At 37.6% G+C, this 57,671-nt stretch carries 50 protein-coding genes and 1 pseudogene (1 of these 51 running past the window's edge); 12 read left to right on the forward strand and 39 right to left on the reverse strand.

The annotated features are described in order from the left end of the window. The 3 genes from ABNX05_RS20835 to ABNX05_RS20845 all read left to right on the forward strand — a co-directional run. The coding region (locus ABNX05_RS20835; protein ID WP_349661464.1) for a hypothetical protein at positions 1-219 on the forward strand (219 nt) is incomplete at its 5' end. 161 nt (positions 220-380) lie between these two features. Continuing rightward, positions 381-1,292, forward strand: a complete 912-nt coding sequence (locus ABNX05_RS20840; RefSeq protein WP_349661465.1) for a CAP domain-containing protein — start codon at positions 381-383, stop codon at positions 1,290-1,292. Positions 1,293-1,729: 437 nt separating this feature from the next. After that, complete coding sequence (locus ABNX05_RS20845) at positions 1,730-2,914, forward strand: CaiB/BaiF CoA transferase family protein (RefSeq protein WP_349661466.1); 1,185 nt, start codon at positions 1,730-1,732, stop codon at positions 2,912-2,914. Between the two features lie 109 nt (positions 2,915-3,023). On the opposite strand, the gene ABNX05_RS20850 is transcribed toward ABNX05_RS20845, so the two are convergent. The 4 genes from ABNX05_RS20850 to ABNX05_RS20865 all read right to left on the reverse strand — a co-directional run bounded on the left by ABNX05_RS20850 (position 3,024) and on the right by ABNX05_RS20865 (position 8,237). After that, complete coding sequence (locus tag ABNX05_RS20850; RefSeq protein ID WP_349661467.1) at positions 3,024-4,499, reverse strand: hypothetical protein; 1,476 nt, start codon at positions 4,497-4,499, stop codon at positions 3,024-3,026. Positions 4,500-4,886: 387 nt separating this feature from the next. Then, entirely contained in the window at positions 4,887-5,441 is a 555-nt protein-coding gene (locus ABNX05_RS20855; protein ID WP_349661468.1) for an HPP family protein, read from the reverse strand. A gap of 229 nt (positions 5,442-5,670) precedes the next feature. Next, positions 5,671-7,029, reverse strand: a complete 1,359-nt coding sequence (locus ABNX05_RS20860; RefSeq protein ID WP_349661469.1) for an acetamidase/formamidase family protein — start codon at positions 7,027-7,029, stop codon at positions 5,671-5,673. A 593-nt stretch (positions 7,030-7,622) separates the two neighbouring features. Next, positions 7,623-8,237, reverse strand: a complete 615-nt coding sequence (locus ABNX05_RS20865; protein ID WP_349661470.1) for a PH domain-containing protein — start codon at positions 8,235-8,237, stop codon at positions 7,623-7,625. A 446-nt stretch (positions 8,238-8,683) separates the two neighbouring features. On the opposite strand from ABNX05_RS20865, the gene ABNX05_RS20870 reads away from it, so the two are divergent. Together ABNX05_RS20870 and ABNX05_RS20875 are read left to right on the forward strand one after the other, a co-directional pair. Then, complete coding sequence (locus ABNX05_RS20870) at positions 8,684-9,406, forward strand: response regulator transcription factor (protein ID WP_349661471.1); 723 nt, start codon at positions 8,684-8,686, stop codon at positions 9,404-9,406. Further along, positions 9,403-10,794, forward strand: coding sequence for a sensor histidine kinase (locus ABNX05_RS20875; protein WP_349661472.1), 1,392 nt, complete (start codon positions 9,403-9,405; stop codon positions 10,792-10,794). Before ABNX05_RS20870 ends, ABNX05_RS20875 begins: the two co-directional genes overlap by 4 nt. A gap of 27 nt (positions 10,795-10,821) precedes the next feature. Here ABNX05_RS20875 and ABNX05_RS20880 read toward each other — a convergent pair whose 3' ends face one another. The 7 genes from ABNX05_RS20880 to ABNX05_RS20910 form a co-directional block, all read right to left on the reverse strand. Next, entirely contained in the window at positions 10,822-11,184 is a 363-nt protein-coding gene (locus tag ABNX05_RS20880) for a YxeA family protein (protein ID WP_349661473.1), read from the reverse strand. Position 11,185: 1 nt separating this feature from the next. Then, positions 11,186-13,054, reverse strand: coding sequence for an FtsX-like permease family protein (locus tag ABNX05_RS20885; protein WP_349661474.1), 1,869 nt, complete (start codon positions 13,052-13,054; stop codon positions 11,186-11,188). Then, on the reverse strand, positions 13,041-13,808 hold the full coding sequence (locus ABNX05_RS20890; protein WP_323650654.1) for an ABC transporter ATP-binding protein: 768 nt from the start codon (positions 13,806-13,808) through the stop codon (positions 13,041-13,043). The genes ABNX05_RS20885 and ABNX05_RS20890 overlap by 14 nt, the downstream gene beginning before the upstream one ends. A gap of 290 nt (positions 13,809-14,098) precedes the next feature. After that, positions 14,099-14,572, reverse strand: coding sequence for a glutathione peroxidase (locus ABNX05_RS20895; protein ID WP_349661475.1), 474 nt, complete (start codon positions 14,570-14,572; stop codon positions 14,099-14,101). An 18-nt stretch (positions 14,573-14,590) separates the two neighbouring features. Beyond that, the gene (locus ABNX05_RS20900) at positions 14,591-15,925 is read right to left on the reverse strand and encodes an FAD-dependent oxidoreductase (protein WP_349661476.1); all 1,335 of its coding nucleotides are present in this window, start codon (positions 15,923-15,925) and stop codon (positions 14,591-14,593) included. Positions 15,926-15,938: 13 nt separating this feature from the next. Further along, complete coding sequence (locus ABNX05_RS20905) at positions 15,939-17,084, reverse strand: VanZ family protein (RefSeq protein WP_349661477.1); 1,146 nt, start codon at positions 17,082-17,084, stop codon at positions 15,939-15,941. Between the two features lie 349 nt (positions 17,085-17,433). Then, on the reverse strand, positions 17,434-17,721 hold the full coding sequence (locus ABNX05_RS20910) for a DUF6509 family protein (protein ID WP_349661478.1): 288 nt from the start codon (positions 17,719-17,721) through the stop codon (positions 17,434-17,436). A gap of 167 nt (positions 17,722-17,888) precedes the next feature. Between ABNX05_RS20910 and ABNX05_RS20915 the strand changes: the two genes are divergently transcribed. After that, positions 17,889-19,073 (forward strand): alanyl-tRNA editing protein, encoded by a 1,185-nt coding sequence (locus ABNX05_RS20915; RefSeq protein WP_349661479.1) that lies wholly within the window; start codon positions 17,889-17,891, stop codon positions 19,071-19,073. Between the two features lie 575 nt (positions 19,074-19,648). On the opposite strand, the gene ABNX05_RS20920 is transcribed toward ABNX05_RS20915, so the two are convergent. After that, complete coding sequence (locus ABNX05_RS20920) at positions 19,649-20,464, reverse strand: metallophosphoesterase (RefSeq protein WP_349661480.1); 816 nt, start codon at positions 20,462-20,464, stop codon at positions 19,649-19,651. 341 nt (positions 20,465-20,805) lie between these two features. Here ABNX05_RS20920 and glnA point away from each other — a divergent pair. Next, a pseudogene (glnA, locus tag ABNX05_RS20925) lies at positions 20,806-22,154 on the forward strand (type I glutamate--ammonia ligase). A 400-nt stretch (positions 22,155-22,554) separates the two neighbouring features. Here glnA and ABNX05_RS20930 read toward each other — a convergent pair. From ABNX05_RS20930 to ABNX05_RS21020, 19 genes are all read right to left on the reverse strand, one after another. Continuing rightward, positions 22,555-23,037 (reverse strand): Lrp/AsnC family transcriptional regulator, encoded by a 483-nt coding sequence (locus ABNX05_RS20930; RefSeq protein WP_349661481.1) that lies wholly within the window; start codon positions 23,035-23,037, stop codon positions 22,555-22,557. A 210-nt stretch (positions 23,038-23,247) separates the two neighbouring features. Next, a complete protein-coding gene (locus ABNX05_RS20935) occupies positions 23,248-24,738 on the reverse strand; it encodes a sodium:solute symporter family protein (protein WP_349661482.1) in 1,491 nt (496 codons plus the stop codon). Positions 24,739-24,741: 3 nt separating this feature from the next. Continuing rightward, positions 24,742-24,936, reverse strand: a complete 195-nt coding sequence (locus ABNX05_RS20940) for a DUF3311 domain-containing protein (protein WP_349661483.1) — start codon at positions 24,934-24,936, stop codon at positions 24,742-24,744. A 15-nt stretch (positions 24,937-24,951) separates the two neighbouring features. Further along, on the reverse strand, positions 24,952-26,160 hold the full coding sequence (locus ABNX05_RS20945) for a M20 family metallopeptidase (RefSeq protein ID WP_349661484.1): 1,209 nt from the start codon (positions 26,158-26,160) through the stop codon (positions 24,952-24,954). An 87-nt stretch (positions 26,161-26,247) separates the two neighbouring features. Beyond that, positions 26,248-27,750: an alanine/glycine:cation symporter family protein gene (locus ABNX05_RS20950; RefSeq protein ID WP_349661485.1), complete on the reverse strand. Its 1,503-nt coding sequence runs from the start codon at positions 27,748-27,750 to the stop codon at positions 26,248-26,250. Positions 27,751-27,793: 43 nt separating this feature from the next. Beyond that, complete coding sequence (locus ABNX05_RS20955) at positions 27,794-29,236, reverse strand: aldehyde dehydrogenase family protein (RefSeq protein ID WP_349661486.1); 1,443 nt, start codon at positions 29,234-29,236, stop codon at positions 27,794-27,796. Continuing rightward, on the reverse strand, positions 29,233-30,309 hold the full coding sequence (locus ABNX05_RS20960; RefSeq protein ID WP_349661487.1) for a homoserine dehydrogenase: 1,077 nt from the start codon (positions 30,307-30,309) through the stop codon (positions 29,233-29,235). The genes ABNX05_RS20955 and ABNX05_RS20960 overlap by 4 nt, the downstream gene beginning before the upstream one ends. A 245-nt stretch (positions 30,310-30,554) precedes the next feature. After that, positions 30,555-31,769, reverse strand: a complete 1,215-nt coding sequence (locus ABNX05_RS20965) for an MFS transporter (RefSeq protein WP_349661488.1) — start codon at positions 31,767-31,769, stop codon at positions 30,555-30,557. Positions 31,770-32,128: 359 nt separating this feature from the next. Then, positions 32,129-33,532: an aminotransferase class I/II-fold pyridoxal phosphate-dependent enzyme gene (locus ABNX05_RS20970; protein WP_349661489.1), complete on the reverse strand. Its 1,404-nt coding sequence runs from the start codon at positions 33,530-33,532 to the stop codon at positions 32,129-32,131. 314 nt (positions 33,533-33,846) lie between these two features. Continuing rightward, on the reverse strand, positions 33,847-34,569 hold the full coding sequence (locus ABNX05_RS20975; RefSeq protein WP_349661490.1) for an amino acid ABC transporter ATP-binding protein: 723 nt from the start codon (positions 34,567-34,569) through the stop codon (positions 33,847-33,849). After that, positions 34,562-35,221: an amino acid ABC transporter permease gene (locus ABNX05_RS20980; protein ID WP_349661491.1), complete on the reverse strand. Its 660-nt coding sequence runs from the start codon at positions 35,219-35,221 to the stop codon at positions 34,562-34,564. Before ABNX05_RS20980 ends, ABNX05_RS20975 begins: the two co-directional genes overlap by 8 nt. Before the next feature lie 84 nt (positions 35,222-35,305). Beyond that, a complete protein-coding gene (locus ABNX05_RS20985; protein ID WP_349661492.1) occupies positions 35,306-36,103 on the reverse strand; it encodes a transporter substrate-binding domain-containing protein in 798 nt (265 codons plus the stop codon). A gap of 416 nt (positions 36,104-36,519) precedes the next feature. Further along, on the reverse strand, positions 36,520-36,879 hold the full coding sequence (locus tag ABNX05_RS20990; RefSeq protein ID WP_197144576.1) for a Na+/H+ antiporter subunit G: 360 nt from the start codon (positions 36,877-36,879) through the stop codon (positions 36,520-36,522). After that, positions 36,857-37,141, reverse strand: a complete 285-nt coding sequence (locus ABNX05_RS20995) for a Na(+)/H(+) antiporter subunit F1 (protein WP_079562764.1) — start codon at positions 37,139-37,141, stop codon at positions 36,857-36,859. The genes ABNX05_RS20990 and ABNX05_RS20995 overlap by 23 nt, the downstream gene beginning before the upstream one ends. Next, entirely contained in the window at positions 37,141-37,623 is a 483-nt protein-coding gene (locus ABNX05_RS21000; protein WP_349661493.1) for a Na+/H+ antiporter subunit E, read from the reverse strand. The genes ABNX05_RS20995 and ABNX05_RS21000 overlap by 1 nt, the downstream gene beginning before the upstream one ends. Further along, positions 37,623-39,128, reverse strand: coding sequence for a Na+/H+ antiporter subunit D (locus ABNX05_RS21005; protein ID WP_349661494.1), 1,506 nt, complete (start codon positions 39,126-39,128; stop codon positions 37,623-37,625). The genes ABNX05_RS21000 and ABNX05_RS21005 overlap by 1 nt, the downstream gene beginning before the upstream one ends. Beyond that, positions 39,121-39,459 (reverse strand): Na(+)/H(+) antiporter subunit C, encoded by a 339-nt coding sequence (locus ABNX05_RS21010; protein WP_349661495.1) that lies wholly within the window; start codon positions 39,457-39,459, stop codon positions 39,121-39,123. Before ABNX05_RS21010 ends, ABNX05_RS21005 begins: the two co-directional genes overlap by 8 nt. A 3-nt stretch (positions 39,460-39,462) precedes the next feature. Beyond that, positions 39,463-39,885 (reverse strand): Na(+)/H(+) antiporter subunit B, encoded by a 423-nt coding sequence (locus tag ABNX05_RS21015; protein WP_349661496.1) that lies wholly within the window; start codon positions 39,883-39,885, stop codon positions 39,463-39,465. After that, positions 39,872-42,286: a Na+/H+ antiporter subunit A gene (locus ABNX05_RS21020; RefSeq protein WP_349661497.1), complete on the reverse strand. Its 2,415-nt coding sequence runs from the start codon at positions 42,284-42,286 to the stop codon at positions 39,872-39,874. Before ABNX05_RS21020 ends, ABNX05_RS21015 begins: the two co-directional genes overlap by 14 nt. An 823-nt stretch (positions 42,287-43,109) precedes the next feature. Here ABNX05_RS21020 and ABNX05_RS21025 point away from each other — a divergent pair. Continuing rightward, positions 43,110-43,799, forward strand: coding sequence for a histidine kinase (locus tag ABNX05_RS21025; protein WP_349661498.1), 690 nt, complete (start codon positions 43,110-43,112; stop codon positions 43,797-43,799). 112 nt (positions 43,800-43,911) lie between these two features. Here ABNX05_RS21025 and ABNX05_RS21030 read toward each other — a convergent pair whose 3' ends face one another. After that, complete coding sequence (locus tag ABNX05_RS21030; RefSeq protein WP_349661499.1) at positions 43,912-45,114, reverse strand: MFS transporter; 1,203 nt, start codon at positions 45,112-45,114, stop codon at positions 43,912-43,914. Positions 45,115-45,228: 114 nt separating this feature from the next. Here ABNX05_RS21030 and ABNX05_RS21035 point away from each other — a divergent pair, with 114 nt between their 5' ends. Next, positions 45,229-45,948, forward strand: a complete 720-nt coding sequence (locus tag ABNX05_RS21035; RefSeq protein ID WP_349661500.1) for a YetF domain-containing protein — start codon at positions 45,229-45,231, stop codon at positions 45,946-45,948. A 261-nt stretch (positions 45,949-46,209) separates the two neighbouring features. Here ABNX05_RS21035 and ABNX05_RS21040 read toward each other — a convergent pair whose 3' ends face one another. The 5 genes from ABNX05_RS21040 to ABNX05_RS21060 form a co-directional block, all read right to left on the reverse strand. Further along, positions 46,210-46,992, reverse strand: a complete 783-nt coding sequence (locus ABNX05_RS21040) for an ABC transporter permease (RefSeq protein WP_349661501.1) — start codon at positions 46,990-46,992, stop codon at positions 46,210-46,212. After that, complete coding sequence (locus ABNX05_RS21045; protein WP_349661502.1) at positions 46,989-47,882, reverse strand: ABC transporter ATP-binding protein; 894 nt, start codon at positions 47,880-47,882, stop codon at positions 46,989-46,991. The genes ABNX05_RS21040 and ABNX05_RS21045 overlap by 4 nt, the downstream gene beginning before the upstream one ends. Further along, positions 47,879-48,082: a PLDc N-terminal domain-containing protein gene (locus tag ABNX05_RS21050; protein ID WP_349661503.1), complete on the reverse strand. Its 204-nt coding sequence runs from the start codon at positions 48,080-48,082 to the stop codon at positions 47,879-47,881. The genes ABNX05_RS21045 and ABNX05_RS21050 overlap by 4 nt, the downstream gene beginning before the upstream one ends. 261 nt (positions 48,083-48,343) lie before the next feature. Beyond that, positions 48,344-48,775: a protein-tyrosine phosphatase family protein gene (locus ABNX05_RS21055; RefSeq protein ID WP_349661504.1), complete on the reverse strand. Its 432-nt coding sequence runs from the start codon at positions 48,773-48,775 to the stop codon at positions 48,344-48,346. Between the two features lie 20 nt (positions 48,776-48,795). Further along, complete coding sequence (locus ABNX05_RS21060; RefSeq protein WP_349661505.1) at positions 48,796-49,743, reverse strand: carbohydrate kinase family protein; 948 nt, start codon at positions 49,741-49,743, stop codon at positions 48,796-48,798. Positions 49,744-49,997: 254 nt separating this feature from the next. Between ABNX05_RS21060 and ABNX05_RS21065 the strand changes: the two genes are divergently transcribed. Both ABNX05_RS21065 and ABNX05_RS21070 read left to right on the forward strand, forming a co-directional pair. Beyond that, the gene (locus tag ABNX05_RS21065) at positions 49,998-50,561 is read left to right on the forward strand and encodes a GNAT family N-acetyltransferase (RefSeq protein ID WP_349661525.1); all 564 of its coding nucleotides are present in this window, start codon (positions 49,998-50,000) and stop codon (positions 50,559-50,561) included. Positions 50,562-50,578: 17 nt separating this feature from the next. Then, a complete protein-coding gene (locus ABNX05_RS21070; RefSeq protein WP_349661506.1) occupies positions 50,579-51,496 on the forward strand; it encodes an EamA family transporter in 918 nt (305 codons plus the stop codon). A gap of 72 nt (positions 51,497-51,568) precedes the next feature. On the opposite strand, the gene ABNX05_RS21075 is transcribed toward ABNX05_RS21070, so the two are convergent. Further along, entirely contained in the window at positions 51,569-54,472 is a 2,904-nt protein-coding gene (locus ABNX05_RS21075) for a leucine-rich repeat protein (protein WP_349661507.1), read from the reverse strand. 483 nt (positions 54,473-54,955) lie between these two features. Beyond that, positions 54,956-56,119: a transglutaminase-like domain-containing protein gene (locus ABNX05_RS21080; protein ID WP_349661508.1), complete on the reverse strand. Its 1,164-nt coding sequence runs from the start codon at positions 56,117-56,119 to the stop codon at positions 54,956-54,958. Between the two features lie 1,007 nt (positions 56,120-57,126). Between ABNX05_RS21080 and ABNX05_RS21085 the strand changes: the two genes are divergently transcribed. Beyond that, positions 57,127-57,671, forward strand: the start of a protein-coding gene (locus tag ABNX05_RS21085; protein ID WP_349661509.1) for an extracellular solute-binding protein. Its footprint extends 553 nt past the window's final position; only the first 545 of its 1,098 coding nucleotides appear in the window; it begins with the start codon at positions 57,127-57,129; its stop codon lies beyond the right edge, outside the window.

Genomic DNA, 57,671 nt, shown 5'->3' on the forward strand with positions numbered 1-57,671 from the left:
GCGCTTTCGCACAAACAAAACCAAAACCTGCTGTTGCTGTCGCTGCGCTTTCGCACAAACAAAACCAAAACCTGCTGCTGCCGCTACGTTGCACTCACGCTTTCGCGCAAAAGACATCTGTTGGCCCAAGACCCTGCAGCGAAGCGGCTCATCAGACGCCCCCAGGAAGCTCTGCTCTACGCGAAAGCGAAGCGTCAGCTACAAAGCGCCCAGTCGTAACGGAAATCAACCCTACGTTATGGTAGCGAGCCATATAGTAGGGAAAGTTCCATAAATTTAGCATCGTTAACAGAACAAAAATATAGTAATTTATATCTATATAACTTTTAGTAATTCAATAGACTTTTATTATAAATTCACTTTAAGAAGAGGGTTTTAATATGTTGTTTCGTAAAGTAGCTCCAATAATGATTGGTTATAGTATGGCTTTATGGACAAGTACTTCTTTCAATCCAAATAAGTCAGCTCGTCCGAATGTAACAAAGACACAAAAAACTTTGTCACTACCTAGCTTTCAAAGTGACTATAAAATGAAATGGTATCGAGTAGCGACGAACTACGCCCCATTTTCCCTCGTAGGGAAATATAATTCTAATGAGGTTGGAGGATATGAAACACGTATTGGTCATAACGTATTTGGTGTTCGTATCGGTGCTAATCGAATAGATGTAAATAGAAAATACGGTCTTCCGCTTAGTGCCATTCACTATGAAAATACGAGCTATTTGCTCAATTACAACGATCATGAAGGTAATACTACACACGGGACCTATTTCATTGATAATCACTACGTTACTTTTTTCTATGATTTACACAAAAACAATATAGTTCGTTCTATTATTTGGATACATGCTAAAACCGAATTAAGTAAACGTGGTTATTATGGTAAACCATCCAATGAACTACGAACAGGACTTGAAGATTTAATGGTTGATCTTATTAACCATGAGCGAGTTATAAAAGGTTTGCAACCACTCATTTACGACAAAGGGGCTAACCCTATCGCTCGGCAACATAGTAGCAATATGATTACACATCAATTTTTTAGTCATGAAGATCATAAAGGTAATCATTCCAACGACCGCCTCACTGCTGGGGGAGTTAATCACTATTGGTACGGCGAAAATATAGCGCAAGGTCAGCATAATAGTATATTTGCTCATGAAGCACTAATGAATTCAAAAGGACATCGTATAAATATTTTAAGGAAAGAGTTTACACATATTTTTGTTGGTGTTTGCTTTAAAGATAACGGTGCACCCTATTATACGGTTAACTTTTATTCTAAATAGTTGAACGGTTAAAGTTGATCAACGATATATGAAAATCTCTATGCAGAAATCTATTGCATAGAGATTTTTTACACTCTTATAACAACCGTTATCTGGAATATTCAACAAAAATTCTTCTGTAACCACAGAAAACACTTCTGCCCCACGCATCCAACCGGAAACAAGATCATCTCCTCGTTATAGTGACAATTATATTTTCTGATTTTTTTTACTTTTATCGTTATTCTGACATATAATTTTTTGACTAATTATTTTATAATAAAATTTAACATAGTCAAGCCATCAATTCTTCTGTTATAATACTGATAATTTACATTCAAGCTGTATTAATACAACTTGAATAAATGCTTTTCACAAAATGGGGATTATGAGAAAAGCGCTGCAATGCATTCTTGAATAGATGGCAATGTAGCCTACACAAAAAGGGGTTGGGAGATTTGGGTATTTTAAAGGGGTTAAAAATTCTCGATTTTTCTGCATTACTACCGGGGCCAATGGCGACAATGATATTTGCTGATTTAGGCGCAGAGATTATTCACGTTGAATCCTCAAAACGCGTAGATTTAACGCGTATTATGCCTCCTTACGATGATGATCACGAGGCCTATATTCATCAACATTTAAATCGCTCTAAAAAGTCATTAACATTAAATTTAAAATCACCTGAAGCTATAGAAATTGTGAAGTCACTCGTTAAAGAGTACGACATAATTATCGAAGGATTTCGGCCTGGCGTCATGCAACGGCTTGGCATTGGCTACGAAGCTCTAAAAGAAGTAAATCCTCAGGTTATTTATTGTGCTATTACAGGCTATGGACAAACTGGACCATTTAGCAATCGGCCAGGACATGACAATAACTATTTATCATTAGCTGGCTTACTCGATTATTCACGCCATAAAGATAAAAAACCTGTCTCCATGGGTGTTCAGCTAGCTGATATTGCTGGGGGCACGATGCATGCGGCAATTGGAGTACTCGCAGCTGCTTTACATCGTGAAAAAACAAGAGAAGGACAATATATTGATATCAGTATGACCGATGCTGTATTTTCGCTCAATGCTATGTATGGGTCTGCCTATATTGGCGGTGGTCGCGTACCTCAGCCCGAGCAAGAAATTTTAAACGGTGGCAGCTACTATGACTTTTACAAAACAAAGGATGGCCGATTTTTCTCAGTAGGAAGTCTTGAACCTCAATTCCGCAAATTGCTTTGTGAAGCGCTTGATATTCCCGAGCTCATTGATAATACGTTTAATGATTCATACTATACACAAATTCGTTTTAAAGAAGCCGTCCATGATGCATTCTTATCGAAGACTTACGAAGAATTGCTTGAAGTGTTTAACGAGGATTTCGAGGGATGTGTCGAACCAGTATTAACGTTTCCAGAAGCGTGCGAGCATCCTCAGCTCAAAGCTCGTGGGATGATTGTTGATATTCCTAAAAGCGACGGTACTACACAAAAGCAAATTGCATCAGCGTTTAAGTTTGACGGCGTTAAGCCGCAGTACAAGCATGTCGGTGCTAAGCTTGGAGAGCATAATGAGGAAGTGTTATCTTCACTTGGCTATAGCGTCGAGCAAATTGCAGACTTACAGAACAAAGGAGTTTTAGAATAAAAAATAAATAAAGTGTCTAATGTTGTATTTATAACACATTAGACACTTTTTTTGTATTTCTAATCAACTACGCCTCGGCATAATTGTGCCCTAAATCGGCTGATAAAAGTTAAACATACGCACTTATAAAGACCCGTAACTTTTCGAAATGATCATCTATGAGTAAATATTTTTTATATATTTCCATTAATTTTTCAAAAAGCTCGTACTGCTCCGTTACAAATAACACCTTTAAAATATTGAGCATATGCAAGGATGCGCTCATTGCCACCAAAGAGTAAGGCGTTTCTGGCTGACGATAATGCTGGCGCCACTCTTCAACAGACAAGCCAATATGCTGTAATGAATTATTTACATGGAGAGCGATATCCTGCTGAACTGACGCTTCAATCGCAATAAATTGCTCATTAGTATAATTGTTCTGTACTAAAGAGGCATGTATTTTTTTATTAGACGCTAATACATGTTCCTTTAAAAGTTGAAGCCCCTCTTGATAACGCTCCATTTTTACGTAATGATCCAACAATACTGCATACAAGTTCTCTAAAAAGTTTAGTTCATAATTTTTAATAATTGCAGGAGGTGTTGGCTTACGATTCGGCAATAACTCCTTATATTCCAACAAAATCTCTATCGCGTAATTATTAAGTCGTTCATCTTCTAATAAATACTCACCGTAGTGAATAACAGTTTCAGGATTCTTCTCCTGGTGTGCTATATGAAACTGAAGATAGGCAATCAGAGCTTTTTCTTTCTCTGTCAATGCATACATTGAATAACGCCAATCCGCTTCAAAGGAAGTAATTAAAGCTTTAACGCATGAATAATCTCCTTCAGATAGACGATAATGCGTTACAATTTGGTAAAGATGTAACTGCTTTTTTGCTAAACAAGTAGAATTACAGTTATCCACGTAGGTTATACACTTATCCAGAGTTTTTTTATAATTATCCACAAAGTTATTCACATATCCACAGGTTTTTCTTGTAGATTGTTCAACATGACCCATCATTTCATGGATAAATGTGAATTGTTCTAATGGTTTGTGGATAAACAGTGAATAAACTTTTTTCATGAAAAGCCAATGCCAAAATTGAGTATCTTCTTTATAAATCATATGCACTAAATACTCATTTTCAAATTTATATAAAAATATTGTTTGTAGTTCGTTGACTGGCATTGTAATTTGCATTCGCTTTCCGAAAATTAGCCAGATTAATCGCTCTAAGTCCATTGTGTGCTGTGCAAAAAGTTGTTCAAAAAAGGTCTCCTTGCCTTTTTGCGTATAAAAAAAAGCATTGAGACGTTCATTCACAAATTTAGTATCCAAGCCATACTTGTTAAAAAAAGTTTGCATATCTATCGTCACACGACCCCAATATTTTCGCGCAGTTGAAAACGCAATATTCATCGCAGTTTCCTCATTCACTAAAAATAAGTTCGGTGAAAGTGCAGTACCTAGAATTTTCGGGTCTGCCGGTGAATCACTCTCTGCCTCTAACCATTTTGACAGTAATTTTTCAGCACCCTTTTCACCATTATGTTTATATGTCATGAATAACTGCTCATCACAATCCAACAGCATGCAACTGGAGCCCCCCATCAAATTCAACCAACAACGATCTTCCCCTATTCTGTAAAATACTTGCCAAACCTTTTAACTCTCTTTCTTCAATATAACAAATCTTATCAATCATATGCTAAAGAAATCGAAATATGCATAAAAGAAGATAACAAAAGTGTTCGTGCAAAATTGACAACTTTGACCACAATCCCTAAAAAATCATCTAAAAGTCAAATATCTCAAAGATAGGCCAAGATTAATTTCGCAGTTTAAAAGAAGAGCAGCCAAAATAATTACAAAAAACATCCTTCAAATTATTGAAGGATGTTTTTGCATCGAAAGCGTAACGACAATGTTTGTTTTTGTGAAGCACAACACATTTTTTCACAACTTGCTAAAATTTATTCCTCACCAAAATAAAGGATACTTCCGTGTTTCACGTAGATTATTTATCATAAGACCAAAAAATACGATAATGAGAGCACCAATAAGAACGGGCGTTACTAGATAGCTCCATCCATAGCCTCCTAAAATAATAATAATTGGATTCGCTCCTGCTGGCGGATGAATAATTCCTAAAAAGGCCATAAAAAAAATGGTTAAACCTACGCCAAGGCTAATTGAAACGATGCCCGTCCCTAATAGCGAATACACGGTTAAGCCGATAAAAGCTGAAATCAAATGACCTCCAATAATATTTCGAGGCTGGGACAACGGCGCATTCCAAACAACAAATACGAGTACACAGCTCCCACCAAGTGAAGCCATTAGCCATGGGGCACCTGTATGGTTCGTCAACCAAAGCAAAACAGAAATACATATTAATCCACCGATTGCACCTGTTATGGCATCAGCAAAATTTGTTCGTGAAGGAGCATTTCCCCCACCTTTCATCTTGAATATGTATGTTTTAATAGGTTTTGATTTCCCTTCGTCGTCCTGCAAGCGCATGAAATCTGCCATGAGTCACCTTCCTTTTACTCAAAATTCTATAGAAACCGTATCGATTTTTGTTTATTCTAAGCTTGTTCTATTATAACAACTACTAAATAGAATTCAATTTCGCAATGTCAAATTTTGAATCTGCCTTCAGCCAAATAAAAGCTCAATAATTTTTGGCCTTATAACCAATAAAAAAAGCAAACTATGAAATCCTCTAGTTTGCTTTCTTTTTGGTTTTTTCAGTATTCATTTAATCATATTGTTTTTTGACTGGTTTATAAATTCTTGCTTTTTTCAGGACTGTTTTAGGTACTTGGAATGTTGCTGTTACGACACCTGGATGACGACCAATTTCAATCGATCCTGTAATCGTCGCTCGATTCATAACTTCTGGCTCGCTCATTTCAAAAAGCCTTGTAGCTCGGCTGATAGCATTAGTTGTTGCTTCATTTAATGATGTTCCTGAGCCAACAATCGATACCGGGAATGCTTCCTCCACTTGCTTAACGCCAAATTCCTCTGCAAGCTCACGTGCGCGACGTTTTTCTTCCTTTGTAAAAGGTTTAGCCGTATAAGGTAAATCCTCTGTATTTGGCAATAAAATAGGGCCATCCAAAGCTACTTTTTTCAACACACTTACCTGAAGCTGAACTATACCAGCAACATCCGTTGTATGTCCTGCAATTTCTCCGTCCCCTTGCATTGCGTGCATATCACCAATATACACACCACCACCTGGGACTTTTACTGGGCAAATAATGGTTGCCCCCTCACGAACACGACTTATATCCATATGTCCATCTGTACGGTGTGTATCTAATTCCGTCTGCGTAAATGAATATTCATGGGGTGCACCGATTAAAAACGAACCAAAATCACCCGCATTGTGGGAATCTGGCATTGCCTTTGAAGGCGTCGTTCCAAGCTGCCCTAGAAACGGTCGCATTCTTGCCATAACACCTATCAAATCACTTGGCGCTAACGCAACTACAGGATTTTGCACAGAGTTTTCAGGTGTACGCATATAATTTTTCGCATCAAGTGCAATACGGCGAGCCCCTTCTCGCCCAACCGTTACACCAATATTCCCCTTATGATCTAACGCCATCGTATAGCCATTCGTCATGTTAAATGGTGATGTTTCAGTATCACATGTCGAACAGCGAATAGCCTGCCGACCTATCCCTTTGACAACTGTATTCGGATGAAGCTTACCACAGCCTGGGCATTTTACTGATACGAATGGATCACCAATGAAACGATCTATAATTACCTCATCATGCCCAGATGCTGTTGCTACAGATGTTACCTGTAGTGATTTAATCTTGATAACAATGGCGTCTCCTACCTCTGCACCTTCTACAAATACAGGCTTTGTTACTTCATGCCCACCACGAATCGTCGGTGTTAGCATCGGGCCCCAACATCCTGGTGTCGTATTAGCAATGATTGTTCCACCATCTTTGATAGGTCCAAGCATTTTCTGTTGTGGATCTAAAATACCATCTATGAACTCATTTACGAATAATGTTTCGACGGCTTGCGGCTGCTGTACAAGATCTTCATTTTGTACTTCTTCTTTTTCTAGCACATGCAATTCATTTATCATTTTTTCGTCACGCCCCTAGTTTTTATTTTATGTATATTAATTTTTGTTCAATTATGATCAGTATAATTCCGTGACACCCGCTAAAAGAAATTAAATTTGATTTCAACACTTTAAATAACTCTTTGTAGTATATTGTCGATTGTAAAACTAAATTCGACATCAAGTTCGATAGTTCCTTCCATTTTGAGGGGAATATCAGGAATCGTATGTATTGAATAATTATAGTAGCGTTGAAATTCTTTTTTCTTCGGTCATGATTCCCCCTAATAAAATGGCTATTAGATATATGGAAAATTATGACGTTTATTTTACATATTTTCAACCTTTTATACATAAAAAAGCACAGACTCATACAAATGCATTGTAAAATTCTGTGCTTTTATTGTAATTACCTCGAGCACCTTCATTCCTTTTAGATGTAGGCAGTTTTAGGACTATAAAAATAAGCGTCGCAGTTAGTAAGAGCGCTAAAACAATATTGAAAGTATTAGGTGGACCAAGAACTCTGTGAAGTAATTTATCAAATGTTGGTATATCCAAGATAAGAACCCTAAAATAAAAGACTTCTAATACTCCCGTAGCCCTTTATCACTTTAGTTATTAACATATAAATCAAAAACTTGAGAGAAATCTTCTTTTTTGTATTTGTCCTTATGATCGATCATCCAATCATTCGCAAAACGTGTAATCTCCTCGAATGATGCCGATGGTGTAACATTGTCATTACCGATACGACCAATGGATGAAGAAGCAATCGATAAACTTTTTTCTGCTACCTCTAGCTTGTATGCATTTTGCTTTTGCTCATAGCTAATAGCATGCAACGCTTTATACAAATCTTTAATATCATTAATAAAACGTTTATGAATGTCAATTGAAAATGGCGTATTGTCGATTGTAAATTTAATTTCAACATCAAGGTCAATAGTTCCTGCTGTTTCCAGGAACACTTCACTAATATTGTGCATTGAGTAGTCGTAACGACGTAATAATCGCTTCTTACTTATCGCACTTTCACCATCTACATGAATAATTGCTCGATTTGTAAAGCAATACTCGTCCGCCTTCGTCTTAATTAAGAAATAAATTTTCTCGTCAATTTCATGCAGGATGAAATCATCTGCATCTGCCTTATCATAATCCTCCCGAGCCACAACTACTCCAATATCTGAAAGTCCAAGCGCGTCTGCTGCTATTTTTTTGAACATCTTTTTCCCTCCTAGATGGTTTGATACTCTTATTACGCTTTCTATCTGTAAAAAGTTTCAAAAGAGACTGTTAATCGTGAAAGCTCGAGCGCTCAGTAATGGAACGCTATAGCTGGTTAGTACTCTAATGTAAAAGCTGCTTTGATATAGACTTTTCAAACGAGTATATAAAGCATTAATTTTGGATCATCACCAAAAGTATCCACAACTTTTGGTTTTAATCCTAACTGATCGATATTTAAGTAATGTCTCAATTCCTTTTTTAAGCAAGTTTCATTTATAATAAGTCACATAAGACACTTCAATCGGTGGGCAAATCCCAAGCTATGCGACCATTATCTTGGCACTTCTGTTATTAACTGAATAAGGAAATGTTTATCGAGCTACTGCTAAACATATAGCCATACGCAAATCTTAAAATAATCAAGAGAAAGGACGAGTGAACCATGCAAGAACCAACTATTCTAGTGGTGGATGATGAGGCTGATTTAGCAAACCTTCTAAAAGTCAGCCTCCAAAAAGAAGGGTATAAACAAATTCATACAGCTGGCTCCATTCAAGAAGCCTGGACGAGCTTTCAACAAGCACAACCTGATATTGTACTTCTTGATGTGATGCTTCCCGATGGCGAGGGCTATGATTTATGTCGTCGTATTCGAGAAGTATCGCATGTACCAGTACTATTCATGTCAGCGAAAAATGATGAAATTGATAAAATTTTAGGACTTGCTATCGGAGGAGACGATTATATTACGAAACCTTTTAGTCCTAAAGAGGTTGCCTATCGCGTGAAGGCACAACTTCGCAGAGCTGGCTATCAAACGCAAGAAGTAGCACCAGTACCTTCCGAGAAGTCAATTCAAGTTGGCCCATTCTTACTTAATGGTGATGAAACGGAGGTACATAAGGACGGCGTTTTATTGGAGCTAACAGCGAAAGAGATCGGCTTGATGGCTTGCTTTATGAATAATCCTAATCGAATTTTAAGTAAAGAAACACTGTTTGAGCGTGTATGGGGAGAGGACTTTTTCGGCTCAGACAATACCGTAATGGTGCATATTCGGCGTCTGCGTGAAAAGGTTGAAAATGATGCATCCAAGCCTGTGTATATTACAACTGTAAAAGGGCTTGGCTATAAATTGGTAGTTCCAAAAGAGGAGCAAGTATGAAATGGAAATTAACAGCTAGATTCCTTTTGTCTGTGCTGTCTATTGTTATTATTGTTATTTTCGTAAATACAGCCATTTTAATTGGGTTTTTCATTTTTCAACAGGGAAATAAATACGATAATACAACTTCCTATTCAGAAGAAAACTTCGTGCGTGAGTTCCAACAATATATTGATATAAGTAATGGAACGCCAACAGTCAGCAATGATGGACTTCAACAATTGCATCAGCGAAATGCTTGGATTCAATTACTTAATAATAATGGACAGGTCGTTGAAGCCCATTTCGCTCCAGAGAAAGCTCCTGCACATTATGCGCCGATTGATTTAATTCAAGTTTATAAATATAAAGAATTCGACGTAGATACAACCGTATATGTGGGAAGTAAAGAAAGCATTAGTTATCTTATCGGCATCGAAGGAAGCGGCGTTACTAGATATGTCACTCATTTTTCTAGTTCTTCCGTATTACAGTTTATTGGCAAGTTTGGTTTGCTCATTGTCATTGCTGATTTATTAGTAGCTACGCTCGTTGGCTGGCTTTTCGGTCGAACATTGACTAAGCCTCTACACGCAATGATTGAACGTATTCGTCATTTAAAAAATCATGATCATGTGACTAGTAAAATGCCAGGTGGTGTGTACAAACCTGTTTTCGAGAATTTAAATGAAGTATCAAAAGAGCTTGCCGCACACGAGCAGGAACGAAAACGACTTGAGATGATGCGCGAAGAATGGATCAGCAATGTGTCACACGATATGAAAACTCCCCTTGCTTCGATCCGTGGTTATGCGGAGCTACTGAATGATGGAAAATTGACTACTGATGAACAAACAGACTACGCTCACATTATCGAAAAACAATCATTGCATATGCAAAATTTACTGGATGATTTAAACTTAACTATGCGATTAAGACATCAGCAGCTTCCGCTCAGCTTAACCGAAGTAAATATGGTGCAATTTATTCGTGAAATCGTTATTGATACACTCAATACCCCTCAATATGAGGAGGCCAATATTGAATTTAATGCAACTAACGATGTTATCAAGCATCACATTGATGAGCACTTTATGCGACGAGCAATAATGAATTTTTTACACAATGCATTGCTTCACAACCCTTCTGATGTATCAGTTACTATTCTTGTTGAAGATTATTCAATTACGATTTCTGACAACGGTAACGGCATTTCTGAAGAAGACCTTGAACATATTTTTGAGCGCTATTATCGAGGTACAAATACTGAGCAAACACACGGTACTGGGTTAGGTACTGCTATCGCTAGAGATATTATTGAAGCACACGGAGGAACTGTAACGATTACCTCCGAAGAACAACAAGGTACAACTGTTAGCATTCAATTACAAGAAGACAAAAAGGAGTAGCCCTATGATCGGGACTACTCCTTCTTCTTATTTCTTCATTAGCTCCTGTACTTTTGCAGGTAGCTCATTGAATTTTACTTCATCATATGATGTAACTTCCGTTTCTTTTTTTACATAAAGCTTCATATATGCATCGTGGCGTAAGTTTTTATGAGCTGAAAACTTTAATGTTTGCTCTTTACCGTTTTCGTCATAAGCAGGTATCTCGTACCAATACATTTTCATAATTTCTCCACTATCTAGCTTATATTCGTCTACATCACCATCAGTAGTAATATGGACATAGTATGCTTCTTTATTTAAACGGTTAAAATCTACAGTCATCAGAACAACAAGACCTGCTACGAACAATAAAAACAATGCTCCTATACCTAAGAAAACTTTTTTCATCTTAATTCCCCTGTCTAACAATTTTATAGAATGAACGAACTGTAAAGATATAATATACGCCGTAAATTGCAGAATAAGCAATCATCCACAGTATTACTGGTTTCGTTATATCCATACCAAATAGTTGTGAAAAGGCTATCAGCGCAAATGCACTATGTGCGATACCAACAATGAGTGGTGCACTAAAGATCACGGCAACCTGCCCTGCAACTGTTTTTAATATCTGCTTTTTATTAACACCGATTTTATTTAAAATTGCATATTTAGACTGATCTTCCTCTGCCTCTGTTAAAATTTTAAAGTAAATAATACTTCCTGTCGCTGCTAAAAATACTAATCCTAAAAAGCTTCCTACAAACAATAGTGACCCTACAGTAGCTAAACTATCCTCATAACTTTGCGGAACACTTGAAAAACCTTCCTGCTGTTCAGTAGCTAGTTGATTGGAAATCTCTTTTGAAATCGCCTGTTGCTTCAAGTCATTATCCATACCAACTACTTGCATTTTAACATTTTCTGCATTTGTTACAGCGAATACTTTATCATTCACAACGAGTACTGTACCAGCTGGAATAAAGTTTAATACACTCTCTGTATACATTTTATCAACATGGAATGATTCCCCGTTTTCCAATTTAAACTCCTCACCCGTAAAATCATGTGAGAAACGTTCATCAAAAGTTGCATCAAGTAACACTGTTGAACCATCTGCAATGTGCAGTTCTTCATCTTTACCCTGCAATTTTGCTAAACGATTATAGTCGGATTCCTTTAATAATGTATATTCAAAAAACGAATATTCATTATCGACACGTAAATTTTTTACAGAAAGCTCTTCGTTGTATAAGACGTCTTCTTGTGAAAATTTTACTGTCTCACCCTTCCACATAAATGTGTTAGGTAACATATGACGTACAGTTGCTTCCGCATTGTAATACATACCGAAAACGCCGCCACCTGCTGTGATCGTTGTCGCACTTAAAATAGCGATGATTGAAAGAGATTTAGCATTTGCTCGGATACGGTACAATAATTGTGATACACCGATTAAATTCAAGCCTTTCCATGACCAAGAAGTTGCTTTTTTCAACGCCGTTAATACAAATACGCTAACACTATGGAATAATAAATATGTCCCTGCAATCGTTACACCTATCACCATTAGTGGAGTACCTAGTACTGTGAAAAATCGCCAAATCTTGCTCGTAAACATATCTTGAGACGCTGTGTAATAACCAAATGCAATTAGCGCTGTCCCAAGAATAGCTGCTAATAATGATGCACGTGGTATTTTCTCTCCTTGCTTCTCTGCATGGAACAAGTCAATTAGTTTAAATTGATAAATAACACGGTAGCCCTGTAAAGATGTGAATAAAAATAGTAGCGCAAAAATGCCTGTTGTATTTACTAGAGCCTCAGAGGAAAAAGTTAAACTTCCTACAACCTCATAGCCCATTAAACGAACTAAAATCATTAATAGCCCTTGTGACATAAAGAATCCAAGAATAATTCCTAGTACTAGTGAAACAAGTCCAATCACTAAATTCTCGAAAAAGAGCATTAAGCCAATTTTCTGCTTACGCACACCTAGTAAAGAGTAAAGTGCTACTTCCTTTTTTCGTCTCTTCATAAAAAACGAATTGGAATACGCCATAAAGATGATGATAAAGAATAATAGCACAACGGATGATGCACTCATCAATCCTTTAATTTGCTGCGATGATTGTTTCAATGCTGAAAGATCATCATTATATTTCAATGTCACAAACGTAAAGTAGATGACGATACTAAAGACCATCGAAGCGATATATAAAAAGTAATTCGACAAATTGCGCTGAATATTTTTACGCGCTAAACTAAATAACGTCATTTACTCCACCTCCGATGCCAGCAAGCACCTGTAAAATCTCTTGGAAGAACTGCTTTCTTGTTTGAGTACCACGATGAATTTCCTTAGAAAGCTGTCCGTCCTGAATGAATAGAATGCGTTGGCAGAAGCTTGCTGCGAATGCATCGTGCGTAACCATCATAATAGTGGACGCTTGTGAATTATTTAAATCACTTAAACTTTCAAGCAAGTCTGTTGCTGATTTTGAATCAAGAGCACCTGTTGGCTCATCCGCAAAGATTAGTTTCGGCTCTGTAACTAACGCACGTGATGATGCTGTACGTTGCTTTTGCCCACCTGAAATTTGATATGGGTATTTATCAAGTAACTCTTTTATCCCAAACAGTGTTGCTATGCGTTCTACCCTTGCGTTAATTGCCTTTGTTGGCACTTTTGCAATCGCAAGAGGCAGTACGATATTTTCACGAACTGTTAAAGAATCGAGTAAGTTATAGTCTTGGAAGATAAAGCCTAGATTGTCGCGACGAAAATCCGCTAACTCCGCATCCTTCATGCGCGCTAAGTTTGTATCACCAATAATAATTTCACCAGTCGTTGGCGTATCAATTGTGGCTAACACATTTAATAGCGTCGATTTCCCAGCCCCTGAAGGCCCCATTACACCAACAAACTCTCCTTTTTCTACTTCAAATGATATATTCGATAGCGCTGTAAATGTATTTGCGCCTTTGCCGTAAGTCTTTTCTACATTTTGTACCTTTAATAATGGCGTCATAAACGCTCACCTCTTCTTTCTGACTTTAGTATACGCCCTCAAACTTACAACAAATTTGTCCCAAGCTTACAACAACCTTAAATCAACCTATCCACATGACATACGTTTTAACAAAGTGTCACCCAACTTTTTAGCTTTATCGATAAACTTTCATGTTTTATCACCCAACTTTTGAATTTTATCTACTAACTTTTACGTTTTATCACCCAACTTTTAATTTTTTCGGCATCCACCTGCCTAAGAGCAAAAAAGGATTCACACACAAAACTGTGCGTGAATCCTCAACTTTATTATGCTAATGCCTTTTGTATATCGTCTTCAAAGCTACTTGGCTTATCAGCTGATCCATAGCGTCCAACAACATCACCATTACGATTCACAAGGAATTTTGTGAAATTCCACTTTACACTGTTGCCGAGAAAGCCTTTTGAATGCGATGTCAAATGCTCAAAAATAGAGTGTGCATCCTTACCATTGACCTTCACAATTTCATGCATAGGGAACGTCACCCCATATGTTAAACGGCATTGTGACGCCGCTTCCTCAGCAGTCGCTACCTCTTGTTTAAACTGATTGGATGGGAAGCCAAGAACAACAAGACCTTCATCCTGATATTTTTTATACAGACCTTCTAATTCTTCAAACTGCGGTGTAAAACCACATTTGGAAGCCGTATTAACAATTAGCATTGCCTTGCCCTTATAACGATCTAAGCTATATTCAGTACCATCTTCTAAAGCAACCTGAATATCGTAAATGCTCATTTCTAATAACCCCCTTCGTTATAAACGCGCATTTATTCTGGCCACCTGCTGTAGTGGATCCCAAACACCATTAAATGGAGGCGCGTAGGCTAAATCTAAATCTAGTAAATCTGGTAACGTCATTTTATTGTATAAGGCTGTCGCAAACACATCGATCCGTTTATCAACACCTGCCGGACCAACAATTTGTGCGCCCAAAAGCTGTTGATCTCGTTTACGAACAATAATTTTAATAAACATCCGTTGGGCACCTGGATAATATCCCGCAATATGGCGCGCAGACAATTTAAATGCCTCATATTCAAAACCTAGCTCTTTAGCATTGCGCTCATTAATACCAGTCGTGGCAATCGTTAAATTGAAAAACTTTAAGATCGACGTACCTACAATCCCACGAAACGGCGCGAACTTGCCCGACATATTGAGTCCCGCTAAACGACCTTGCTTATTAGCTGTCGTTCCAAGAGGAATATAATCTAGGCGTTCTTTCACAATATTAAAATGCGTTGCACAATCTCCCGCCGCATAAATATTTTCAACAGATGTCTCTAAATGTCGATTGACGATAACCGCACCATTTTTCTCTAGTGCTATACCTGTACCTTCTAAAAATTGAGTATTTGGTTTAATCCCCGCAGCCATAATGACTAAATCCGTATCAAATGCGCCATTGTCTGTTATAACACGCTCAACACGGTGATTCCCCTCAAACGCCTCTACTTTTGTATTTAACACAAGTTCGATATCATTCTTTTTCGCTTCTTCATGAACATGTTGTGCAAGCTCTTCATCTAAAATTCTTGCAACATAGCTACCTCGTTGGATCAATCTTACGTTTTTGCCGCAAGCATGGATCGTCTCAGCCATCTCTAGCCCAATATACCCTGCGCCTATAATTGTTACATTTTCTATATCAGGCGTTAAATCGGCTAGTAACTCATCTAGCTGAGGTATTGTTTTCACCGTGTGTATACCCGCCAAATCCGAACCCTTCTCCACAGGCATAATAGGATCCGCGCCCGTTGCAATAAGTAGCTTATCATAAGGAATTTCAAATGATTCACCAGATGACTGTGTACCAAAAACAAGCTTCTTGTCTACATCAATTCCTTTAACCTCATGACCAACACGAGCATCAATACCGTACTTATCACGAAACGTTTCTACATCTCTTGCTATGAGACGCTTTGTCGATGAAATACGCCCATCTACAACATAAGGCAAGCCACACTGCCCATATGAATAAATTAATCCACGTTCTACCGATGTAATCTCTGCTCCTGGTACATTTCGATATATTTCCATTGCTGCTGACATACCCGCAGCATCTCCCCCGATGATTACGTATTTCATCCAATAATCCCCCTTATTTTTTTCTCGTTGCTAGTAAGCCTGCATAATAGTCCATAAATAAACGGCGTCTGCCTCCACTTGCGATGACACGTATTACATGAATAGCGATAACCATCATTAGAACAAAGTTCGCTATAAAGACTAACAATGTAATAACAATTTGTAGTACATAAAATGGTGAATCCATATTTAATTTTATGTTCCCTATAATTGTTATAATCTCCGAAGTACAGACTATCACCAGAATAGCAACACAACGGCGCCAAGATTGGCTGACAATACTTTTGCCGTTTTCACTGACCATTGTAAAGCGCATAAACTTCATCCCTAATGTTGCCCCGTTTGTAAGGCTTGGAACAACACCAAAGAGCAACATATATAAAGCAATTTTCACTAAAAACTCAAACATACCACTATATCCTGTTACAGCACTACTGATGAACAAAATGATTTGTGCGATAAATAAATCTATTGCTAGTGCCAATAAAATTGATAATGGTTTGACAATATCTTTCTCGACCATTTCTGCTGCTTTAGCCGTCACCTTTTCATGAGAAGGAAACAGCGCCCACACAACAGGGGCTAAGAAGAACCCTAATAGCGCACCAACACTGTTAAGTATTAAATCATCCACATCAAAAATTCGATACGCACAATTAAAGATGCCATAAATTCCTGTATATTGGGTTACCTCATAAAACAATGTTAGCAAAAAGCTAAATAGAAATGCACGTTTCCAGTACTTTCTTTTTTTAAGGAAATAACGCAAGTACACGCCAAAAGGCATGAGAAGCAAGAAATTAAAAAATGCCTGAAAAAAAGCAGGCTGCTTCGGTATATAAATCCATGTTGAAGGATTCGTCAAAACAATCCCACTATCCTTTAAAATATCCGTAACAAATTGAAAAGGATGTAAATTATAATGGACTGTATCTGGGGCTTGCAAAGAGCAAGTATCCCGTGTTTCTGGGAAAGGCAATAAAACTAAGCATAATGCCGATAAAAAGTAAAAAATAAATGAGAACGTAATAATAGTTTTGGATACAGATAAGTAGCCATATTTCCGATACGTATAAATTAGCCAAGGTACAAATAGCATAAAGGATGAGAAAATTGTTATTAATAAAGCTACCATTATAGAATGTGTATAAACTGACATAGAACACCTCTTCGTTTAAAAATCGGCTATTCACCATAACGTATGGTTGATTTCCGTTCAGGCTGAGCGCTTTTTGGGACAGTGCATCCAATGAGCCGCTTTAGTGATAAGCCTAAAAACACCCGTTTTTTATTTCTTAAACTTAGTTTACCCTTTTAACACAACACTACTATTTCATTAATCTTAAATAATCCTTAATTAGTGATGTAAAGTTAAAATTCCGCTTAGACTCCCAGGAGACAAACAAGAGTACACCAATGTAACTTGTGCCTGTCCACAGAAAGCAAAGCGGAATATTATCGAATAAGAAACTATTTATTTTTGTTGGAAATGCTTTTACGCAGACCTACTACGCTTTTGCGATTTCCTCTTTGCAGAATGTTAAAATCTCTTCTAGCTCTTCATCCTCTAATGCAAAATCTAAATACTCACCTTCTGCTTTTTCCATGATGAAGTAATTTAAAACAAATGACTCTTCACCTTTTTCAGCGATTAGTACACGAATTTCAATTCCTGCTTCGTGATAAAGCTCATCTTCTTCATCAATATCTACATCCAAAATAAATTCGTAACGCTTGCCTTCAATAATGTTTGTTGGGTCTAAAATTTCTTCCATTGAGAATTGTGTAATTTCCATTGTACGATCTCCTTTAAGTTAACCTGTTCTTATATATATTAAATCAAATTCAGCATGGGTCAAATAGAAAACTCGTATACACTTGAAAGTAATTATGCCACAATGAAAATAAATTAATTGAGAGACGTGATTCTCTTAAGGATTCTCTACATAAAGGAGGCTTTTTCTTGAAAGAACTACTATATTATCAAGATGTTATGCTACGTGAATTTAATGCAACAATTGTCAATAAAGGAACCGATATCGATGGCCGCAACTACGTGGTGCTATCAAATACTGCATTTTATCCAACAGGAGGCGGACAACCTCATGACACTGGTACTTTAAATGATATAGAGGTTATCGAGGTTGAGAAAATCAATGATGAAATTCGCCATTATATTCAAGGCGACTCTTCTAGTTTAGTTGGAGATGTGCATGGACAATTGAATTGGCAACGACGATTTGATCATATGCAGCAGCATGCAGGTCAACATATTTTAACAGCGGCCTTTGTCGAGCTTTTTGATGCACCAACTGTTAGCTTCCATTTAGGTAGTGAGCAAGTCACAATTGATATTGCCGTAGATGTCCTAACGGAAGAACAGCTTGTGGCCGCGGAAGCCCGTGCCAATGAAATTATTTTAGAGAACCGCCCAATTGAAACGACATGGATTACAGAAAAAGAATTAGAGAACTACAGCCTACGTAAAGATGTAGCCGTTACAGGAGATATACGGCTTGTTATTATTCCAGACTTTGATTACAACGGTTGTGGCGGTACACATCCAACATCAACAGGACAAGTCAGCGCAATAAAAATTCTTGGCACAGAAAAAATGAAGGGCAATATTCGTGTCTCCTTTGTATGTGGTCATCGAGTTTTAGCGGAGCTAGCCATGCGAAAGAAAGTTCTAGCTGACGTTGCAAGACAATTAAGTGTACCTGAAGTTGAAGCAGCTACAGCACTTACAAAAATCTTAACAACACAAAAAAGTACAGAAAAGGCACTTGTGGCGGCAAAAGAAGAGCTGTTAAATTATGAAGCAAAAGCGCTAGTTTCTAGTAAAGAACGTGTTATTACTGCCGTCTTTACTCAGCGTACTATGCAGGAGCTTCAAAAATTAGCTCGAACTGTTGTCACTGAGCAGGTAGAAGCTATCGTATTACTTGTTTCAGAAAATGAAGACAAGCTTCAGTTTGTCGCAGCACGTGGTGCAAAAGTTGAAAAGAGTATGAAGGACATTGCCGCAAAGGCACTGCCACTCATTAATGGAAAAGGCGGCGGCAGTGATCAGATGGTGCAAGGCGGTGGCGAGCGTATCATCTCTACCGAGCAACTATTTGAAGCAGTACAAGAAGTACTAAACTGACCTTTTCGAAAATAAATTACAACAAAGGAGCTAATCCATTACTGAGGTAGCTCCTTTATTCATTTATGCACGCCATCACTTGCTGCACATTCTATTGCTGCCATCTCCCCATCGATAATTATCCACAGACAATTGCTCAGCTAAAGCAATTGATCCCTCAATAAATTATTTTTATCCACACATTATCCACAACCGATACACAAATTACCCACAGATCTTCTCGATTATATTTAATCGATTCACCAGTTCAACAGTTGAATTAAATTGAGTAATTTTTCATAGATACCTGATTATAAAAACAGAATAGTTTCTAGTACCGCTCGGACTACTCTTTGAATTCCCAATCGTAGTTCTCTTTTTATCGTCCATAGGCATCCTAACAGCCGTATCCATAAAAAATACGAGGCTGGTCTTATATCGGGATGGGCATTGGTTCTGCTGTGATTACACCACCCGATTTTATTAGTCAGCTACTCGTATTCATTCCAATGATTATTTTATACGGAATACTCATTTATCTTGTTAAACGTATAGAGCGTAAACAAAAATAAGCACTGCGAGCAAAGACGCAGTGCTTATTTTTTCTTTAATTCCATTACAAGAATTTCTGGTGGATTAAAAATTCGAATAGGTACTGTACTATTACCTAATCCTCGACTAACGGCCATAGTTGTTGTTCCTTCTTCAAAAACACCTGCCGTATACTTCGGAAGTATTCCCTGTCCTCGTGCGAAAAGACCACCAATACCAGGAATTCGAACTTGTCCACCATGTGCATGTCCTGCAAATACTAAATCAATTCCAAAGTCCACATACGTATTAAACACTTCTGGTCGATGCGCTAGTAAAATCGTTAATATATTTGGTGGAACATTTTTTGTTGCTATCTCTAGCATTTCTTTCGTTGTTCTACCCGATAACGGATCTTCGATGCCAACAATCGCCAAGCGCTCCCCGTCGCGCTCAATGACGGTCGATTCATTGGACAATACATGTACACCTAACGATGATAGCTCGTCATAAATTACATTCACTTTATTCGTCGCTACTTCATGGTTTCCTAGCACATAATAAACATCCGCTAATTTAACTAATCCCCTAACAGCCTGCAAGCTTCGCTCCAAATTATAACGATTGCTATCAACTAAATCACCTGTAATAAAAATCAGGTCAGGATTTGTTGCCTTCACCTTTGCTATGAGTTTCTCTTGATGTTCACCAAAGAGAGCATCCTGTAAATCTGTTATTTGCGTAATGCGTAGTCCATCAAAGCCGGCGGGCGCTTTTTCTGACTCGAATTCATACTTGCTTACAACCAGCCAATGATTGTTTACGTACAAAAAAATGACTATAAAAACAACAAAAAAAGCTACATATAATAATTTTTTCAATCGCAATCGCTCACTTTGTGGCTACTTTTTCAGATAAAAATCTGACTCCCCTATTATAAGCATAAAATAAGGTAATTGTAAGCATATGCTCTAAAAATCCACAAATCGAACAAAAGACTAAATCCACCTTCCCGTTAGTCCATGTTCCCTATTCTTTAGAAACAACACTATTTTTTTAATAAAATTTTTCTAAATATCAAAATGAAAGAATAATATTCTTTTATTTTTAAAAACACAAAAAAGTAGATACTACAAATCAATTTAGTGTTAGTATTACTTACACGGAATGGCATCGGATGGCATTTGATGTTAGGTAATCTAACACACAGGAGGTAATATCTATGCTTGCAATTACAAATCATGAAAGTAAAGTTCAAGAAGTTAAGAAGATGATTAATGAACATATGGTTGAATTGTTACATTTACAATTTGTAGATATTGAAGGGACGCTTAAGCAAGTGACTGTTACAGTTGAACAATTAGAGGATGCCATAGAAGGAAGGATTATGTTTGATGGCTCTTCAGTTATTGGTTTTTCTCCTATTCATAAATCAGATCTATACCTTCAACCTGATTTAAATACTTTTGCAGTTTTCCTTGGTCTATTGAAACCAATTATTCCGAGGCTCGCTTCCTCTGTAGCGTTACAAATCCAGACGGTACTCTTTTTGAAGGAGATACACGGAATATATTAAAAAAATCTGTAGAAAGAGCTTCAAAACAGGGCTATACCATTTTTGCAGGTCCCGAACTTGAGTTTTTCTTGTTCCAAAAAGATGCAGATGGAAAGATTACGAATAAAACACAGGATGAAACAGGATATGCCGCCCCATCACCTAATGACTTAGGAGAACCTGTTCGGTTAGAAATTTACCGTGCGCTAAAAGCAATAGGATTTACAATCGAAACAACTCATCATGAGAGGGCTATTGGTCAACACGAAATCAATTTCAAATTTGCAGATGTACTTGAGGCCGCAGACAATGCAATAACTTACAAATGGGTAGTAAAAACAATTGCAAAGAAGTTTGGTTTGCATGCATCATTTATGCCCAAACCGATTTCTGGAGTCAATGGTTCTGGAATGCACGTTAATATGTCTTTTTTTAAAGAAGGTCAAAATGCGTTTTATGACACATATGACGATCTTCAATTGTCAGAGACAGCCTATCAATTTATTGCAGGTTTAATGCAAAACGTGAAGAACTTTACAGCCATAACGAATCCACTTGTAAATTCTTATAAACGCTTAATCCCTGGCTATGAAGCACCTTGCTATATCGCCTGGTCCGCTTCCAATTGCTCTGCTTTAATCCGAATCCCAGCAAAAAAAGGTAATGCAACTCGTGTTGAACTTCGATGCCCAGACCCATCCGCTAACCCATATTTGGCATTTGCAGTCATTGCTTCTTCTGGTTTAGATGGTGTTGAAAAAGGACTGATTCCTGTAGATTCTATAAACGATGATATCTTCCATATGTCTAAAGAGGTTCGAATGGAACGCGGCATTGAGGAATTGCCCGGAAGTCTAGAAGCTGCCATTGAAGCATTTGAAAATGGGGATATTGGCTTAAATGTGCTAGGTAACCATGTTTTTAAGGAGTACATCTCTCTTAAGAAGTTAGAATGGAATCATTATCGTACAGTTGTTCACTCTTGGGAGCTCGAACAATACCAAGCTAAATTTTAGACTCTTTCAGGGAAGAATACTCCCTTATGACTTTCTTACACTCTGATTTTACCTTTCGTTCTAATGACTTAATAAAGAAAGTTCAATATGCAACCTTAATTCGGTCACTCACTGGATTAATCATGATTACAGCCATCTCAGATAATCTGACATACTTGCCTTAACAAGCCCAAAAGCCTACGCACTCTTTCTTTTCCCTCCTTTGGAATCCATCAACAAAACGCGGAAAAACATATGTTTCACAATCGACATGAACAAAGCCGATTTTTCCTACTTTAAGGAATCATCGGCTTTATTTGTTGGATTAAGGCAATGAAGTTAAAATAACCTCTATGACTTAAGAAATTGAATGCCAGAATAAGGCTTGTCTTCTTTCTATTATCATCTTAGCCTCTATTCGTTAAACGATAGGCAATGTCGTAGTATTCTTGATTTCCCTGATTGAAACGATCGTTTGAATCCGCCCAACGAAGGTAAAATAATTTAATTTTCTGATAAAACTTTGCAGTTCCTCTTTATTTCTATTTGCTACTTTCAACATATAGTCGTACTCACCCGTAAGACATTGAAATTCGAGTACCTCAGGCATTGATTTGATTTCCTGCTCAAACTCCTCAAGCTGTTCTGCTTGATGAAGATTGGTGCTAAGAAGAATAAAGCATACTAGCGTAAAACCAAACATGCTTTGATCGAGAATAGCCACGTGCCGATTAATGAAACCCTCACTCTCAAGCCGTTTGACCCTTGCATGAGTGGCAGGAGGAGAAAGTTTGACCCGTCGAGCTAAATCTGCGTTACTCAACTGAGATTCTTTTTGAAGCAAATCCAGAATAAGCAAATCCAATTCATCCAAAGCCTTTCTAGCGGGTGTTGATTCTATCATAAAACCCCTCTTTTCTCGTATATTATTCCATATTATATATTTTCTACGGAATAAGGAAAAGAAAAAAATTATCACTTATTGGATATTTATTCGCTCAGACTTTGTTTTATAATGCTTTAATTACTGTTCATTGACATCCTAGAAAAAAATCTCTCTGCATACTCATTATGGTCTAAGCTAGTATAATATAGTATTCCTTCGCAGCTTTCGTTATAACAGTCCCTCCTGTTCATTTGAGCTACTCGACTTTACTTTTACAGGGCTCTTCATAGTAACCACACTGACAATAACCATAACAATTGTATTAATTAGTAAAGCGATGATACCTACATTTAGATCTTGGATAGGTTGTGGAAGTCCAGGAAACATAGTTGCCATTGTAGAACCCGAAATCGTAACAAATGCTACCACTGCTACTCCTGTCAAGATTCCAATGAACGCTCCCTGCTTCGTAACAAAATTTCTTTTAAATAAACTAAATATAAGGGATGGGAAAAGTTGAGTAACAAGGCTATATCCCATTAATAGCAATGAAACAATTGCAGTCCCGCCTTGGATCGTAAAATATACTGAAATTAGCGTAAGAACAGGAACCAAGTACTTGGCTAATTTGGTTATTTGCTCATTTGTAGTGCTAGGGACAAATACTGAATAAATATTTTTGGCAATCAAAGTAGAAGCAGACATTATGATCATAGAGCCTGGTACTATTGCAGTTAATAATCCAGCCGCACCAACTACCCCAACAATCCACGGATCAAAGGTTTGAATAGCAAGCCTTAATAATGAGAGATCTCCTTTCGCCCCTTCTAATCCAGGAACTTGTAAAATGGCTGCAAACCCCACAAAGAACACGAATAGTAAGACGAGTTGATAGAGTGGCATTATAATCGCATTTTTTCGGAATACCTTTTCACTTTTAGCGGAAAAAGCTGAACCAAAGGAATGTGGCCACATGTAAAACCCAAGTACTGATAATATTACAGTGGAAATAAACCAGCTAATGCTCATTCCTTGTTCCGGTAGTATTAGAAATCCTGGTTTATTAGTATTAATCACTTCAAACATATTTTGGAATCCACCATAATAATGAATGGGTAGATAAATCCCAAGAAATGCGACAACTGCAAAAATCATAATGTCTTTAATTACTGCTGTCCAAGCCGAGCCGTGAATGCCTGAGATCATCACGTAGATCGTTACAGAAATTGCACCGATCCATACGGCAGCATTTGGCGATATTTGGCCATAGGATGCTTCCGAAACAATAATTCCTAGACCTTTTAGTTGCGTTACCATGTAAGGTATAAGTGCAATTACACCAACAATGGAGACAAGAATACCGAGATATGGGCTTTTATATTTACTGACAAAGAAATCTGGTTGTGAAATTAAATTCTTTTCTTTTGCATATTTCCAAATAGGAGGAAGTAGCCAATAAGATAGGACATACGCTAAGCAACCGTAAGCAATAATATAAAATGCAGGTGCACCCTTTCCATATGCCCAACCACTTCCGCCAAGAAACGTAAATGTAGTATAGAGTTCACCAGCCATCAGAAGAAAGACAAATATAGTGCCAAACCCTCTTCCTCCAACCGTCCATTGTTCAAGACTCATATCCTTCCCTTTTCGTGCCCGAATACCTAGAAAGATAGACACTAGTAAAAAGAATAAAATGATTAAAAGTGCGATGTTCATCGGTTATTCACCTTCCTTATTAGCTATGTCTAATTTATAAACTATTGCCATAATACAAGACGTAAGAAGGGCCCACAGAACAAACCAAAAGAGAATAAATGGCATACCCATTACATATGGTGTTACTCTATTTGAGAAAAAAATCCCCCCTAGTATCCCAATGAAGGGCACTAACGAAAGTACATGAGTTATTTTCATATAAACAACACTCCTTTACTTCTCATTTTCATTGAATGTAGCCAAAAACTTAAAGGTAGACTGAACGAACATTTGAAAACCAATAAACAATGACTCTTCATCAATAGTAAAACGCGGATGATGATGTGGATAAATGATGCCTTTTTCCTTATTCCCTGCGCCTACATAGAAGAAACATCCAGGTGCTTTCCGCTGGAAAGCAGAAAAATCTTCAGCAGCCATATTAGGATTCGTGAAGTCAATCGCCTCTTCACCGAATACTTCACGCACAGTCTCTTCAATGACTTCGGTAACCTCTTTATCATTGATGACTGGACGATAACAATATTGATAATCAAACTGATAATTAGCGCCATGAGCCTCGGTGATTCCTTTTACCACTCTCTCCATAAGTGTTGGAACAGTTTCTCTTAGTTTGGCATCGAAACTACGTACGGTTCCACGGATTAAAACAGAGCCAGGGATTACATTAAATGAGTTACCTGCAACAAACTGAGTGATAGAGACGACTAATTTATCCAAAGGATCGATATTTCTTGAAACAATATGCTGAAGATTGCTCACAACTTGTGACGCAACCGCAATCGAATCTACAGTCTGATGTGGGATAGCCGCATGTCCACCTTTTCCGTTTATGGTAATTGAAAAATAGTCCGGAGCCGCCATCATCTCTCCGTATACTACCCCAACTTTTCCAACCTCAAGTGGAGACCAGAGATGTGCTCCAATGACCAAATCAACATCATCCATGACACCAACTTGTACCATCTCCTCTGCTCCTCCTGGAAACAACTCCTCAGCATGTTGGAATAAAAAGCGTACTTCTCCGTTTATTTTATCTTTCATGCTAGTGAGAAATTTAGCTGTCCCAAGAAGCATAGCTGTATGCCCATCGTGACCGCACGCATGCATAACGCCAGGAGTTTCAGATACAAATTCAAATGTATTTTCCTCTTGAATTGGAAGCGCATCTATATCTGCTCGTATGGCCATTATTTTTCCGGGTTTAGCACCGATTAAACGAGCCATGACACTCGTCTTGGTTGGGCGAGATAATTCCAGACCCCCAAAAGTTTGAAGTGTTTCATAAATAAACTGAGCTGTTTTTTCTTCATGGAAGGACAGCTCCGGATATTTATGTAAATACCTCCTCCAGCCAATTACCTCCTCTTTGATTTCATCAATAAAACTGTTTGCAGTGAGATTTTCTGTAAGATTTGTCATGTAGATATACTCCTTTCTAACCTCCTTGAATTAGGAGGGTCTAAGTAATAGGATAAAATTGATTTTAATTTCAAACTGAAGAAAGCTTCATGTTATGTCCACTTTCTCTTTCTCTTTCTCTTTCTCGTTCTCGTTCTCCGTTGATTTTGACTTTCCGTACCCGTTTGCCCAGAAATCAGCATTCTTAATTCCATATTTAGATGAATTGAACTCTGGATCTTTCCCTTCCTTAAGCTGCTCTTCGTAATCCTTTAATGCAATCGCCGCTGGTTTAAATAACAATACAATCGCAATTAAGTTCAGCCATACCATAATGCCGAGTCCTATATCCCCCATTGCCCATGCCGTTGTTGCCGCTCTTATTGCCCCATAGAAAGTGGAACCTAAAAGGACTAGTTTTAGTACAACAAAAGCAATTCCTCTGAATTTCCCACGTACTAAATATGCAAGGTTTGTCTCTGCGATATAGTAAAAAGCATAAATGGTCGTGAAGGCAAAGAAGAACAGAGCAATGGCAATAAATCCTGCACCGAATCCCGGAAGAAGGGAATCAACGGCCGCTTGCGTGTAACCAGCTCCAGGTTCAACTCCTGGAAGGTTTTCAATTATTGTTTTTCCATTCTTCTCATCAATAACGTTGTATTGACTTGTAAACAAAATCATCATTGCAGTTGCTGTAACAACTAAGAATACATCTAAGTAAATGGAAAACGCCTGTACTAAACCTTGCTTTGCTGGGTGGGATACTTCTGCTGCCGCCGCCGGGTGAGCACCTGTACCCTGACCGGCTTCATTTGCATATAGACCGCGTTTAACTCCCCACATAATAGCTGATCCAATAATACCTCCAAACATTCCTTGAGCTCCGAAAGCGCTTTCAAAAATTAGCCTGAATACCTCTGGAATATTGCCAAAATTTATCCCTACTATGATTAGTGCAATTAACAGATAACCAATTGCCATAATAGGAACGATCAACTCCGCAACTCTAGCAATACGCTTAACTCCCCCAAAAATGGTAAAACCAATAAGTGCGACAACGATTAGACCCGTGATTTTTTTGTCAATGCCGAAAGCGTTATGAAAACCATCTGCAATTGCATTTCCCTGTACACCAGGCAATAAAAAGGCCATAGCAATCAGAGTTGCCGACGCGAAAATCATTGCAAACCATTTCCAGCCAAGTCCCTTTTCAATATAGAATGCAGGACCACCACGATATCCATCATCTTGCTTTTCTTTATAGATTTGAGCAAGAGTCGACTCCACATAAGCTGATGCTGCACCGATAAAGGTAATGAACCACATCCAAAAGACGGCTCCTGGTCCCCCATAAGCAATACCTGTTGCGGTGCCAGCGATGTTCCCTACGCCGATACGGCCTGATAAAGACATCATTAACGCCTGAAACGGAGAAACCCCAACATCGGAAGCCTTCCCCGATGTCACTAATTTAACCATTTCCTTAATGTGACGAATCTGCATGAATCTAGTACGAAAACTAAAGTAGAAACCGCATAAAACAATGAAACCAACCAAGACAGGGCTCCACAGCCACCCATTAACGGTATGAACAATTTGTTCAAACATAAATATCCCCCCTTTATTACTTTTTTATAGATTTCGATATTGATTAAATATTGAAACAAGCTACTTTTGGTTCTGTCATTTCCATCAAAGTAAAGGACACACCTTCACGACCCAATCCCGATCCTTTCGTACCACCGAAAGGCATTGCATCAATGCGATAATCCGTACTTTCATTGATCATTACTGCCCCTACATTCAGATCAGCCATGCCTTTAAATGCCGTCTCTAAATTGCGAGTGAAGATGGCAGCTTGCAAACCATAGTCTACTGAATTAGCGCGGTTGATAGCATCTTCAAAATTCGTAAAGCTTTCAATAATCGTCACTGGACCGTAAATTTCTTCATAGCTTAATCTCGTGTTATGTCCATTTTCAAGAAGAGTTGGTGCATAGAAATTTCCGTTTCTTATCCCTCCCATTAGAAGGTTCGCTCCATTGGTCAATGCTTCATCAACAGATTTTTCTACCCTTTTAGCCGCTTCCTCATTAATAAGTGGCCCCATATCTGTATTTTCATCAAGCTTATCACCAACCTGATAACTGCTGGAAAGGGTAATAAAACGCTCCTTGAATAAATCATAAATATCACTGTGTACTAAAAGACGCTGTACATGTAAGCAGTTTTGGCCCGCTGCCCAGAAAGCTCCACTCACACAAGACGGGACTGCTAAATCCAAGTCTGCATCGTTCATTATAATAGTAGGAGCATTGCTCCCTAGTTCCATACTGACTTTTTTTAGTCCGGCCATTTTAATAATCCTTTCACCAGTCAATCGTCCACCAGTAAAGGAAACCATGCGAACACGAGGATCCGTAACCAATTTCTCGCCGATTTCGCTCCCTATACCGGTAATAACTTGCAATACGCCTTCAGGTAGTCCAGCATTCATCAACACTTCAGCAAGCATTAATGCACATAGAGGTGTCTCTTCGTGCGGCTTTAATATAATGGCATTCCCACCAGCAATAGCCGGTCCTATTTTGTGAGCTACTAGATTTAAAGGGTCGTTAAATGGCGTAATGGCAAGTATAATCCCCACAGGCTCACGCAAATAGTAGCCAACTTTATTTTCTGAACCAGGAAATTGATCAAACGGTATCGTTTCACCCTTGATCCGTCTAGCTTCTTCTGAAGAAATACGTAAGGTCTCTACACAACGTACAACCTCTTTACGAGCTTCACGAATTGTTTTAATTCCTTCAAGGGCTATAACTCTAGCAAACGCTTCTACTCGATTTTCTAGTTCTTCAGCCGCTTTTCGTAAAATAGAAATTCTCTGATGGATTGGCATAGACCGAGCCCTTTCACTCCCATGAACTGCCGCTTCAAGAGCAATTTCCACATCATCCAAATTAGCTAACGGTACAGTCCCAACCAACTTACCATCCTGTGGGTCCCGAATCTCCATATACTCGTTCCTCGACACCCATTCTCCATTCAATAACATTTTTCTATCCATTATTTCTGTGGTTGTCATGTTTATCATATCTTTACCTCTTCTTCAACTTGACCTGTGACCGATCGTGAGTACTCTTTAAGAATGGCCATTAAATCAGCTATAATGGCATATCCAGTTTCCAACCTTCCAGCCCCAGGTCCAATAAGAGTGATTTCACCTAGAATATCAGTAGTATAAGTTATTGCATTTGTTGCGCCCTGAATGGATGCAAGTGGATGTGAAACCGGGATTCTCATAGGGCGAACTTCCGCTGTACACCCATTTGAAGAGCACTCAATTCTGCCAATCAATTTCACACATTCATTCTCTTCTTTTGCTCTCATAATATCTTCAGACGTTAATTTTGAGATTCCTTCGCGATCGACATCCTGTAACTTGAGAGATTGTTTCATCAACAAGTTAGCGAGTATAACTACCTTGGCGGCAGCATCGTATCCTTCTACGTCACCTGTAGGATCCGCCTCCGCGTACCCTAATTCCTGTGCTTCACGAAGCGCTTCAGCGTAACTTTGTCCTTCCATCATTTTTGTAATGATGTAATTGGTTGTTCCGTTCAAAATCCCTTCAATCTTTGTAATACCTGCTGCTAGCAAATGTTCTGTTCCAAATAATAGGGTTGGTGTCCCACTCATTACAGTTCCCTCAACTCGAATATGCGCGTTGTTTTCTTTAGCCAATCGCATGAGTCTATCATAATGCAAAGCAACAGGCCCTTTGTTCGTAGTAATAACATTCAGACCCCGTCTTAATGCAGTTTCCATATGAGTCAACGCAGGTTCACCAGTTTTTAAATCTGTATAAGCAAGCTCTACAACCGTATCAATATCGGCTTCCTCAATAGTGCGTAAAGCAGACCAACCAGTAAATGGAGCTGGAAGAGTATCCAAGGTGTTTCCGCTTTGAACTGTTTCCAATAGTAAATCTGCATTTAAACCATTAGGATTATAGATACTTCCTTTAATCGGATCGCTAATAGCAACAATTTGGACATTCAATCCAAGCTCTTCAAGTTCTGCACTTTTACTAGAGATAATTGTTGCTAGCCCTTGCCCTACATTCCCAAAGCCAATTAACGCTAACTTGTGTGTTGTTATTTTCATCAGATTTCACCATCCCATAATAATTATTTTTCTGTATTATAATAGCCTGATCAAGCTATTACCGATGTTAGCAGAGTGCCCTAAACTAGCAGATCATATTTGATTACACTCTTCTAATAAGGTTCCTTATCATAGAGCTTCAACCGTAGGATTTCTCTACCTACGAGCATTCAGACACTCTAGTCATTAACAGCCTATCTAGACATGTAATACATATTGTTTTCGGAATAAACAGATAATTATACTCACAATTGACTAACTTGTTCTATAGTATTTACCTCTTTAACCTCATATTTTTTTAACTGTAGCATGGAGATAATCCCCAAAACAGGACCTATGCTTAACGCTGGGAATACCCATTCCCATGTTGTAAACTTGACTACCCAGGGAATTAGATTGATAGAGATGACAGTAATAAGAAAACCGATTGCCATTTGAAAAGTTAGAGCTGTTCCGACGTATTCAACATCTGCAAAATTTGATATAATCGCTGAAAATTGAGCGGAATCGGCGATAATGAATATTCCCCAAATACTTGCTACTGAGATTGTGATCCAAATAGATTGACCAAAAGTAAAGCCAATAATCAGCGAGCAAAACGCACTGATTGTCATAGCGATGATTGTTAGGTTAGACGGCCCTATATAATCAGCAATAAAGCCTCCGATAATACAACCGATTGCACCGGAAATGCCGATAATTCCGAAGACAGCCAGTGAAGTTGCCCAAGCTGGAAAGGAAGGCAACTGTGATTGAAAGCTATAAGTTAAAAAGATGGGAATCCAAGTCCACATGGCATAAAGTTCCCACATATGGCCGAAATAGCCGTAATTAGAGAGCATGACCGGCTTATTGTTAACAACATTTTTAAGTAATTTAATAGAGAACACGGACTGTTTTGAGCTGTTGGGCGCATCCTCTACGATGAAATAAATGATACAGGCGGCAAGTAAAGAAAGGATGGAGCTGACTGTAACGACCAGTCTCCAATCTATTCCGTAAAAAAACACTCTAATTAAGTGTGGTAACGACGATCCAAGTGTTACTGCTCCTATTAATGTGCCAATGGCCAATCCTTTCTGATTTTGGTACCATTGTGAAATAAATTTTACCGAAATGGGATAGATTCCAGCCAAAGCAATCCCTGTCAAAAAACGCAGAAACACAATTTGCAACGGAGATTGTACGAAAATTATGCACCCATTTAACAAAGCCCCGGCAACCGCACAAACGCCAAAAATACTTCGCGCATTAAATTTATCGGCCAAGCCTAAAGAAGAGCTTACTAATGCCCCTAAAGCAAAACCTATCGGTACTGCCGCAGTAATGAAATTTTCAACGAATGAATCAAATGCCCATGTTTTCTTTAATTCAGGGATAATTACTGATGTACTAAACCAAAGACTTAGAGCAAACACTTGGGAAACTGACACCCACCAAAGCGTCTTCCATTTTTTCATTAAATCACTCTCCCAAGTTTATATTTATGCAATGTTCGCTCCCAGATGGGCAGTTCAGTTGAAAACTTAACCTTCGTTAATGATGAAAAATCTTGGCCATCATTAACCTAATACGTACCATCATGAATAATTCAGGAAGCTCTTCTTAAAACATGGAATTAAACATTTCTGCCTTCTTGGGAATAAGGGGACCAACATTACTTTTTTCGCCAAGTTATCTACCAACCTGAATTCAATAACGGGTATAACCACTCTCACTTTTGATTTACAATCGGTATAGCCTTTTTGATTTTCGGCCCCCTTTTGCCTACTCAAATAAGATCATCACTGCAAGACTTCATATTAGCAACACAATGACTTTATTGATGCTGAACTTGAGATTTCGTTTGAATAGCTTTAAATGCCTGATTCAAATCTTCAATAATATCCTCAACATCTTCTATTCCTATAGAAAGGCGGATTAAATTGGAAGGCAATGATGCTAGCTTGCGTCCTTCGTCCCCTTGTTGTCGGTGAGTAGAAATAGTAGGAATGGTAGCAACTGATTTTACACGTCCAAGATCGGTTGCTGTCCAAATAATCTTAAATTGATCCAGTAAATCTCTTGCAGCCTGATGACCACCTTTCACATTAAAGCTAAGTAAATAGCCGTAGCGATTGATTTCTTCGCCATTTTCATCTTCATTATCGGCCAATTTCATTAAGCTTTTTGCAACGCTGTGACCAGGATGGCTTTCTAGTCCCGGATAGGAAACACATTCTACCTGGTCAAGACTATTTAAAAATTCGGCAACTTTCATTGCATTATCGCTCATCAAATCCACTCTTGATCGCAAACTTCTTAAATCATTTAAGACGAAGAATGCACTTATAGGTGATAGTGCCGTCCCATGATCTCGCATTGGGTTAAACTTTACATATGTTACAAAATCTTTTTTAATTTCTTCTGATAAAAAGTTACTAACAATATCATTTTTAGAAATGATAGCACCAGCAATTACTGATCCGCTTGCTGCCATTGCCTTACTTACTGAATGGACCACAATATCTGCACCATGTTCCAAAGGTCTAAATAGAGCAGGAGTAGCCAAAGTCGAATCTACTATTACCGCAATCCCCTTTTTATGGGCAATTTCAGAAAGCGCCTTCACATCAGTTAAGTTTAGACTTGGGTTAGCAGGAGTTTCCGCATAGACAAAACGTGTATTTTCGTCCATTTTTTCTTCCCATTCATTGAGATCTAAAGAATCTTTTACCCAACGAATTTCTAAGCCTCGTTCTCCTTTATAGCGTTCATTAAAAATCGTAAATGTGCCTCCATAACAGCGTGCATCGACTACAATATTAGCTCCTTCACAATTCGCTAAAAAAGGATTTGTTGCCATAAATACCGCTGCCATTCCGGAACTAGTTAAGACAGCACTAGTCTTTTCCGATAGTTTATATCCTTCAAGCATTGCTATTATTTCTTCCACATACGTCAGGGTAGGATTCGTGATTCTAGTATAGATCCATGAAGGAATTTGCTGTTCTTGTGCAGCTTCCAAATGATTGGAATTTTCATATTGTTGTGCCGAAGACATGTAAATTGGTTCAATAATGCTTCCATTATTCTCGAGTGCATCCTCTAAAGAATAAAGACCATGAACAGCTATCGTATCAAATTTCTTTTTCCTCATGTTTTCTCTTTTTTTCTCTACTCGTTCCACTAATTGTTTTCCTTTTTCCGCATAATACTGAACATTTTTTTCGATCATAGTCATTCCCCTTTTCCTCCCAGCACACTAAATTAATAACTTTACAAAACAATTGAAATGCTTTGATTTAATTATTGAAAAGAATTGTATCACGAAATTTTACAGTGGTGATAGCGAATACAGAATATTCTAATAACATTACAATTTATCTTAATTCTAATTAATTTTGTTCATTTTTATCGTTCATTTTTTCATTATTATTCATTAAGCTATATCATAAAAAAAGACTATAATGGGATCCATTAACAAAAACCAAAGTAAAGAAAAAAACGCATTTAGACACTCCTTTAATAGAATAGAGTCTAAATGCGTTTTATCACTTATAATACTTTTTCTAAGAAATCTTTCGCCCGCTGTGTAGATGGTGATGCGAAAAACTGTTCTGGTGGTGCGTCCTCAATTAACTTTCCGCCATCAAGGAATAGTATACGGTCAGCCACTTCACGTGCAAAGCCCATCTCATGCGTTACGATTAACATCGTCATACCCGTATCAGCAAGATTTTTCATAACGGCTAATACCTCTTTTACCATTTCAGGGTCAAGAGCTGAAGTAGGCTCGTCAAATAAAATTACTTTTGGATCCATTGCTAGTGCTCGAGCAATAGCAACACGTTGCTTCTGTCCACCTGATAGACGACTTGGATATTCATTGCGCTTATCGAATAGGCCTACTTTCGTTAATAAATCTTCAGCCTTTTTGATAGCCGCTGTCTTATCCATTCCTTTTACATTAATCGGTGCGTATGTTAAATTTTCAAGTACCGTTTTATGAGGAAAAAGATGAAAATGCTGAAATACCATACCGACCTCTTCACGGATTTTCATAATGTTTGTCCCTTTGTCCGTTAGAACGTCACCCGCAATTGTAACCTTTCCACTCGTTGGCTCTTCTAATAAATTTAAGCAGCGCAGGAATGTTGATTTACCAGACCCTGATGGACCAATAATAGCAATTACTTCTTTTTCTTTAACTTCTGTTGAAATACCCTTTAGTACTTCGTTTTGTCCATATGATTTGTGTAAATCTTCAATTTTAATCACTTCTTCTCATTCCTTTCTCAATTCGTCTACCAAGGAACGTTAATACAAGCGTCATAATGTAGTAGATTACACCCGCAAATAGTAATGGCTCAAGATAGCGATATGTTGAACCACCTACAATATAAGCACGGCGCATAATATCAAGTGCACTAATAACCGTCACGACAGCCGTTTCTTTATTTAGTGTAATAAACTCATTCACTAAAGATGGTAAAATATTTTTCACGGCTTGTGGGATAATAATATCTTTCATCATTTTCGCATATGGAATACCTAGCGCTTGTGCCGCTTCCATCTGTCCTTTATCAACCGCATTAATACCAGCGCGAATGATTTCTGAAATATAAGCACCTGAGTTTAACCCGAATGCAATAATAGCCGTTGGAACTGGCTCAATTTGAATATCTAATAATTGTGGCACTGCATAATAGATAATCATTAATTGTAGTACGAGCGGTGTACCACGGAAAATTGATGTATAAAAATCTGCAAACCAACGTAAAACACTCACTTTACCGATTTTGCATAACGCTAGTAATATACCAACTATAAAACCGATGATTGATGCACCGATTGCAATTTGAAGTGTAACACCTATCCCTTTTAATATATAAGGAATAGAGGGAATGATAGCTGTAAAATCTAAATTCACAGTGCCCCCTCCTTTCTTGTTCTTTTTTCAGGAAATGAAAGATATAAGCGATAGCTCTATCTCGAGCTATCGCAGTAAACTTACTTATTTAACTTTTAACCATTTTTCTTCTAGCTCTTGAATTTTACCTTCAGCAGCTAATTCTTTTAATGCTTTGTTAATTTTATCTTTAAGATCGCTACCTTTTGGAACAGCGATTGCTTTAAAGTCTTCAGGTTGCTCTTTAACAGGGAACGCTTCTAGTTTATCGTTCGTATCAAGATAGCCTTTCGCTACACCACTTTCTACAATCCCAGCATCTAAACGTTTTGACATCATGTCTTGAACAATTTCAGGAATTCGAGTACGACCTTCAACAGTGGCATCTACTTCTTTAGCAATTTTATTACCTAAAGTTTCTTGGATTGAAGCGTTTTGAACACCAATTTTTTTACCAGCTAAATCAGCCTCTTTTTTAATACCGCTATCCTTTTTCACGATAAACACTTGCTCTGTTTGATTATATTTATCAGAGAAATCTACAACTTTTTCACGTTCTTCATTAGGTGACATACCAGAGATAACAATATCAATTTTCCCGGCTTGTAGAGCTGGCACTAAACTATTGAAGTCGATATCTTGAACTTCTATTTCTGCACCAATCTTTTCACCAACTAATTTAATTAAATCAATATCAAAACCAATAATATCATCACCTTTTGCAGCATCGACATACTCAAATGGTGCATAATCAGATGAAGTACCTACTTTTAACACTTGCTTTTGTTCTGCGCCTTCGTTAGCATTTGAATCTTTATCGCTTGCCTTATCATCTTTTGCGCCACATGCCGCTAGGACAGCAATTACTAGCACAAGCATAAGCATGAAAAATTTGTTCTTCATATTCAACAATCTCCTTTTATTTATGTTTTTTTATCTATAAAACTCTTGTTCTTGAAAATAAGTGCATGGATATTTATACAATACGGAGAATAAATATCTATCTGCTAATAAGATATACTCTTTCGAAGTAATAATCAAGCTAATCTGAAAATTTCCCGATAAAATATTATATACATAATTTTCGGAAAAATCAATCCATTTAGATTTACCACCTACAAAATAAGTTCCTCATCATTACGTAGGAGTGATTTCCGTTCCAGTTGGACGCTTCACTTGTACTCCCAACAACTATACATGGCGTACGTTTTAACAAAAAAAGACCCCGAAAATGGGGGTCTCAGATTATTAACTAACGCTACTTCTGCTGGATAAGCTAGAGCCAATCTCGATATGCCTTTGGAGGTTTACCACTTATTTTATTTTTCATCTGCAAATAACTTTTCCTTTAGCTCATCCTCTCCGGACCCTTCTGCTAAAGGTACGCGAGATCGATACGCAGCACGACATATTAAATGCCCTGCTACAGGAGCTGTTACAAAAACGAACCCAATTCCTAATATTAAACGTACACTAACATATCCATCATGAACCCAAAAGTAAATAAATGTGCCTAATAGACATGTTAAGACGGACAATGTCGAACTTTTCGTTGCAGCATGTGAACGCGTGTATACGTCTGGTAAACGAATCATCCCAAATGCACTAATAACACTTACAATGGAGCCAATCAATATAAGTATAACTGCCGCCCATTCAATCATTTGATTTACGTTCAACAATCACACCTCTTTCAATATATTTTGTAAATGCAATTGTGCCGATAAAAGCTAAAATTCCTAATATTAATATCGCCTCTAAATACGCCTTTGTTTTCAAAATAATAGAGACGATAGCGATTGCTGAAAGTAGATTAACACCTATTGTATCAAGTGCAATAGCACGATCAGGCAACGAAGGGCCTCGAATCACACGAAATAGCGACAACGCAATCGATACACTGAATAATGCAAGAGCCAAAAGTAAAATTTTATCAATCATTAGCGTGTCACCTCCATGATCGCTTGTTCAAATTTTCCTATTGAACGAATGACAGCTTCTTTCGATTGTTCAATATCCATTGCATGAATATAAAACATATCTCCCTCTTCAGAAACTTCCATCACGACTGAACCTGGAGTCAGCGTGAGCAACAATGCAAGAGCTGTTATTTCCCAATCTCCTTTTAGCGCTGTTTTATACGTAAATATTCCAGGCGTTATAGTGAGCTTCGGCGTCGTAATTTGTCTTAATACGCTGTAACTCGATAATAGTAGCTCCCAATTAAAGAGCCATAATAATTTAATGATTGAAAACACACGTCGTAAATAAAATTGTGTGCCGTAAAAGCGGTGCATCGCATATAAAATCCCTATTCCGACGATAAAGCCCATTAGAAATGTCGAAAACTGTGGTACCACTTCATCCTTTAACAAGAGCCAAAGTGTTGCGATAAATAAATTCAGGATAAATTGCATCGCCATTATTCATTCACCTCACCTTGCCATGTTGTGCCATCTAGCACTGCATCAATATAGATTGATGGCGTATAGAGTGTCTCTGCCGCATCTGTTACATACGGAGCCATCCATTCAGCTCCAATTCCTAAAACAATCGTACATGCTGCCAATAATGTTAATGGTAAAACCATACGCTTTGGTAACGGCTTTTCATCCTCTAGACTAATAATCGTTTCCCCAAAGAATGAGGAAAGAAATATTCGTAATAGTGAATACAAAACAATTAAACTAGATAAAAATCCTAGCCCTAGTAGAACAAAATTTCCGCCCTCAATAGCTCCTTGTCCTATTAAAACCTTCCCTAAAAAGCCACTCAATGGTGGTATCCCAGCAAGGGAACACATGACAATAAAGAATAACCAGCCAAAAAGAGGGTAATTTCGAATAAGCCCACTCATTTTATCAATAACCGTTTCACCAGTAACATACATCATCATGCCAACTGCTAAAAACAGCATGGCCTTAGCTACCATATCGTGCATCAAATAGTATGTTACACCCTGTAAGGCAGACTCGGTACCGATCGCTAGACCAGCTACTATAAAGCCAACACCAATAAGGACATTATACGAGGCAATTGTTCTTACATCTCGTCCTGCTAGTGCTCCCATACATCCAGCAATAATCGTCAGCCCTGCCATAATTCCTAGTATCATATGAGTCACTTCAGTATTATTCGGGAAAAGTAATGTAAAAGTGCGGACGAGCGCATAAATTCCAACCTTTGTTAATAATGCAGCAAAAAGTGCGGCTATAGCTGTTGGAGGTGCACTGTATGAGCCTGGAAGCCAGAAGAATAATAATAGGCCAGCCTTCAAGCTAAAGACAATTAAGAAAATAAGAGCCACAGTCGTGATCAGCGGGTCAGCTCCTAGCTCCATCACGCGAACTGAAATATGTGCCATATTCAACGTTCCGACGGTTCCATATAAAAAAGCTAGTGCCACTAGGAAAATCCAAGATGCAACAATATTAATAAGGACATATTTTAAAGCCTCTCGCAGCTGAACTTTCTCGCCGCCTAAACTAATAAGTGCATAAGAAGCAAGTAACATCACCTCGAAACACACAAACAAGTTAAAAATATCCCCTGTTAGAAATGAGCCATTCACACCCGCTACCATAAGTAGGACAAACGGGTAAAAATACATCTTTTCAAAGCTCTTACCGATTGTAAAAAAGGCATATAACAGACAAATGGCTGCGACAATATTCGCTACTAATACAAGAAGCATTGCGAACGAATCAGCGACAAATAAAATGCCGAATGGCGGTGCCCAGCCACTAAAATCAATACGCATTACACCTTGTTTTTGAATCTCTAGCAATAAAATAACACTAATAAAGGCAACAAAGCTTAATGTCACCAAACTAATGATGCGCTGCAAAAATACATTGTCACGTAAAAACACAAGTAAAATGGCCGTAATAACCGGCACAATTAATGGTAAAACAATCATATTACTCATCCGGCGTACCTCTCAATTCATCAAAATTCACCGAACTGTTCGTTTTATAAGCTCGGTAACCGAGAACAAGCACAAACGCCGTCACCGCGAAGCTAATCACGATTGCAGTTAAAATCAAAGCTTGCGGCAGAGCATCTGTGTAAGGACCTTCTGATTCCTCTAAAAGTGGTACATTCCCCTTCTTCAGTCCACCCATCGTTAAAATCAGTAAATGTGCCGCATGCGATAATACCGCCGTTCCTAAAATCACACGTAATAACTGTTTCGAGAGGATTAAGTACGTCGCAACAGCTACTAATACACCAACTAACACTAGTATTAAAGACTCCATTGGCTACTCATCCTCACTTATACTTAAAATAATTGTGACTACAACACCAACTACTGTTAAAGCCACGCCAGCCTCGAAAATGGTTACCGTCGAAAAGCCCATCTTCCCGAATATCGGTACATTTATATAGCTATGTGTCTGCGTTAAAAACGGAACATCAAAAAATAGTGAGCCAATTGCTGTGCCCGTCGCAAGTAATACGCCAAGCGCAGCAACTTTTTTAAAATCAAAAGGCATCCCTTTATGCACTGTTTCAATGTCATACGCTAAATATAGTAGAACAATGCCAGAGGCTAGCACGAGACCACCTATAAAACCTCCACCAGGAGCATGATGCCCTGCAAAGAATAAATAAATACCAAGGGTTAAAATTATGAATACGACTGTCTTTGTGACAGTACGTAAAATAACGTCATTGATTTTCATGATCCGTTTCCTCCTTTCGTGGCTTTAGCTTCGTTAATGTATACACTCCTAAGCCAGCAATCAGAAGAACGACAACTTCTAGCATCGTATCAAATGCACGGAAATCGCCTAATATGGTGTTGACGATATTGGAACCACCCGCCAACTTGTAGGAATCATTGAAGTAAGTAGCTACTGGCTCAAAGCGATCGAAATGGACAACCGCTAAGCCTACTAATGTAACTGTGGCACCAACGAAAATGGATATAATGACCTTAGACCATTGCATTTTTTTGCGGGAGGATTCAGGCATTAAATCAGGTAAATATTTAAAGCATAGAAGGAATAAAGCAGTTGTCACAGATTCAACAACTAATTGCGTTAATGCTAAATCCGGCGCACGGAAAATCACAAAGAAAAATGCGATTGAATAGCCAAGTACGCCATTTAATAACATTGCTGTTACGCGTCCCTTAGCAAAAATTATCCATACGGCAGCAAACATCATGACAAACACTAAAATGAGCTCATAGGACTCAATTGCGGAATCCTTCGCAAAATTAAATGCAATAGCATCCGACCATATAAAATATCCTGCGATAAGGGCAACAAAGAATACATATATATAGACAAAATAATGTGTTAAATTACCTGTCATATATCGATTCGTAAGCTTTGCAGAACTATTTTCACCAAACTCAATCAAACGATTGTAATACATATTAAACGTATATCTTTGTGGGAATATCCGATACAAAGGCTTCCAGCTTTTTAACGTTTTAAATAAAATAATACCCAGAATAATGACACCAACAGTCATTAACAATTCAGCATTAATGCCATGCCAAGCATGAATATGTGGTGTTAATTCACCAGTCGATGGGAATGCTGGATAAATACTTTCCATAGCAGGCTCTAAAATATAATGCCCTAGCACATTTGGGAAGAAGAAAATCACAACTACAAAGACGCACAAAATGATTGGCGAAAGTAGCATACCTAACGGAGCCTCATGCGGTTTTTTTTCCAACTTATCAAGCTGTAGTTTTCCGAAAAACGTTCGACTGATTAAAATCATACAGTAAACAAATGTAAAGATACTCGCTACCCATGCCACTATTGGAAATAATAGTCCCAAATCAGAAATTGAAAATGCCTCTACATTGCGAATAGTTAATACTGCAGCGAAAAACATTTCCTTACTTAAGAAACCGTTAAATGGAGGTAAGCCGGCCATAGAAAATCCACCAATAACTGCAATGGTGAAAGTTATAGGCATTAAAGCCATTAACCCTCCAAGACGACGAATATCACGTGTGCCCACCTCATGATCGACAATACCGACCATCATGAAAAGTGCACCTTTAAACGTGGAGTGATTAATAAGATGAAACAACGCCGCAAAGCTTGCCTGCGTGTAAAGAACAGTATCTGCAGCATAGCCGTAATAATGTGCAACTGATCCTAGTCCAAATAAACTCATAATCAAACCGAGCTGACTAACCGTTGAAAAGGCCAGTAACGCCTTTAAATCTGTTTGCCGCACAGCATTAAATGAACCCCAGAACAACGTTACAAGGCCAATCACACTGACTAGCCAGAACCAAACAGCCTCTCCTCCAAACACTGGTGAAAAACGCGCAACTAAATAGATTCCAGCCTTTACCATTGTTGCCGAGTGTAAGTAAGCACTGACAGGAGTTGGCGCCTCCATCGCATCTGGAAGCCAAATATGGAAAGGAAACTGTGCAGATTTTGTAAATGCACCGATTAGAATAAGGATTAACGCTGGAATAAACAGTGGATGATCTCGTATAACCTCTACTTCGGCTACGATTTCACGAATACTAAATGTACCCGATGCTACATACAGCATCAAAAAGCCTGCAAGCATTGAAAGGCCACCAAAAACGGTAATAGTCATCGCTTTTCTTGCACCAGCACGCGATGCTTTTCGATGATGCCAAAATGCAATTAACAGGAATGATGACACACTTGTTAGCTCCCAAAATGTGTATAATACCATTAGATTATCTGAAAAGACGACGCCAAGCATTGCACCCATGAATAGTAATAAATAGCAGTAAAAATGGTGAAGAGATTCTTTCGTTGATAAATAAAATATAGAATATAAAATGACTAAACTACCTACACCCGTAATCAGCAAGCCAAAAATCATACTGAGTCCGTCGAGGTAAGTTGTGAAATTTATATTAAAAGAGGGAATCCACTCATATGTATGAATAAACGTTTTACCCTCGGCAATTTGAGGAATATAGCGCGCGAGTAAAAGAAATAAGATGAATGGAACGGATAAAACAAACCAGCCAAGATGTGCAACACGCCTTAGTCGCCTATAGAGTAGTGGAATAAGTGCAGCACAACCAAATGGTAAAAGTATCGTAATGAGAACTGTAACCAAGTGAAAACCTCCTACTATCAATTTCGTTCAGCAACTGTTTACTATAGTGAGTGCGAAAAACTCCGATAATAAAGTATTCCCAAATCTACTGAAGTTACTACTGTTTATACTTTATTTCGAACACAAAAATTCTATAGCAATTGCTGGAGACTCTAACTTTATTCAGCAAACGTTTACACCGAAAAAAAGTTAAGCCTTTTTGCCTCCCACCAGGAAGATATAAGATCAATAAAGCTAATTAACATATCAGAAATTTTCTTGAAATTTGATTTTTTTAACGTAATAAACTTGAATTGGAAAGTAAGCGGCATGTGTTGTAATAATAGACATTAAGAATAAAGACCAATCTAGATCATTCAACACATACTTTATGCAGAGAGAAGCTTTTGATGGTACACTGCATAAAACCTGGGGAACTTTTTTAGCTATTTAGCTTCATATCCTGAGAAGCCAAAATAACCAATATCGCCTTACTCCTATAGAGAATGGCATGATTTTTAAACGAGATAATATGTACACACACAATGGCGTACCAAGTCACTTGACTATCTATTTAACTAACTGCATAATAGTGTGGCATATAGAGGCAATTGGTTTAAATGCACGAAATGCATAAATCAAATAACTGTAAAGTATAAAGATAACCCAGTTTTCTCAAGGTTTTCCCGATATATTGTCATTAACTTTTATACGTTTTTTAGTATACAATATAAATGAGCATAATGCACTGTATCAGCATCGATTTTAGCTGTTTTAGGATATTTTTTTCAAAATCGACAGTAGAATTAACAAAATAACAACATGATAAGAGGTGTTAATTTTTATGAAGCATGTAAAAGGGCGTTTAGACGAAAGTATATTAGTTTGTGTTTACTATGGGCTTAACGGCGAGCGATTAATACGACGCGGTCATAAAATGGCTACAATGCTAGATTGTCCACTCTATATCCTTTCAGTCGATTCGCAACCCCTTGATGCCTTTGACGCAGAGAAGTCTAGCTACATTGAGCAATGGAAAAAGTTATCTGATGAGCTTGAAATTGAAGAGTTCATATTACAAGATAATGAAAAGCGTCCAATACAAAAAGTTATTGCAGAAGTGGCAAAAAATTACGGAATTTCTCAAATTATCGTAGGCCAAAGCGCACAAAGCCGTTGGGAAGAGATTACAAAAGGTTCTTTCCTAAATGTTTTATTAAAAGAGGTTCCTTTTGTTGATTTTCACATCGTGGCTGTCCAACGTCCAACTGACGATGATGATGCAAACGATACATATGAGAAAGGTGTACGTGCTTATTTAATTCAAGAACAGGGAGACTTTAAAGTAGCATTTACATGTCCTAAATATGTATCCATTGAAGGGATATTCTTCAAAGAGATTGGTACTGACTTTGATAATGGTATTTTTAAATTCACTTACAATGATAAAATGCATGAAGTTCACATATCAGAGGGATATATACTAGATAAGGGAAAACTTCCTTCTGAATTTTTATCACCATTACGTCAATAATAAAAACGCGTTTCTCTAATAATAAGAGAACGCGTTTTTGCTTATCGATAAAATAATGAATACCTTTCACTTTGAAGGAAACAAACTCGGGTGCTCCTCGTGATCTTTATGATTACACCGCCGAAGCTGGCTTATCCTTAGGTAAGAAAAAGGCTACTAGTAATAATAATGGTAGCAAAGATACAACCATCATTGTAAAATCAATCCCCTTATGATCCATCAATACACCAATGACCATCGCGCCTATTGCCCCCATCCCAAAAGCAAAACCAGTTGTTAAACCAGCCATTGTACCAATTTTTGTTGGAACAAGCTCCTGTGCGTAAACCACCGTTACCGAGAAGCTAATCATAATGAGTGTACCGATAATTACTAAAAATATAATGGCTGCCCATAATGGTACATATGGCAACGCTAAACAAAATGGCATCGGTACAACAACGGACAGTAAAATAACATTTTTTCTACCTATTCGATCTGATAGTGAACCTCCGAAAAATGTACCAATAACGCCAAATGCCATAAAGGTGAATATTAAAACTTGGCCTAGTTGAAGGCTAACATCATAATGATCCATCAAATAAAACACATAAAAACTTGTAATATTAGTAGTATAAAATGATCGCGCAAAAATAATAGTAAACAGTAACGTCAACGCAATGCCTACTTGTTTCTTCGTTAATGGAGGCAAGTTAGAAACTAATACTCGCTTTTTCTTTGCCATACGTTCTTGCTCCAACTGCTTCTTATACCACTTTGCAATTTTACTTAATAGTAGAATACCTAGTGCTGCCACTACTAAGACCATTGCTGCACCACGTTGTCCAAAGATAGCGAAAACATAAGCGCTAATTAATGGTGCAAGTGCTTGCCCAGAGTTACCTCCGACCTGATAAATCGATTGAGCAAGTCCTCTTTTTGACCCTGCTGCCATAAATGAAACACGTGAACCCTCGGGATGGAAAATAGCTGAGCCAAACCCTAAAAATAATACTGCAATAATTATTATCCAATATTGTGATGTGAACGCTATAATGGCTATGCCAATAAATGAACTAATCATACCAATTGGTAATGCATAGGGCATCGGCTTTTTATCGCTAACAAAACCTACAACCGGTTGCAAGGCAGATGCAAACATATTTAATACAAACGAAATAAGACCTATTTGAGTAAAAGTTAACCCTAAATCGGTCTTTAATATTGGGAACATCGCTGGTATAACAGCTTGCATCGTATCATTGATAAGATGGGCAATAGCTATTGCTATCATAATTGGATACACTGGGTTATTTAAATTTCCGACTTGTTTCATGTTGCCACCTCACTTTTTAAATTATCTCAAAATTTGGTTACAAATGATTGTCGCATACTATCGACCTTTTTGCACAAGCTATTTTCAATAGCGGTTTAAGGAGTTGATTTATGTATGGACAATTTTTTTCACGCTCATTTTTGGGAAATGATACTTAGAGCAACACTTTCTTTTTTCGCACTACTAATGGTAGCCCGAATTCTTGGAAAAAAGCAGCTTGGTCAGCTTACATTCTTCCACTATACGACAGGTATCACATTTGGTTCGATTGCCTCTGAAATAGCGGCGCAGGCAGAAACACCCTTTTTAGATGGGCTTATTGCATTAATTTGGTGGGGCGTTTTAACTTATTTGATGACTATTCTTACTATTAAATCTAAAAGAGCTCGTGTAATTGTTGATGATAAGCCAACAATCCTTATTCAAAATGGACTTATTTTAGAATCTGCCTTAAGGAAAAATCGTTTGCATATGGATGAGTTAACGATGATGCTACGAGAACAAGCTATATTCTCTGTACAAGATGTGCAATATGCACTACTTGAAACTACCGGTAGGCTTAGTGTGCTACCAAAGCCTGCTGAACAAGCGGCTACAAAACAAGATGTTAAGGCCGATGTAACACCACCAACTTATATTCCAACAGAAGTGGCTTCAGATGGACAAATTATTTATGAAAACTTAGTTGAACTTGAGTTGACGGAAGAGTGGCTTATGAAGAAGTTAAAAAAACAAAATGTCCAATCCGTTACAGATGTCTTTTTTGCCCAAGTTCAAGCAAACGGCTCCTTATATATAAGCTTGAAGGATAAAGCAAGACGATCAAGCCCTTAACAGCTTGTCTCGTCTTGCTTTATCTATTTTCACAATATCTGACGGTTTACAATACCGATTCGGTTTGGAGCCGGCGTTACCTAAAAAAAAAAACACCAACCCGATAAAAATCTACCAAGTTGATGCTTTTGAATATAATTAAGTTATTTAAAAACAAAGTACAGACATGGAGTTCTCGAGGGCCGATTCGATGTCGATCATTTCCGTTTTTAGACTGTGCTCCTCTATTCCAACCAGTGTTTGGACACCCGCTGAAAGAAGTTAAATTTTCGTCATCGGTGCGTTTTTCTTCATCGTCAAAGCTCCGATACTCATACAAATTATCGTGATCACTAATGTAATAGATAGACTCCACCAATAATCCGACATATCCATCGTGCCCCTCATTAATTGAACGCCATATACCGGTAATTTCCACGGTGATATTGTCCAAAATGCACCTATTAAAGCATCCACTATTTGCCCAATGAATATGACAGCGAATGCACATGCTGTTGCTACCACTGTTGTAAAAGCCGCACTCATCATTAATGTCACTGCTATTACGAAGAGTAGCCAAGAAAAATACGTGAAAAAACTTGCTATCAGTGTCCCTATCTCAAATGTCCCATAAAGCACGACCGTATAGTATACGCTCGCCGCAAAACCAGCTAAAATGCTAATTAAGCTAACAGTACTCATGACGATAAATTTACTCATAAAATAAGCGCCGAACGATATAGGACGGACATACAATAAAGTAGCCATCCCACTTGCTCTTTCTTTACTAATGGCTCCTACAAAAGAAGCTATTAATACGAGTAGACCGATCGTTTGAAATTGCCCAATGGAAGCTTGTAATAGGTCAACTGGCATTAATTCTGGCATCAACATTTCAAAGCCTTCTGGTAAGTTACCAACAGCATTTAAAATATCCATCATGTAATAGTTTGTTAGTGGATCACTCATACCGAGCAATGCAAATACAAGAGGTATCCATAAAAACTTCCAGCTTCTCCAAGCTTCTCTGAATTCCTTTTGCAGAAGTACAGTAAATCCTCTCATATTTTTCTCGCCACCTTCATGAAAATCTCTTCAAGCGATGCTGTTTGCCGCTCCACTTTTCGTATTTTATAAGGACTACTACTTAAATATTGAAGGAGCTCTTGCATACTCGGCTTTTCATCAATAATTTCTATATATACATTACGACCCTTTGCTTCCCCAACAAGTTCAGATTGACTGGCAAAAAGTTTTGCCTCTTTTTCATTGCTAAATTCAACAACATAATTTGGTTCATCGAAACGTTGTCGAACTTCACGTAATGTCCCCTGTTCTACTAACTTCCCATCGCGTAAAAATAATAATTGATCGGTCATCTCTTCGGCATCATTTAAAATATGCGTCGAATATAAAATAGTCGTTTCTTGTTGTAAACCCTTTAACAAATCAAGAACTTCTCTACGACCTACCGGATCCAATGCAGACACAGGTTCATCCAATAACAGTAATTTAGGCTTATGCACAATTGCCTGGGAAATTCCAAGCCGTTGCTTCATGCCACCAGAAAATGTAGCAATTTTTTTATTTACATCATTACCTAGACCTACAAACTCAAGTGTTTTTTGTGCCTCTACTATTGCTTTTTTTGCAGGCACACCATTTAACTTTGCAGCCATTTCAGTAAACTCTAACGCGCTTAACCAAGGATGGAATTGCGGATATTGTGGCAAGAAACCAATATTGGCTCTTACATCACCATCCAACATTTTCACACTGCCAGAAGTTGGTTTTAATAAGCCCGTTAGCATCGATAATGTCGTTGTTTTACCAGCGCCATTAGGTCCAATTAAAGCTGTCGATGTGTTTTTTTCTAACGTGAACTCGATTCCATCTACAACTACTCTTTCTGCAAATTGCTTTGTAAGTCCTGTTACCTGAAGTAATATTGTCATGATTGTTTTCTCCCCACTATAAAGTACGCAATCGAACCAAGATAACTAGTAAAAATGATAAGAAACACCCATAAAATTTTCGGCCCATTTGTTGCATGGATTTTTCGTAAATCAACTAGAGCTACAATCATTAAAATAAATTGAACCACAATTAGTGGTGCTATGACTGCCCATGGAACTTCCGCTAACTCCTCCATCATAGAGATCACCTCACCTTTGTTATATCATTACTATAACAAAAAACTGTTCTAATGTGCATAGCACAATTTTATGTATGTTGAGAATGGTCAACCTATGCACATGACATACGTTTTAACAAAATGTCATCCAACTTTTTAATTTTATCGGCATGCTTGCAGAAATTATCGCCTCGATTAACTTTCACGTTTTATCTTCCAACTTTTAATGTTTATCGACTAACTAAAAAAGAAGATGTACCAAAATCCGGTACACCTTCTCACTTATTTATATAACTTCTGCAAAGCATCTGCCATTTTTGGTCGAATTGTTACTTGTGGACGCGCGTTCTTTACAGCCTCTTTCGCTTCCTCTAGAGAATCCGTCATGCCAAGCTCCATTAGTACAGCAGTGGCTGCCACTCCTGCGCGGCCTCCTCCGCTTCCGCAATGGAAGTACACTTTCTGCCCATTCTCATAGGCAGCAACAATTTCTTTTGCAACGTTTTGAATAGATGGCGCTACTGCTATGTCCTCATCAGCAATTGGCATATGCTTGTACACATATGAAACTGCTTCCTGCTCCTCATTAGATAAACCGTTTACGCGAACATCAATCACAATATCCACCGTTTCTTGTTCAAAAGCTACATCTGCATCTTTTGCACCGCCAAAGAATAATCGATCCTTCACTAATACATCGTAATTTTTCTCCATTGTATGCACACTCCAAACGACTATTTAAGTAAATGCTTAATATCATCATAGTACGGAAGAGCTGTTAATGCCCCTGCTTTAGTAGCTGCCAAAGCACCTAGCTTATTGCCAAAACTTGCACAACGAGCAAGTTCTTCCTCTGTTGTAGGTAAACCATTGTAATGAACATCGCGTAATACACCAGCCATAAATGCATCTCCAGCTCCTGTAGTATCTACTGGCACAACCTTTTCTGTCGGTACATGGATAACCTCACCATTTAATACCGCATATGTGCCATTTTCCCCTACTGTTACTAAAATAATAGGCACTAAATAGCTGTTTAATTGCTCAATTCCCTCTTCCAAGTTAGTTGTTTCTGTCAGGAAAAATAATTCCTCATCAGTGACCTTTAAAATATCTACGTTCTCGAAAAATGACGTGATCGTCTCACGGCAAATCTGCTCACTGCTCCAACGTAAAGGGCGAATATTCGCATCCATTGCGATAATTGCGCCTTTTTCCTTTGCCATTTCTACAGCAGCACGTGTTGTATCAAGGGCTGTAGGATGGAACATAGTCCCCGAGCACACTGTTAAAGCAGATGCATGTTTAAAAGCTGCTTCGTTTAATTGTGTTGCTTCTACTTGTAAATCTGGCGTCTCATCGACATAATCTTTAAAAATCCGCTCACATGCTTCTGTTAAATGAACATAGACACCACTAACACGCTTCGCAGGGTCAAATACCGCATAATCCAGGTTTACCCCTTCTTGTGCAAGGCCATCTCGAACGAATTGAGAGCCTTCGTCGTCTCCAGTAATCGTAATTAATGCAGATGGGGCACCAATACGGCTAATTCCCGCAGCAACATTTACCGTCGCACCACCCATATATTTAGTAAAAGATGTATTTGTTACATCATCGGCGATATAGTCAATAAAAGCATCTCCATAAACTAAAATATAATCTTTATCTTCCTTTGTCATTGTTGTCCTCCTGAAACTCTAGTCATTATAGAGTAACACGAAATCAGATATCGTATAAAGTTTTAAACTTTCGGAAAAATAATCAATTATGCCTTGGCATAATTGCGTCCGGAGGGTTTACCTTCTTTCAGCGGGTGTTTGGACACTCGTTGAAAGAAGGTAAAGATGCCGTCAGAATATCACCATTTATTCAAAAACTTGAGTCATCCTTTATCTTTGTTATACTTGCCTATAGAAAGGTAGGGATTTTGACAATGAGTATTACAATTCGACAAGCGCAACCACAGGATGCCCATGCCGTTATACCACTAATTATTGATGCGATTGGTGAAATTGCCAACCGTTTAACAGGAGAACAGACAACTAAAGCAGTAGAACAAGAACTTACTGTACTATTCAAGCGTGAGGATAATCGACATTCCTATTTAAATACTTATGTTGCTGTTGAGAATGAGCAAGTACTAGGAATTCTTGTTTACTATAATGGTGTCGAAGCCATTCAAATGGATGCAAATCTCGTAAAATGGCTTGAAGAAAAAAATGCGCCATCCGTCATCATCGATAAAGAAGCCCATGAAGATGAATATTATATTGATACTATTTGTGTATCACCAGCAGCACGTGGTAAAGGAATAGGAACATTATTACTACAATTCGCCTTAGAGGAAACGCAAAAACGAGGCTATTCAAAATTATCATTAAATGTTGAAACGGAAAAAGAGGACGCTCGTCGTCTTTATGAACGTATGGGCTTTGTTATTACAGAGCCATGGTCCATAATCGATGAACCATTTCATCATATGGTCAAGCAATTTTAGGAAGTGAAATAAAAAACATGAAAAAGAATTTAATTTATCCTCTATTGATTGTCATTGCTTCTAGTAGCTACGGAATACTATCGACAATTGTCAAAGTAGCTATGCAGCACGGCTTTACAACAGGAGAGGCAGTATCAAGTCAATATATTATTGGCTTTATGCTTGTTGCAACTATTTTTATAGTGACACAAAGACAATTACCGAAGCTTTCTAAAAAGGGACTGCTAATTTTAGTGTGCGCCGGGATACTTACCGGTACTACAGGGATTGTATACGGGGAATCATTAAAGTATCTTCCCGCATCTCTTGCAGTAGTCATGCTCTTCCAATTCACGTGGATCGGCTTATTAATAGATTGCGCACTTCATAAACGCTTACCAAGTCGGACTGAAGTGATTTCTATCATTGTATTATTTGCTGGAACTATTTTAGCGGCTGGTGTACTAAATGTAGATTTAAGCGGTATCGCTATTCAAGGCTGGCTTCTAGGTTTTGCTGCTGCCTTTACTTTTGCTTGCTTTATCCAATTTAACTCTCGCCACGTGGAGGGTATTACAACTACATCACGCGTGTTGATTGTTTCCTTTGTCGCCCTTATCATTATTAGTATTTTCCTAAACCCTGAAGTTCTTTGGAACGGCAAATTATTCACTGGTGGTTTATGGAAATTCGGACTAGCATTGGGACTCTTCGGTATTATTTTGCCGATCTATTTATTCTCTATAGCTGTCCCGAAAGTAGGAGGAGCCCTTGCTTCTATTTTAAGTGCTATCGAGTTACCCGTGGCTGTAACTGTTTCAGTTATTGTTTTACATGAACCTTTAACTCTTTTACAAATAGCGGGTATTATTTTGGTTATTCTAGGTATGATGCTACCGACAATACTTTCTCAGCGACGACAAAAGGATAAATCTTTAGAGCCTAATAGTAAGTAAATACTTTAATCTAAATTTTAAAGGGAGATGTATCATTTTTTTGATACACCTCCCTTATTTCTTTATTAACTTTTATAAACCGAGCGCTCTATACACGCACGCCGTAAATTCAGCGCGTGTTAAGTTATCATTTGGTCTAAAATTACCGTTTTCATCGCCTAATGCAATGTTATGGTCTACTAAAGCAGCAATATATCCACTCGCCCAGTGTGATGGATCGACATCCTTGAATGTACTATTGCCTTCTGGCGTTAAACCAAATGCAAGCACCAAAATTTTAGCCATTTCGGCACGTGTTATAGAAGCGTTTGGTCGAAATGCCCCGTTCGAACCATCCACGATACCTGCTTGTTGAAGTCGTGTAATTTGTTCATAATTCACATGACTTTTAGGGACATCCGAAAAGGATACAGCCTCTCGAACTGACGCTGGTTGTAACGCACGATCAATCATAAGCACTACGTGTTGACGTTGAATCACATCATTCGGTCGGAAAGTGCCATCTGGATAACCTATAATAATGCATCGCTTGGCAACTTCTTTAATCATATCTTGTGCCCAGTTTCGATCAATATCCTCGAAAGTAATGTCACAGCGCTTACTATCCTTCATCCATCGTGCATATAATGTTAAGTCTTCTGTAACGACATCTTTTGCAAAATCCCATGCTTTTGTGAATTTATCGTTTTTATACCAGCCGATAAATAGGTAGCCTTTCTTCTTCGGATTAGAAGGGGCTTTTACTAAAGCTTTATATGGCACTGTTTGCGATGGAATTTTACTGCCTCCATTTGACTCAAACGTAACTATATAGTCCTTTGTCCACTTCGCATACAACGTGATGTCTGCGGTTACTTTATCTTTTGCAAAGTCCCATGCATTGTTAAACTCTTTATCCTTATACCAGCCTTCAAATTGATAGCCTTCCTTCACCGGAGTAGCTGGGGCTTTCCCGAGGTCATTATAGCCAACCGTTTGTGACGGCACTTTACTTCCTCCATTAGAGTCAAAAATGACTTTATAGTTTGGCGAGCCTCCATCGGAACCTCCACCAGATCCCCCTCCCGACGTATGATCCTTTGTCCATTTCGCATACAACGTAACATTTTTAGTCACTGCGTCTTTTGTAAAATCCCACACGTCTGTTAGACCTTTGTCTTTATACCAACCCCCGAATGTGTATCCTGCTTTTACTGGAGTGGATGGGGCTTTTATTAATTCACCATATTCTACAGATTGGGATGGTACTTCGCTTCCTCCATTGGCTTCAAAAGTAACGATGTAGCTTGCTTTCGACCATTTAGCGTATAGCGTTATATCATTTTTCACGACATCATAGTCAAAATCCCATGCTTTTGTCAGCTCTTTGTCTTTATACCACCCTTCAAATGTATTGCCTGCTTTCACTGGAGGAGATGGTACTTTCGCTACTTCATCATATTCTACTGTTTGGGATGGTACTTCGCTTCCTCCATTGGCATCAAACTTGACAGTCAAGGGACTCCACTTAGCGTAAATAGTCATTGCTTTAGATACAGAATTACTCCAATTTATCGTATGATCTTCATCTTCAAACCACCCCAAAAAAGATTTCCCACTCTTATATTGAAATTCAAAAGGAGTTGGGTTAGCCCACTGGAATTCAGGTGCACCATGAAAGATTACAAAATCTAAATGATTAGAAGAAAATGCACGCTCTCCTATTGTAGTCACGCCTGGGGGTATTTCTATACTTGTTAAATGATTATTTGAAAATGCACTCATTTCTATTGTTGTCACACTTGAGGGTATTTCTATACTTGTTAATTGATTCTGATAAAATGCATAGCTTCCTATCGTTGTCACGCTTGAGGGTATTTCTATACTTGTTAATCGATTATGAGAAAATGCATAGCTTCCTATCGTTGTCACGCTTGGAGGTATTTCTACACTTGTTAATCGATTACCTGAAAATACATCACTTTCTATTGTTGTCATGCCTGAGGGTATTTCTATACTTGTTAATTGATTATTTGAAAATGCACCCATTTCTATTGTTGTAACACTTGAAGGTATTTTTATACTTGTTAATTGATTCTGAGAAAATGCATGGCTTCCTATCGTTGTCACGCTTGAGGGTATTTCTATACTTGTTAATTGATTCTGAAAAAATGCACTCGTTTCTATTGTTGTCACGCTTGAGGGTATTTCTATACTTATTAATCGATTCTGATAAAATGCATAGCCTCCTATTGTTGTCACGCTTGAGGGTATTTCTACACTTGTTAATCGATTATTTATAAATGCATGGCCTCCTATCGTTGTCACGCTTGAGGGTATTTCTACACTTGTTAATCGATTATAAGAAAATGCACCTGTTGCTATTGTTGCCATGCTTGAGGGTATTTCTATACTTGTTAATTGATTACTTGAAAATGCATAGATTCCTATCGTTGTCATGCTTGAGGGTATTTCTATACTTGTTAATTGATTATTTGAAAATGCAAACTTTCCTATCATTTTCACGCTTGACGGAATCGTTACATTTGTGAGCTGTTTGCCAGAAAATGCTTCGTCTCCTATTTCTATAACTGGTTTACCATTGATCTCACTAGGAATTACGATATCTGATTTATCACCTTGATATCCTATAATGACAACACTATTGCCTACATCATTTGTTATATAACCCTCCTCATTTTTCGTCTCGAGAATGGTACTATTATCCTCACTGTTTAACGGTCCCATTTCCTCTTCATCATTATTACTTGGAGAAGAAATATTATCATCACTATCATTTGGCAATATAGCTTCGTCTTCATTATCTGAAGTTACGGTTTCAGCTTCATTGTTAGGTGCTTCTCTCTCATTTTCATGTTCATTTGGCAATACAATATCATTCTCGGCATTACTTATTGCATAAACAGATAGACTACCTAATGACAATTGAGAGAACACTAAAATTATGGAAGCCAATAGCAAAAAGGCATTTTTCATTTTGCAATCTCCTTTCGACACATTTGGAAAGTGCACCTAATAAATAGATACCCTTTATTTAGCAGTTATAAACTTTATTAATATTAAAATATATTAATATCAATATTTAATTGTCTTAGAGCATTTTTTATAATCGAATTTATCTAAATTTCAACAAGTTAACCAAAGTAAATTACGATACATCACTCCAATTCTATTTTTTAAAAAACAAGTTATTTCCTTTTGGCACCCAAAAATATAACATTAATTTCAAAACAAAAAAAATCAATTTTTGTTGATTTTGAAACAAAACTTGATAATTTCAATTTTATAGAAATGAAGAGTTACAAATTCACATCTAAACTGATTTTAGATAAAAATCTATTTCTCTAGAAACGATTAAACGGCATAAACCCACTGGAACACAGGGTTTATGCCGTTTAAAGTATCTTTAGGATTTCCATTTTCTATTTGGTAGGGTTTTAAGATATGATATGTTTATTCTTAATTTAAAGTTGATAAAAGAGATAAAGTCATAAAATATAAAAAAATACTAAAAATAATGATACGTTCTTTTCTTAATATGAAACATAGAGTATACATAATAAACATCGACTTATAAGTTCCCTCTAAATAGAAGTTTGGAAAGATAAAATTTAATGCCATAGTTAGTAAAGCGATAATCAGGAAAAATTCTTTTGGGCGTTCTAAAAAACGCTTTATTCCATGTTCTCGTATTTTCCAAGTTCCAAATAAATGTGATGTATCTATCAATGGAAATAAATCATCGTTTTGTTCATATTTCACATATACAGGTTGTAAGTAAGGAGCACTTCCGTTAAGGGATTGCTGTCCCCAACAAAAAGGCTCCCCATTAATGAGAATGGGATTTAAAGTTAAGGCTTCTTCATCATTCTTATATTCCGGTAATAATTCTATTTCCGTATCTTTAGAAAAAACAACTCGTTGTCCTTCGGTTTTACCAAAGTATTTTTTCCAATGTAACGACTTTAAAGAACCATCAAAAAACCTAAATGGTCTTTTCTTTTGTATGTAGGCCATACTTGTATCGACCGAAATCCAACCTTCATCTTCTATAAAGAACTCGTTCCAAACATGGGCATTCATTTCCCCATATGCCCAGCTTCCAACTACTGTCCTTGCTGGTATTTCTAATACTCTACATAATGCGGTAAAGAGAAATGAAAATTCCCCACAATCGCCTTCTTTTACTTCGAGAAACGAGTTAACACCCCTACTACTTGGGGGATAAATATAGCGATAATTATCTACAATATAATAAAAAATAGCACGTGCTTTTTCATAATTATTTCCCTGTTTACTGGTAATTTCTTTTGCTAACCTTATTGTATCTGTATTTATTGGTGAAAGAACAGTATTTCTCAAATAAAAATTTCTTTCTGCATCCGTCAATGTCTTCTTTTCATTTTTAGCACTATATAATTCTATTTTATAATTAAGATGTAAGCTCTGATCTTTATTTAAAATGTAGTACCCTAGTTTCTCCCCTGTTGGAACCTTTGTAACTTGATCGGGCTTTACATTATTCTCGTTAAATTGAATAGCAGGAGGCATGATCATCCAAAGTTCTAGATTTTCACACAGTTCATTTCTATAAAGAAAATCAACTGTCACAGTTTTACTCATAGTTTTATCCTCTTTCATCCGTATATTAAAGTTAGTGAACTTAGTCCGATATTGTTATTCTTTAAATAAAATAACAATATTTACCTTAACCTTATATACAGCAGAAATCAAATGTAGAATACATAATTAAGATATAAAAGCAGGATCACCAGAAAACTTAAGAGAACTTATTACTCTCAAAATAAAAAAATCCATATATTCATCATAATATAGAACTTCTACATAATCAGATCAATTAAGTATAGTGCCTACAAAATCTACAATATCTAACCCTGGTATTTCATATGAATTTTCATCTCCAGCTGTACCGTTTTAGCATCTTCTATCATGGTCGTCTAAAACCCTAAGTGGCTTGCAACAATTGAGGTAAAAAGAAAGCAATATTCAATGTTAAATCCTATGATTAATAAACTAAACGTTCTATTCCTTTTTTTTGAAGATATTTATAAAGATTTTTATTACTAAATGCATTTGGATTTTTTTCGAACACGGAATATTCTTTTATATCCATTTGAATATCCTCATTAATATCATCATTTTCTACAATGTTTTTACAAATATAATCTCTTTTCCTTCTCGCTCAAATAAATCCACCAATATTTATCTATTATCCAGTACTTCTTTTTGATCTATAAAATCTAATATATAACTTTGAAAATCAATTTTTAGTAAGGCTTCTTTCATGAATTTCATCTCCAGTCATATAATTCGTTCCTTAAAGTTTAGAGATATTCTTGCTTTAAATCGTAGCATTCATTTCAAAATTACTAAAATCAATATTTGTTCACTTTTGAACATATTTTGATAATCTATTCTCAAAGTCCTCAAAATTGGAGCTTCTCGTTACTTTAAAGAGTTCTCGACATTAGTTAAGTACCATTGCTATCTAGTATTTACTTAGCTATGATAATTCCAATTATAATTTTTTAATTATTCTAACATTAATGTAAGGTCTCCGGATTATACTGCTATATGTAAGTTTTTCACTATTAGGGAGGGGGAAGATTATGCAGAAAACACGTATCTTCGGCTTTTTACTTGTGCTGATGGTTGTTGTCTTAGCTGCTTGTAGTAGTGATAAGACTTCTACAAAAGATGCAGCAACTAGCAAAACGTCCGATTCTGAAAAGACCGATGTGGCAGCTACGCCATCTGGAAAGCTTGTGATCTATACGGGGCGCGATGAAGAAATGGTGCAAAAGGTAATCGATCAATTTAATGAAAAGTACCCGGACATTGAAGTGGAATTTTTAACGATGGGTGCACAGCAAATTTTAGAACGCCTACGTGGTGAAAAGGCTAATCCTCAGGCTGATTTTTGGTGGGGCGGTACGCAATCTGCACTAACTGTCGGCGCCGATGAAGGTTTACTTCAGGCTTGGAAGCCTAGCTTTAGCGACTCTATTGATGCAGCTTATAAAGATGCAGATGGTCGTTGGTTTGGTGAAATGTTACTACCCGAAGTTATTATGATTAACAGTGATGTATTAAAGAAAGAAACGGGTCCACAGGATTGGGATGAATTATTAGATCCAAAGTGGAAGGATAAAAT

Origin of the sequence: Lysinibacillus zambalensis, from assembly GCF_040183165.1 — a bacterium.
GTDB classification, from domain to species: Bacteria; Bacillota; Bacilli; order Bacillales_A; family Planococcaceae; genus Lysinibacillus; species Lysinibacillus zambalensis.

Coding starts and splice junctions, on each gene's coding strand:
- ABNX05_RS20860 (WP_349661469.1), bottom strand. CDS start 7,029: ATGATAAATGAATTGCATGTGCTAGAAAAAGAAGAAGTACAAAATGAA.
- ABNX05_RS21050 (WP_349661503.1), bottom strand. CDS start 48,082: ATGATGGAGGAGTTAGCGGAAGTTCCATGGGCAGTCATAGCACCACTA.
- ABNX05_RS21065 (WP_349661525.1), top strand. CDS start 49,998: ATGAGTATTACAATTCGACAAGCGCAACCACAGGATGCCCATGCCGTT.
- ABNX05_RS20850 (WP_349661467.1), bottom strand. CDS start 4,499: ATGCTGTTGGATTGTGATGAGCAGTTATTCATGACATATAAACATAAT.
- ABNX05_RS20970 (WP_349661489.1), bottom strand. CDS start 33,532: ATGACTATGATCGAAAAAAATGTTCAGTATTATGCGGAAAAAGGAAAA.
- ABNX05_RS20955 (WP_349661486.1), bottom strand. CDS start 29,236: ATGATAAACATGACAACCACAGAAATAATGGATAGAAAAATGTTATTG.
- ABNX05_RS21080 (WP_349661508.1), bottom strand. CDS start 56,119: ATGAGTAAAACTGTGACAGTTGATTTTCTTTATAGAAATGAACTGTGT.
- ABNX05_RS21005 (WP_349661494.1), bottom strand. CDS start 39,128: ATGAGTAATATGATTGTTTTACCATTAATTGTGCCGGTTATTACGGCC.
- ABNX05_RS21035 (WP_349661500.1), top strand. CDS start 45,229: ATGGACAATTTTTTTCACGCTCATTTTTGGGAAATGATACTTAGAGCA.
- ABNX05_RS20895 (WP_349661475.1), bottom strand. CDS start 14,572: ATGAGCATTTACGATATTCAGGTTGCTTTAGAAGATGGTACTGAATAT.
- ABNX05_RS20950 (WP_349661485.1), bottom strand. CDS start 27,750: ATGTTTGAACAAATTGTTCATACCGTTAATGGGTGGCTGTGGAGCCCT.
- ABNX05_RS21045 (WP_349661502.1), bottom strand. CDS start 47,882: ATGACAATATTACTTCAGGTAACAGGACTTACAAAGCAATTTGCAGAA.
- ABNX05_RS20840 (WP_349661465.1), top strand. CDS start 381: ATGTTGTTTCGTAAAGTAGCTCCAATAATGATTGGTTATAGTATGGCT.
- ABNX05_RS20885 (WP_349661474.1), bottom strand. CDS start 13,054: ATGACGTTATTTAGTTTAGCGCGTAAAAATATTCAGCGCAATTTGTCG.
- ABNX05_RS20900 (WP_349661476.1), bottom strand. CDS start 15,925: ATGAAATACGTAATCATCGGGGGAGATGCTGCGGGTATGTCAGCAGCA.
- ABNX05_RS21025 (WP_349661498.1), top strand. CDS start 43,110: ATGAAGCATGTAAAAGGGCGTTTAGACGAAAGTATATTAGTTTGTGTT.
- ABNX05_RS21040 (WP_349661501.1), bottom strand. CDS start 46,992: ATGAGAGGATTTACTGTACTTCTGCAAAAGGAATTCAGAGAAGCTTGG.
- ABNX05_RS20910 (WP_349661478.1), bottom strand. CDS start 17,721: ATGGAAATTACACAATTCTCAATGGAAGAAATTTTAGACCCAACAAAC.
- ABNX05_RS21070 (WP_349661506.1), top strand. CDS start 50,579: ATGAAAAAGAATTTAATTTATCCTCTATTGATTGTCATTGCTTCTAGT.
- ABNX05_RS21060 (WP_349661505.1), bottom strand. CDS start 49,743: ATGACAAAGGAAGATAAAGATTATATTTTAGTTTATGGAGATGCTTTT.
- ABNX05_RS20930 (WP_349661481.1), bottom strand. CDS start 23,037: ATGATAGAATCAACACCCGCTAGAAAGGCTTTGGATGAATTGGATTTG.
- ABNX05_RS21015 (WP_349661496.1), bottom strand. CDS start 39,885: ATGAAAATCAATGACGTTATTTTACGTACTGTCACAAAGACAGTCGTA.
- ABNX05_RS20985 (WP_349661492.1), bottom strand. CDS start 36,103: ATGAAGAACAAATTTTTCATGCTTATGCTTGTGCTAGTAATTGCTGTC.
- ABNX05_RS20870 (WP_349661471.1), top strand. CDS start 8,684: ATGCAAGAACCAACTATTCTAGTGGTGGATGATGAGGCTGATTTAGCA.
- ABNX05_RS21055 (WP_349661504.1), bottom strand. CDS start 48,775: ATGGAGAAAAATTACGATGTATTAGTGAAGGATCGATTATTCTTTGGC.
- ABNX05_RS21030 (WP_349661499.1), bottom strand. CDS start 45,114: ATGAAACAAGTCGGAAATTTAAATAACCCAGTGTATCCAATTATGATA.
- ABNX05_RS20995 (WP_079562764.1), bottom strand. CDS start 37,141: ATGATTGATAAAATTTTACTTTTGGCTCTTGCATTATTCAGTGTATCG.
- ABNX05_RS20965 (WP_349661488.1), bottom strand. CDS start 31,769: ATGAAAAAATGGAAGACGCTTTGGTGGGTGTCAGTTTCCCAAGTGTTT.
- ABNX05_RS21075 (WP_349661507.1), bottom strand. CDS start 54,472: ATGAAAAATGCCTTTTTGCTATTGGCTTCCATAATTTTAGTGTTCTCT.
- ABNX05_RS20855 (WP_349661468.1), bottom strand. CDS start 5,441: ATGGCAGATTTCATGCGCTTGCAGGACGACGAAGGGAAATCAAAACCT.
- ABNX05_RS20865 (WP_349661470.1), bottom strand. CDS start 8,237: ATGTTCAAAAAAATAGCAGCAGACGCGCTTGGACTTTCAGATATTGGA.
- ABNX05_RS20880 (WP_349661473.1), bottom strand. CDS start 11,184: ATGAAAAAAGTTTTCTTAGGTATAGGAGCATTGTTTTTATTGTTCGTA.
- ABNX05_RS21010 (WP_349661495.1), bottom strand. CDS start 39,459: ATGGAGTCTTTAATACTAGTGTTAGTTGGTGTATTAGTAGCTGTTGCG.
- ABNX05_RS20960 (WP_349661487.1), bottom strand. CDS start 30,309: ATGAAAATAACAACACACAAGTTAGCGTTAATTGGCTTTGGGAATGTA.
- ABNX05_RS20875 (WP_349661472.1), top strand. CDS start 9,403: ATGAAATGGAAATTAACAGCTAGATTCCTTTTGTCTGTGCTGTCTATT.
- ABNX05_RS20905 (WP_349661477.1), bottom strand. CDS start 17,084: ATGTCAGTTTATACACATTCTATAATGGTAGCTTTATTAATAACAATT.
- ABNX05_RS21000 (WP_349661493.1), bottom strand. CDS start 37,623: ATGGCGATGCAATTTATCCTGAATTTATTTATCGCAACACTTTGGCTC.
- ABNX05_RS20940 (WP_349661483.1), bottom strand. CDS start 24,936: ATGAAAATAACTCATGTACTTTCGTTAGTGCCCTTCATTGGGATACTA.
- ABNX05_RS20945 (WP_349661484.1), bottom strand. CDS start 26,160: ATGACAAATCTTACAGAAAATCTCACTGCAAACAGTTTTATTGATGAA.
- ABNX05_RS20890 (WP_323650654.1), bottom strand. CDS start 13,808: ATGACGCCATTATTAAAGGTACAAAATGTAGAAAAGACTTACGGCAAA.
- ABNX05_RS20935 (WP_349661482.1), bottom strand. CDS start 24,738: ATGAACATCGCACTTTTAATCATTTTATTCTTTTTACTAGTGTCTATC.